Source organism: Streptosporangium sp. DT93 (genome assembly GCF_049844535.1).
Lineage (GTDB): Bacteria > Actinomycetota > Actinomycetes > Streptosporangiales > Streptosporangiaceae > Streptosporangium.
Window position 1 is genome coordinate 161,354 of the sequence record NZ_JBNCLF010000003.1, and the last position, 54,991, is coordinate 216,344.

Below are 54,991 nucleotides of genomic sequence, written 5' to 3' on the forward strand. Positions count from 1 at the left end.
CCCGTTCGGCGGCGGGCCGGGCACGCTCTGACCTGCCACGTTCCGGCCCGGGACGTCCCGGGCCGGCGATAGACGAGGACCCCGCCACGGCGGGGTCCTTCCCGTTTCCATACCGTCCGGGGTCGGTTCAGATCACCCGGGTCTCAGGACGGCCTCAGGGCCAGCTCGGATCACCAGAGCTGTCGAGGGGACCCGGCAGGATCCCGAGGCGTTCCAGGAGGATCAGGAAGGTCGAGGCGTAGGGAGAGTCCTGCACGACGGAAGCGACGCGGTCCCAGTCGACCTGCTCGCGCAGCGCCCGCACCTGCGGCAGCAGGGAACTGTAGTTGCAGCTGTGCTCCGAGAGCGGCAGCAGCCACGAGATCACCAGATCGGTCGCCTCCAGGACCGGCAGGATGACCGCCGACGCCTTCATCGGCTCGGCCCGCTTCAGCAGCTCCGGGGTGACCGGGTGGTCGCAGATGGAGAAGATCAGGTCCACGAGCCTGCCGTCGTCATAGGCCTTGACGAGCCAGTCCTCCGGCGGCTTGGCCGTCTCGAACCCCAGCTTGCTCAACGCCTCCAGGGCGATCGGCACATCCTCCTGGGGGAGGACGAAGTCGACGTCGTGCAGCGAAGGGGCGGCCCCGCGCGCGTACGCGGCACAGCCTCCTGCGAGCGCGAACCTGACATCGGCGTCCTTCAGACCGCTGCTCGCCAGCTTCAGCGTCTCCAGGATCGCGTCGGTGACCTCATGACTGTGTCCCATGGCTCACGCGTACCCCGTAACTCCCCAGGTAGGCATGACAAACCCGCGTCTGGGTAAACGGTGCTCATGTTTCCCCCCGAACACGCACAAAAGGAAGAACCACACCCGGGCGAAAGCCGCAAGGAGCGGGTCGACCGGGAGCTCGGAGAGCTGCTGCAGGGACTGCGCGTCGCGGTCACCGGCGTGCAGGTGCTGTTCGCCTTCCTGCTGACCCTTCCCTTCGCGGCGGGGTTCGACAAGGTGGACGCCCTGGGACACTGGCTGTTCTTCATCGCCCTGCTGAGCGCCGCCGTCGCCTCCGTCTGCTTCATCACCCCCGCGGCACAGCACCGCCTGCTGTTCCGCACCGGGCTGAAGGAGAAGATGCTGCACCGCGCCAACGCGCTCGGCATCGCGGGTGCCGCCGGGCTGGCGGTCGCGATGACCAGCTCGATCGCCCTGGTCGCCGAGACCGTCATCAACGGCTGGCCGGCGGCGATATTCGGCGCCGTCGTGGCTCTGACCAGCATCTGGCTGTGGTTCATCCAACCGATAAGGGATCTGTACCGAACAGAGGATGATGAAGATGTTAAGTCGTGAATTGTGAGGGCAGAGGCGGGTTATGGCTACCTTGCTTTGGATCATCGCAGTCGTTCTCGTCATCTCCGGGATCTACGTCATCCTGGCCCGCCGCGACCTCCTGTGGGGGATCGTCCTCATCGTCCTCGGTTTCCTCGTCGGCCCCGGGGGTGTGAGCATCTTCAATGTCTGACGCGAGCCCAGCGCTCGCCGAAGGCAGAACGTCCGCGGACCCCGTGCCGGCCTGAGGTCAGCACACGAGTGAAGACCGGGCCTCTCGGCCCGTGAAAGAGCAGAATCGAAGTCGCCCCGAATTCCCTTAGAAGCTTCGCGGGCCGGGTATCCCCCCGGCCCGCTTCTTCTTTTCCGGCGCCCTTCCCGCCGTCCACCCGCTCGCGCACTTTCCCCGCGGCACTCCACTGCCGCCACACGCCACCCCATATGCACCTTTTATGCATATATTTAAATATATGTCCGGTATTCCGCGCGGCGGTCCCACCCCCCCGCGCCGGAGCGGGCCGTCGTCCTGCCTCAGGAGACGTCGAACCAGGGCCGGCGCGCGGCCCAGTGCCCGACCCAGCCGGCGAACCCGGAGCCGCCCGTGGTGAGACCGAACTCGGCCCCGAACGGAACGGCCCCCTCACCGGTGACCTGCCAGATGTGCCCCCGGTGCGGCCCGCTGACGACCAGGTGCCAGTACGCCCCGCAGCCGTCGGTGCCCAGAACGATCGAACCGTGGTCGAAGACCGGGCCGAGAAGGGCTTCGAGCTCCTCCCAGGGGCGCGGGTCCGCCTCCCACACCCAGGTCTCCGTCAGCGGGAAGGGACGGGCCAGGACCCGCCGCGGCCGGTCGTCCTCCCGGTCTCCGGGCAGGTCGGCCAGCGGCACGAGCCCCAGGTCCGGCGGCCCCGCGGAGGATCCGTCGCAGACCTCGGCGACGAACGTCCGGTACGGCTCCGGCAGCACGACACCGTGCTCGGCCTCGAAGGCGTGAACGGCGTCCCAGCCCAGAGGCGGTTCGCACGCCCCGGCGTCGAAGGCGGCGCGGAGCACGGCGAGATCGGCGGGATCGGCGCGATCGGTGTTCATGGGGTCATGGATACCACCACGCGCCGACGGGCCACGGTCGCGGACCTCGGGTGGAACCTCAGACGGGGCTTCGGGTGAGACCTCGGGTGGAACCTCAGACGGGGCTTCGGGCGAGACCTCGGGTGGGACCTCACCCCGGAGACGCCGCCCCGGGCGCCCCGCCCCCTGCCCGGTGACGTCCCAGGGGGCGGGTGCGGCCTCGGGGCCTCGCGAACGGCAGTGCCTCTCGCACGCGACAGCACCTCACAGCCGGCGAGACCTCACAGGCGGCGCGGCCTCCGCGAGGACTCGCACGCGGCGGAGCCTCGCGGGCGGCGGGCACCGCGAAGGCGGCCGGGCCCTACAGGCAGTAGACGCCGTACGCCTGGCCGAGGACCGGCAGGGCGACGTTGCGCACCCGGATGCCGCCCGGTGTCACGCCCTTCTCCGTACCGGCGTGCGCGTGCCCGTGAATGATCAGGTCGGCGCCCTCGGCGTCGACCGCCTCGGCCAGCAGGTAGCTGCCGAGGAAGGGATAGATCTCCAGCGGCTCGCCCGCCAGCGTGTCCTTGACGGGCGAGTAGTGCGAGAGCACGACCCTGCGGTCGGCCTCCAGCTCCTTCAGCGCCACCCGCCAGCGTTCCGCGATCCGCTTGGTGTGACCGACGAACGCCTTGATCTCGGGCTCGCCGAAGTCGCTGGCGCACTTGCCCGCGTACCCTCCGCCGAAGCCCTTGCCTCCGACCACGCCGAGCCGCACCCCGTCGATGTCGAGCACCGTGGCGTCGTCGTGCAGGACGTGGATGCCCGCGTCCCGCAGCAGGGCGGCGATCTCGGCGGGCAGGTCGGAGTGGTGGTCGTGGTTGCCCAGCACGGCGACCACGGGGATCGGCAGGTCGCGGAACTCGTCGGCCACCACCCGCCCCTCCTCCAGCGTGCCGTGCCGGGTCAGGTCTCCGGCGAGGAGCAGGACGTCGGCCCGTTCCTCGATGCCCTTGAGCCGCTCGCGGTACTGTCCCCGGAGGCTCTCGTCCAGGTGCACGTCCCCGACCGCGGCGATGCGCAGCTCTCTCACAGCTTCTCCTCCTTCACCGGGTCCCGCACGTCCACGACGTCGATCTCGTTGTGGACGACCAGTCCGGGAGCCGACTCGGCGGCCACCTGGGCGATCAGGTCACTGCGTTCGGCGGCGGTGACCTGACCGCGCAGGTAGAGCTGGTCCCCCCGGACGTCCACCCGGACACCGAGTTCCGTGGTTCTCTCGTCCTCGGCGAGCGCGCTCTGCACGCGCGCCGCGATGTACTGCGGAGCCTCCATCGTCGAACTCCTCTCCGTCCAAAGCAGATCGCCTTCCCGCGTACACCGAGGTCAAACACGTTTAAAGCCCCGGGGAGGGGCAGTGGAGACCCTGTGCCCAGGACGCGGGCACGGCTACCTCGTGCCCCAGGAGGAGACGTGCCCATGCGGGTCGCCATCGTGTCCGAACACGCCAGTCCCCTCGCGACCGTCGGCGGTGCCGACGCGGGAGGCCAGAACGTCCACGTCGCCGCCCTGTCCCTGGCGCTCGCCGGACGCGGGCACGAGGTGACGGTCTACACCCGCCGCGAGTCGCCCTCCCAGGCCGAGGAGACCGTCCTGGCCCCCGGGGTCACCGTGGTCCACGTCCCGGCCGGTCCGGCCGTGGTCCTGCCCAAGGACGACCTGCTCCCCTGGATCCCGGACTTCGGCCGCTGGCTCGCCAGGCGCTGGAGGTCGCGCGCGCAGGCGCCGCCCGACATCGTGCACAGCCACTTCTGGATGAGCGGCCTGGCCGCCCTGGCCGCCGCCCGTGACGCCGGGATCCCCGTCGTCCACACCTTCCACGCCCTCGGTACGGTCAAGCGCCGCCATCAGGGCGCGGCCGACACCAGTCCGCGCGAGCGCGTCGGGGTCGAGACGATGGTCGCCCGCCACGCGGACGCGATCGTGGCGACCTGCTCCGACGAGGTGGAGGAGCTGCGCGGGATGGGCGTGCCCGCCCATCGGACGAGGGTGGTGCCGTGCGGCGTCGACGTCCGTGCCTTCACCCCCGCGGGTCCCCGGGCGGATCTGGGCGCCGGGCCGACCCTGCTCTCCATCGGCCGCCCGGTGCCCCGCAAGGGCGTGGAGACCACGATCCGCGCCCTCGCCGGCGTCCCGGGGGCCACGCTGGTGGTCGCCGGCGGCGACCGGGACGACGCGGAGACCGGACGGCTCGCGCGGGTCGCGGCCGGGTGCGGGGTGGACGGGCGCGTCAGGTTCCTCGGCGGGGTGGCCAGGGAGCGCGTCCCCGGCCTGATGCGCGCGGCGGACATCGTGGTGACCGTGCCCTGGTACGAGCCGTTCGGGATCGTGCCGCTGGAGGCCATGGCCTGTGGCGTGCCGGTGGTGGCCTCGGCCGTGGGCGGGCACCTGGACACCGTGCTGCCCGGCGTCACCGGCGCGCTGGTCCCGCCGCGCGAGCCGTACACGCTGGGCGGCACCCTGCGCCGGCTGCTCGCCGCTCCGGGCCTGCTGGACGCGTACGGCGCCGCCGCGGCCGTCCGGGCACGGGAGCACTACGACTGGGACGGCGTCGCGGCGCGGACGTCGGCCGTCTACGCGGAGGTGCTCTCCCACCGGGCCTCCGGCCGGCGGAGCACCGACCGGCCGGCCACCGACCGCCGCGCCTCCGAGCACAGCCCCTCCGAACGGCACGGCGCCGGACGGGCCCGCGCCGGTGCCCTGGGGTCGGCGCAATAGGGGCCGGCGACATGAGGGCCGGCGCCCCCCGCCCGTACACCGGAGCCGCCTGACCGTCCCCGTCCGGAACACGCGAGGCCCGGTTGTCCGCGAACCCGCCAGGACCCCGTGTACGGAACGCGTCAGCACCCCCTGTCCGGAACGCGCGAGGGCCCCGTCCCTCGAGGGGAACGGGGCCCTGGGCGCGCCGGACCGGCGCTCACCGGTGTGTCACCGGCATCTCGACCGGCGTGGCCGGTCCCGGTCGCCGCTGGTGGCTCTCAGGATCACTTGCCGGTGGCCCTGTGGATGCTTCGTGAGGCCGACCTGTCGATCGCGGCCTTGACCACGCCGAAGATCGCCCCCTGGATGGCGGCGGCGACCAGGACCTCGCGCCAGCCGTACTCCTCGTTCGTCGCCTGAGGCGCGTCGTCCTTACCCGAGGCGAACTTCCAGACCTGCTTGAAGATGGCGCCGGCGATGGCACCACCGAGCATTCCGCTCGCGGCACTCGCACCGCGGGATACGACCCTGCTCAACGTCTCGTCCTCCGTTCGCTTTCACCGAGAAAGAACGGTTACCCGTCCTGAACCGTCCCTAACGGATCCGTTCCGATCGGGGACCGGCGGATCCCCGCCGTGCCGCGGCTCCCCCGGTCCGGGGGAGACGGATCACGGGGTCACACCACGGGCGGGTCGTTGTAGTGGCGCTCCTCGTAGACGCGACGCTGGGCCACCGGGTCGTCGATGACGGTGGTGGCCGTGGAGTCCACGACCGCCCGGCGGGCGAGGCTGAGGCGGTAGACGGCGAACAGCAGCCAGGCGAGGCCGCCGACCATGAGAATGACACCGACGACGTTGATGTCGAATCCGGCGATGTCGAACTCGACCGCCCAGGTGAGAATGGCGCCGAGCATGATGAGAATGATGCCGCCTGCGATGGTCATGGGATCTCCTCCTTCGAGCCAACGTGTGACCATCTATCCCTCCCACGGATCTCAAACGTCACCCGCGGAGGCATCTGCCTGCCGTCGCCTTCCTGCGGTCGTCAGCGGCCCGGCGGCCCGTGAAAGTCGTCCCGCCGAGCCGGGCGTCCCCTGGTCCCGCCGGACGGCAAGGACCCCTGGTCCCACCGGATCACACGGCACCCCTGACCCTGCCGGACCGTACGGAACCTTTGGTCGCGTCGGACCCCGCGGAACCTCCGAACACCGCCGGACCGCACGGAACCCCAGGCCGCGCCGCCGGGCCGGGCGAACCCCTCTACCGGTCGCGCAGGACCAGCATCCGCGCGATCTGCGCCCCGCGTGACACGTCGACCCGTCCGGCCATCTCGGTGACCTGGGAGTGCAGCCCGGTCGCCACCTCCACCCTGGCCATCTGGGAGGCGTCGTCCTGCTGGGCGATCATCATGTCCAGGAACCTCCTCTCGAACTCGGCCGCCGGAGCGGCGGTGAGCGCCTCGATCTCCTCCTCGCTCACCCCGGGCATGCCTCCGTGGGCGGCGTGCTCGTCGTCCTGCGCGGTCGCGGGCTGCCCCCAGCCGGCCAGCAGGGCCGACATCGAGGCGGACTCGCGCTCCTGGGTCACGCCGATCGCCTCGGCCAGCTCCCGCACCTCGGGACGGACCTCCCTCTCGCGGACCAGCCGCACCAGCCCGACCACCTGGGCGTTGTGCGGGACCATCATCTGCAGGAACATCACGTCCTGGGCGTTGAAGGCCACTCCCGCGGCGGTCCCCACCGGCGGTTCGGGCGAGGGGCTGGGCATCCCCCGGCCGACCGCGGCCACGTCGCGCTCACCATGCCCGCCGTGCCCGCCGTGCGCCCCCTGACCCGAGGCGCCGCGCAGCTCCTGGACGTCGTGGGCGCCGCAGCCGGACAGCAGCAGGACACCCAGCACGACCGCCGGTACCGCACTCCTCATCGCAACTCCTTCGAAGGGCGACGGATCCGGCCGGGACGGCCCGCGGGTCACACGGACCGTCCCGGCCGGACCTCACCGGATCTCACCGCGTCTCAGCGCGTCTCACCCGGTCTCGCCGGGCCTCACCGGGTCTCCCCGGATCGAAGACCCGGCTCGGAGACCGGGATCAGGCCAGGATCAGGCCAGGATCAGGCCAGGATCAGAGACGCTGCCACAGGGCCGGGACGTTCGGCGGCTCCCAGCCGGCCAGCGCGGTGTGCGCCTGCAGGCACCGGTAGGTCGCGCCGCCGTAGGTCACCTGGGCGCCCGTCGCGTAGGCGGTGCCCGCCCTCCAGCTGCCACCCGGCTGGCTCGTCGGGGTCACGGTCGGGGTGGGGGTCGGGGTCGGCCTCACCGTGGGGGTCACGGTCGGCGTGGGGGTCGGCGAGGGGCCGGGACCCCCGCCGCCGAACTCCACGTCGGAGCAGGTGTAGAAGGCCTCGGTGCTGCCCACGATGCGCTGCCAGATCGAGAAGATGAGCTGGCGGCCGCTCCGCTGCGGGAGGTTGATCGTCCAGTTGGTGAACTGGGTGGGGTTCTGGTTGTTGAAGGTCCTGATGTGCTCCAGGTCCGACCAGCGCAGCGGCTGGCTCGGGTCCCAGCCCTGCCGGGTGATGTAGAACTCGAAGTTGCTGTTCGCGTGGGGGGCGGTCGCGTGGTAGGTGACGGTCAGCGGTCCCGCCGAGACCCTGGTCGCGGGCCAGTCGGTCCTGGTGAGGTTGAGTCCCCGGTACTTGTCGCGTCCCGCGCCGCAGAGCTGGCCGTCGGGGATGATCTGGCGGTGGTTGCCGCCGGCCTCGAGGCGGGACACCTCGTGCCAGTCGTAGAACGCCTGGGTGCCGCCGGCGGCGACGGCCGCCTTGCACGCCGCCGACTTGGCGGTCTCCGGGCCCTCGGTCTTGCAGACGTAGGCGCGGCTGGGCGGGTTCGACATGGATCCGTGGGCGACCGCCGGGGCGGACGGCACCAGCACGAGCAGGGACCCTACGCTGAGTACTGCGGTGCCTGCGGTGGCAACCTTGTGTCGCAAACGCACGTGGACTCCTCCTGAACGGGGAAATGGGAGGGGGAACATGTCCAACGGGCCGACGGATAGCACGTTATTAACAAGAAACCTTACTAACAGTTCCCTTCCGGGCGCCAGCCGTTCAAGGAAGATTCCCTGCACGCGAAGGCCGTGCGCCACGCGTGTGACAACCGGCCAGGCGACGGACCCCGGTCACCGGCCGAGGCCATGGCGAGCGGTCCGGGCCGGGGAGAACAGCCGGTCGGACCAGGGCGAGCGGCCCGGGACGGGACGAGCGGCCGGTCAGGTCAGGGCGAGCAGCCGGTCGCACTCCCCCAGCAGCCGCTCGCGCAGCGGAGCGGCCCGCTCGAAGAAGCCGCGCTGGGCGGCCACGTACTCCGCGCGGCCGTCGGTGGTCTCCACCTGGATCGGCCGGTACCCCAGGGCGCTCAGGTCGTACGGGCTGGCCCGCATGTCCACGGTCCGGATGTCGCGGGCGAGCGCGAAGCAGTCGGCGACCAGCTCGCTGCCGACCAGCGGCGACAGCTTGTAGGCCCACTTGTACAGGTCCATGTTGGCGTGCAGGCAGCCCGGCTGCTCCAGCTCCCGCTGGAGCTCGCGGGTCGGCTGGATCACGTTGAGCGGGCGGGCCGGAGCCGTGAAGAACCGGAACGCGTCGAAGTGCCCGCACCGCACCCCGCGCCGGTCGACGATCTCCTCGATCCGCTCGGGGGAGAGCCGGAGCGGGAAGGAGGAGTGCCGGATCTCCTCCTCCGAGGTCCGGTAGACCATCGCCCACTCGTGCATCCCGAAGCAGCCCAGGTGCGGCGCCCGGCTCGCGGTGGCGGCGAGCAGGTCCCTGATCCAGCCGATCACGGCCGCGCGCCGGGGCAGCAGCTCTCCGAGGTCCAGTACGGCACCCTCGGCGTCGTCGCGGTAGTGGGCCCCGAAGGAACGCGCGCCGGCCAGGACCACCCCTGCCCCGGGATGCCACTGCAGCAGGCGTCCGGGCCGGAAGCTGTAGTAGGTGAACAGGAAGTCCTCGATCGGGTGGGCGACCCGCTCCTGGCCGCGGCGCAGATGCGGCTCGATCCAGGCACCGACGCGGTCCCGGTGCGCCCGGTCCCGGCGCCGCCACTCCTGCTCGCTCAGCACGTCCATACCGGCATCGTAGGAAGCTCCGGCCGGTGAGCGGTAAACGTCACGTGGGGGGCATGAAGAAAGCCCAGGCCGGACGTGCCGGCCTGGGCTTCCTGGATGTTGTGCGCCGCCAGGGACTCGAACCCCGGACCCGCTGATTAAGAGTCAGCTGCTCTAACCAACTGAGCTAGCGGCGCTTGCAACGGAGGTAACTCTAGCAGCAGCCTCGGAGTGCTCGCATCCCGGTTGATCCCCGCCGGCGACGCCGCCCGGCCGGCGTCCGGGACAAGATTCGGGGCCGGACAGTCCCCCAACTGTCCGGCCCCGATCTCTGTGCGGGCTGTGCCTTCGTCTCCCCCAAGACTCCGGCGGCTCCGCTAGGAACGCGATCCCCCTCGCGTCCTTATCCGGTGAAAAGCTCTTGCGGTTCCGGGGCTTTCCAACCCCTCGACCTGCAACCACACTACCTGGCCAAATGTAACGTGCGCGTCATCCAAAGGTTGATTTTGCGCCTACACCCAACCTTGACCCGGTATCGCCGAAGCGCCGCCTTCCCCGGCTGACACGCGGGAATCCGGCTTCGAAGATCGGATCTCATTGGTTCGGGTTCCGGTTTCATTGGTTCGCCCCCCGGCGTCCCTCCCGTCCCGGACCCGGCGCTCCTCCCCCGTCCCGGCGCCCCGGCACGACAGGTGTCCTCAGGGGAGTTCGAGGTGGATCTCGGTGTTCTCCCTCAGCGCCCGGCTCACCGTGCAGTACCTCTCCTCGACCCGGCGGGCCACGGCGTCGAGGACCTCCGCGGCCTTCTCGTCGCCCTCGGGCAGCTCCACGTCGTAGGTGATGGTGATCGGCCCCAGCCTGGTGGCCTCGATCTTCTCGGCGTGGACGGTCATCGCCAGGCGGGCCATGCGGTGGCCGCGCTGGGCGGTCAGCGGCTCCACGGTGACGATGTTGCAGCCTCCGAGCGCCGCCAGCAGTAGTTCGACGGGGGTGAACGTGCCCTGCTCGTCCCCGCTGCCCATGACGACCTCGGCTCCGCGGTCGTTGCGCGCCACGAAGCCGTCCTCGGTCCGTTCCACCCTCACCTGTGCCATGGCGTCCTCTCCAACCCTGTCCCGGATGCCAGGACTGTCCTGATCCGCCGATCACCCTACCGAGGGGCCGAACCGGGACGACCGACGGAGGCCCTCCGGCTCAGGCCTCCGGGTGTTTGGACAGGTACTCGATGTAGAACGGCCGCAGGGCCTCGCCCAGCTCCCCGTGTCCCGAGGCCATGGCGTCGCTGAGCAGGGCCGAGACCCGGCTGAGGTCGCTGGCCGTCTGTTCCTCGTTGCCCGTGGAGGCCTCGGCCGCCGGAATCAGCGTGAGCAGTTCCCACAGGAAGCCGAGATCTCCGTGGTGCACGGCGTAGTGGACCGCGCGATCGTGCAGTTGCTGGGCCGACAGCGCCTCAAGCTCGTCCGTTTCCAACAGACCCACCCCCTCACGCCCCTTCTGCCCCGAGAATGTGGACGTCATGCGCGATCCCGGTACGCGTCATCGGTTCCCCAGCCGGACCACCATCTTTCCGGTGTTGGCCCCGCCCAGCATGTCGATGAAGGCCTGCGGGGCGTTCTCCAGGCCGTCCACGACGGTCTCGGTGAAGGCCACCTTCCCCTCACGGATCCAGGCGCCCACCTCGGCGATCATGTCGGGCGTCCGGTCCAGGTGATCGGAGACGATGAATCCCCGCAGGGTGAGCCGCTTGCCCACGGCCAGGCCGAGATTGTCCGGGCCGGGTACGGGACCGGTGGCGTTGTAGGCGGAGATCGCCCCGCACATCGCGACCCTGCCGTGCGTTCTCAGCGCGCCGATGGCCGCACGGAGGTGATCGCCGCCGACGTTGTCGAAGTAGAGGTCGATCCCGTCGGGGGCGACCCTGGCGAGCTGTTCGTCGACCGCGCCGTCGTGGTAGTCGAAGGCCGCGTCGTAGCCGAGGTCGCCGAGCAGGTGGGCGATCTTCTCCGGGGACCCGGCGCTGCCCACCACCCGCGAGGCCCCCTTCAGGCGGGCGATCTGCCCGGCCAGGCTCCCCACGGCCCCGGCCGCGCCCGACACGAACACCACGTCCCCCTCCTTCAGGCCCGCGATGTCGAGCAGCCCCACGTACGCGGTCAGGGCCGTCATGCCGAGGGCGCCGAGGTAGACCGAGAGCGGGACGCCGGGAATCTCCTCGACCGTGCGGGCCTGCCCGGCGTCGATCACGGCGTACTCGCGCCAGCCCTGTCCGTGGACGACCACGTCCCCGGGTGAGAGGCCGGGCGCGCGGGAGACGACCACCTCGCCGAGGGCGCCCCCGTCGAGCGGTTCACCGATCCGGAAGGGCGGCACGTACGACCTGCTGTCGTTCATGCGTCCCCGCATGTAGGGGTCGACGCTCATGAAGAGGTTGCGGACCAGGACCTCGCCGTCCTCGGGGGCCGGCAGGTCGATCTCGGCCAGTTCGAAGTTCTCCGGGACCGGCGGGCCGGAGGGACGCGACGCGAGCCGCACCTCCCGGGAGACCGTACGACCGGCGGCCCGTTCCCGCCGCCCGGCCGAGGCGGAGCCGGTGCTCGCCTCCCCGTGCCCGCCCGCGCCCTGCCCGCTCGCACCCTGCCCACTCGTACTCTGCCCGCTCGTACTCTGCCCACCGGCGTCCTGCCCGCCCGTGCCCTGGCCGGTTCCGGCCGGACGACCGGTGGACGATCCGTTTTCTGGCATGTCCGCCCCCTTGCTGGCCTCATCCGTGATTCATGTCTCCCACCTGGGCTTTCCCATCCGGGACCGGTTCTCCACGTCAGGAGGCGGGCGGTTCCGGCAGGGACGCGCCGCTTCCGTGACCACGAACGGTCACGGATGCGACACTCTCCCCGGGGAGCCGGTTCCGGTCCACCGGGCCGATGACCCGCCGGGAGCCGGCGACCTGTGGGCCGGCGGGTGCGCGGCGGGCCGAAAAATTCACCAGTATTCAATACATGTCCAGTCGGAGTACGGGCCCAGCGTCCGTCTGACCATCCATGCGAGGGTGCCGGAACGTGAAAATCATCATCAAGATCCTGGCCGTGGCCGCCGCCCTGTGGGCGGCGACCCAGCTCGTGGACGGCATCACGGTCTCCGCGAGTACCCCGGCGGAGGAGATCGGCACGCTCCTCGCCGTCGCCCTCGTGTTCGGGATCGTCAACGCGGTCCTCAAGCCGATCATCAAGCTGCTCGGCTGCGCCTTCTACATCCTCACGCTCGGCCTGTTCGCGCTGGTGGTCAACGCCGCGCTGCTGCTGCTGACGAGCTGGATCGCCGAGGAGCTCAAGCTGTCCTTCCACGTGGCGGGCTTCTGGCCGGCGTTCTGGGGCGCGATCATCATCGGTGTGATCAGCTGGCTGCTCGACCTGGTCCTCGGCGACTGAGGCGGCCGAGACGACCGGAACGGCCGAGATCATGACGTTCGTCCTTGACGGCGCCCATCTGACGTGCGAGCAGGTCGACCGGGCGGCGCGCGGCTCGGGGGTCGAGCTGGGCTCCACCGGCGCCGCGGAGGCGGCGTGGCGGACGGCCGCCCTGCTCGACGGGCCGGTGTACGGCCGGACCACCGGCGTGGGCGCCAACAAGGACGTGGAGACCGAGAACGCCGGGCTGGACCTGCTCCGCAGCCACGCGGGCGGCGCCGGGCCTCCGATCGGTGAGATTCGCGCCCGCGCCACCCTCGTCGTCCGGCTCAACCAGCTCCTCACCGGCGGTTCCGGCGTCGATCCCGCCCTCCTTCCCGTGCTGGCCACCGCCGTCAACCAGGGCCTGACGCCGCCGATCCGCGGCTACGGCGCCATCGGCACCGGCGACCTGACCGCCCTGGCCACCACCGCGCTCTGCCTGCTGGGCGAGATCGCCTGGATACCGCCGTCGTCGGACCTGCTCTCCGGGAACGACCTGCTCGCGGGCGGCCCGGCCCCGGGACGTGGCGGCGAGGCCCTGCCGCGTTTCGCGCTCGCCTCCTCCGACGCGCTCCCCTTCATCAGCTCGGGCGCGGCGACGCTGGCGGACGCGGCCCTGGCCTGTCACCGCCTGAGGCTCCTGCTGGCCGCCGCCACCTCGGTCGCGGCCCGTTCCTTCCAGGCGGTCGAGGGTTCGCTGGAGCCGCTCTCCCCCCTGGTGCAGCGCGGCACCGAACAGACCTCGGTCGCCGCCGACCTGCGCGCACTGGTCGGGCTCACCAGGCCACGCCGCGTCCAGGACCCGTACGGCTACCGGGCCTTCCCGCAGGTGCACGGGGCGGCGCTGGACGCCCTGGGGCGGGCGGAGCGGACCGTCACCGAGGAGATGAACGCGGCCCCGGAGAACCCGCTGATCGCCGGCGGGCGGGCCTGGCACAACGGCAACTTCCACTCGGCGCGGGTGGCGCTCGCCCTCGACGCCCTGCGGGCCGCGCTCGTGCAGACCGCGACGCTGAGCGCCGCCAGGCTCGCCACCCTCAACGATCCCGCGCACACCGGGCTCCTGCCCTTCCTCGCCGAGCGCCCGGGATCGTCCGGGGTGATGATCCTGGAGTACGTCGCGCACTCCGCGCTGGGCGAGCTGCGCCACCTGGCCGCCCCGGTCACGCTGGGGGGTGCCGTGCTCTCCCTGGGGACCGAGGACCACGCGAGCTTCACCCCGCACGCGGCCCGCTCCTCGCTCGCCACCACCGAACCGCTGGAGATCGTCCTGGCCTGCGAGCTGGTCGCCTCGGTACGTGCGCTGCGGCTCCGCGGCCTTCCGTGCGACCTGCCGCTCGATCCCGCGATGGGCGACCGCCCGCTCGACGGCGACCTCGACGCGGCACGCGCGCTGCTCCCCGGCCTGACCTCCTGACCTCTCCCGCCCGTCCCCGCGCTTCCGCCGAGGCACGGGTGTTCCTGCACGGGCGGAGGCCCGGCCCGGACCGCTTGGCTCGTCCGGCTCATCCGGATCGCCGGGCTCATCCGGCCCGCCCGGCCCGCCCGGATTGCTCGGCTCGTCCGGCTCGTCCGGCTCGTCCGGCTCGTCCGGCTCGTCCGGCTCGTCCGGCTCGTCCGGCTCATGCGGCTCGTTCCGGTCCCGCGGTGATCGAAGGCACCGGTCCCGGGGGCAGGTCAGCCCACCGAGCCGCGCTCGCGGAGCTGGGGGGACTGGACGATGCGCCGGCGCCGGGGATTGCCGTCGGCGGCGGCCACCACGATTCGGACGGCGGCGCGGACGATGCCGTCGATGTCCCAGTCGACCGTGGTCAGACCCGGGGTGAGCAGTCCCGACATGGGATGGTCGTCATAGCCCATCACGGACACGTCCGACGGGATGCCCAGCCCGCGTTCGGCCGACGCCGCGTAGACGCCGTAGGCGATCGAGTCCGCGAAGCAGAAGAACGCCCGGTGCCCGGCGTCGAGCATCTCACCGGCGACCCGGGTGGCCTCCGCCAGCGACTGCGGCGCGGTGACCGTCACGATCTTCAGGCCCAGCCGTTCCGCCTCGGCCGTGACGTGCACGTCGGCGGGCCGGTCGGGGGTGCTGGCCCGGGTCGAGGTGAGGACGGCCATGCGCCTGCGGCCCCGGTCGCGCAGGTGCTCCAGCGCGAGGGTGACCCCGGCCCGGTTGTCGAAGACGACCTCACCCGCGGTCCGCGCCCCGGCCAGGGCGTCGCCGATGGAGACCACCGGCAGCCCCTCGCACAGTTCGGCCCACAGCGGCGCCGCCGGGTCGACCGGCTGCACGATCAGCGCGTCCACCCGCTGGTCGCGCAGCTGCCTGGCGAGGGTGTGCTCCCTGGCCGGGTCGCCCGTGGCGTCCAGGATCAGGGCATAGCGGTCGTTGTCCTTGAGCGCGCGGCCGATGCCGACGGCCAGCGCCTGCTGCCAGAGGTCCTCCAGGGAGCCGCAGAGCAAGCCGATCATGCCGGTCCGGCCGCTGGCCAGCGCGCGGGCGATGGGGTCGGCCTCGTATCCGAGCTCGGCCGCGGCCTGGCGTACCCGCTCGATGGTCTCCTCCGAGACCTGCATGCCGCGCAGCGCGTACGACACGGCGGCGGGTGACAGGCCGGTGGCCTTCGCCACCTCGCGTATGGTCGCTCGCTTCCGAGGCTGGGGCATCGGACCAGCCTATTGCCCGAGGTTCGCGGGGAGGCGCCCGGACACGATCGACGCCCCCGCCCGAACTCGATCGACGACCTCACCCGGACACGATCACGGCCCCGCCCGAACTCGATCGGCAATCTCACCCGGACACGATCACGCCCCTGCCCGAACTCGATCGACAGTCTCGCCGGGACACGATCATGGTCTCGTTCGACCTCGATTACGGTCCCGTCCGAACCCGATCATGGCCTTTTGCCGGGATTGACACCCAATGGGGTGAAGCGGTTCACTGAAACGGTTCACTGAACCGCATCACCCTGATATGTAGCATGGTGAGAGTAGTTACCTATATTCTAGGTAGGTAATACAACGAAACCCTGGAGGGGAGGACCGGATCATGCCCGTCGACGTTCACCAGCACCTGTGGACGCCCGCGTTCGTCGACGCGCTCAGGCGCCGGACGGCCGCCCCCTTCCTCGACGGCTGGACCCTCCACCTGGAGGGCGAGCCCCCCTACCGGGTCGATCCCGCCGACCACGACCTCACCCGGCGGCTCGCGCTGGACGCGGATCTGGACCTGGCCCTCGTCTCGCTGTCCAGCCCGCTCGGCGTGGAGTCGCTGCCGCCCGAGGAGTCCTGGCCCGTCATCGACGCCTACCACGAGGACGCCCTCGCCCTGCCCGCCCCGTTCGGCGCCTGGGCGACGACCTGCCTGAGCGAGATCGACCCGGCGAGACTGGCCCGGACCCTCGACACGGCCGGAGCCCTCGACATCGCCGGGGGCGGCTCGCCGGACGCCGGGCGAGGATCCGGGCTCCGGCTCCCCGCGGCCTTCGCCGGGCTCCAGCTCCCCGCGACCGCGGTGTGCGACGCCGAGGGCCTGGACCGGGTCGCCCCGCTGCTCGACGTGCTGACCGAGCGCGACCTGCCGCTCTTCGTGCATCCCGGTCCCGCCCCCAACCCCGCCCCCGGTCCTGCCCCCGGTCCCGCCGTCCGGACCGCCTCCGGGCCTGGCGAGCCCGGCTGGTGGCCCGCGGTCGTGCCGTACGTGCAGCAGATGCACGCCGCCTGGTACGCCTTCACCGCCTTCGGGCGCGCCCGCCATCCCCGCCTGCGGGTCTGCTTCGCGCTGCTCGCCGGACTGGCCCCCCTGCACTCCGAACGCCTGGCCAACCGCGGTGGCGAGGGCCGCGGACGGGTCGACCCCGACCTGTTCCTGGAGACCTCCTCCTACGGCCCGCGCGCCGTCGACGCGATCGTCCGCGAACTCGGCGTCGACATCGTGGTCAGCGGCTCCGACCGCCCCTACGCCACAGCACCGGACCCCGCGCTCGGCGACGCCGCCTGGCACGCCATCGCGGTCACCAACCCCCGCCGTCTACTCAACGGAAAGGAGTCGAACACATGAAGCGAACGAACCGGTCCCGAGGCCCTGAGAGCTGTGCGCGCCCGGCGACGGCGTTCACCGGCGGGTGGCGAGCACGGGACGGCGTCCGATGAGCTACGAGTCACTGCCCGCCCGCGCCCTCGACCGGCGCGAACTTCTCGACCTGGTCAACGAGCTGGCCGCCGACCCGTCCCGGTGGCGCGACCAGGTGGAGTTCCCCGACGAGGGCGGCCGCCACTTCGCCTCCCTCTACCGCGACTCGCACGTGGACGTCTGGCTGCTGTGCTGGCGGCCCGAGGACGACACCGGCTGGCACGACCACGACACCTCCTCCGGCGCGGTCCGGGTGGTGGCCGGGACGCTGCTGGAGTGCAACCCGCGCATCGGCGGCGAGCACCTGGAGACCGTGGTCTCCGAGGGCGAGTCGTTCTCCTTCGGACCCGACCACATCCACCGGCTGAGCGGCGCGGTGCACGGCAGCGTCTCGATCCACGCCTACTCGCCGCCGCTCTGGCGGCTGGGACAGTACTCGATCAGCGACAGCGGCGTGATGCGCCGCGTCTCGGTCAGCTACGCCGACGAGCTGCGCCCCATGGACGACGCCGAGCAGATGGTGGAGGTCGCCTGAGGTCCCCGCGACGAGGTGACCCGTCCCGGCCCCGGGCGGGTCCCTCCCCGCGTCCCCCTCCGGACGGGCTCTCCCACCGGCCCCGGGTGAGCCCCCCGCCTCCCGTTCCCGGAAAGGCCCGCCCCTCGGGGTTCCGGGAACCGCCTTACCCTGCCGGTAATCGACGGGCCGTGCCGGGCCGGGCAGGCTTGCCGCATGACGAGCGACACCCGCACCACCGTGGAAGAACTGCTGCGCCGGATGACCGAAGGGGATCACGACCGTACGGCGGAGCTGTTCGCCGAGCCGGTCGACTGGCTGCTGGCCTGGCCCGCCGAGGGACACCCGGAGGTGCCGTGGATCCGTCCCCGGGACGGCCGGGCCGACGTGGCGGACCATTTCCGGTCGCTGGAGGCCCACCACGTGACCGAGCTGAACGGCACGTCGGTGTCGCACATCCTGGTCGACGGGGCGGACGCCGTCGTGCTCGGCGAGATCGTGCAGACGGTACGGAGCACCAGGGTCGCGTACACCTCCCCGTTCGCCCTGCACCTCACCGTCGCCGACGGGCTCGTCACCCGCTATCACATCTACGAGGACAGCCTCACGGTCGCGCGGGCCCTCAGCGCCCGGCCGTGACCGGACGACGAGCCTCCCTCCGCCGGGTCATGACACCGGGCGAAGGGCGGCTCACCGCACCGGCTCCGGCTCCGGCTCCGGCTCCGGCGCGATGGCGTCGCACGGCGGGTGGTGCGGTGACACCCGCCGTTCGGTGACGTCGATGTAGTCGCGCAGGGCCTGACGGGAGCGGCCGAGCGCGTCGATCCGCTCGTCCAGCCCGTACAGGCGGGCTCGCAGGGTGTCCAGGAGTTCGGGGCAGGGCTCCAGGTCGGGGGCCGGACCGGTGACGCAGGGCAGCAGGTACGCGATCTGCCGGCTCGACAGGCCGGCCTCCAGCAGTTTCCTGATCTGGGTCACGGTCAGGACGGCGTCGTCGCCGTACTCGCGGTAACCGCTGGCGGCGCGATCGGGCTCCAGCAAGCCCTGGGCCTCGTAGTACCGCAGCTGGTGGGTGTGAACACCGGTCCGACGGCTCAGCTCCCCGATCAGCACGCCCGTTCCCCCTTGACCTTCACACCGGTATGAACGTTGAGGATTCTGCCATGAGCACCGATTCTCCTACGAAGGAGCACATGATGCAGGATCGCGACACCGACACCGACACCGACACCGACACCGACACCGACACCGACACCGACACCGACACCGACACCGACACCGACACCGGCCCCGCTCCCGTGGCGGTCCTCGGCCTGGGGCTGATGGGACGGGCGCTGGCCGAGGCGTTCCTGCGCGAGGGACACCCCACGACGGTGTGGAACCGCACCGCGGCGAAGGCCGAGCCCGTCGTCGCCCAGGGCGCGAAGCTCGCCGGCTCCCCCGGCGACGCCGTCGCGGCCGCCCCGCTCGTGGTCGTCTGCGTCGCGGACCAGGACGCCGTACGGGAGATCCTCGATTCCCTCGGTGACGTCCTCGGCGGCCGGGTCCTGGTGAACCTGACCTCCGGCACGTCCCGGACGGCCCGCGAGACCGCGGAACGGGTGGGGCAGAAGGGCGGCGCCTATCTCGACGGCGCGATCCTGGCCGCCCCGCCGGGCATCGGCGCCGAGGCCGTCATCCTCTACAGCGGGCCGCGATCGGCCTTCGACCCGCACGAGCCGACCCTGAGAGTTCTCGGCGCGGGCATGACGTACCTCGGTGACGACCACGCCCTGTCGTCGCTGTACGACGTGGCCGTGCTGGGACTGATGTGGGGCATCCTGAACGGTTTCCTGCAGGGTGCCGCCCTGCTCGGCGCCGCGGGTGTCAAGGCCACGGCGTTCACCCCGATCGCGACGACAGGGATCGCCACCGTGACCGGCTGGGTGGCCGGTTACGCGCGGCAGATCGACGACGGCACGTACCCGGCCCCCGACGCCACCATCGGCACCCACCTGGCGGCGATGGAGCACCTTGTCGACGAGAGCGAGTCCCTCGGGGTCAGCACCGAGTTTCCCCGGCTGGTCAAGGCCCTGGCCGAGCGGGCCGTGGCCGGCGGGCGCGGCGATGACGGCTACGCGGCGATGATCGAGCAGTTCCGCGTGCCTGCCGCAGGGGCGCGATCGTGACCGGCCGGCGGGGGCACGGTCATGACCGGCCGAAGGAGGCACGATCATGACCGGCCATCGGGGGCGCGGTCATGACCGGCCACCGGCCCGGAACCGCCGGATGCCAAGGGTGCCGAGTGCCGGGTGCCGGATGCCGGATGCCGGATGCCAAGGGTGCCGAGTGCCGGGTGCCGGGTGCCGGGTGCCGGGTGCCAAGGGTGATGGTGCGGGGCGGGGCGGGTGAATCCGGGCCACGGTCACTCCTTGAGGTGCAGGGCGAGCTGGATCCGGTCGCGGAGGCCCAGTTTGCGCAGCACGCTGGAGACGTGGTTCTTGACCGTGCCCTCGGTGATGAACAACCGGGCGGCGATCTCCCGGTTGGCGGCTCCCTGGGCGACCATCCTGGCCACCTCGACCTCGCGGACGGAGAGCAGGTCCTGGCCGCGGAAGCGCGCGGCGAGCGCGTCCTCCGCCCGCGATCCGCCGCCGGTCGCGGGCGCGTGCCGGAGCTCGGCGACCAGCCGGGCGGCCACCGGGGCTCCGAGCACCGTCTCCCCCCGGCCGACCCGGTGGACGGCGGAGACCAGCTCCTCGGGTGAGCAGTCCTTGAGCAGGTAACCGAGGGCACCGCCGCGCAGCGCGCCGAAGATGTAGTCGTCCTCGTCGAAGGTGCTGAGCACGATCGCGGCCACCCCCGGGTGCTTCGCGGAGAGGCGGACGATCAGCTCCACCCCGTCCATCCCGGGCATCCGCGCGTCCACGAGGGCCACGTCCGGGCCGGTCTCCGCCACCACCCGCAGCGCCTCCAGGCCGTCGGCCGCCTCCCCCACCACCTCGATCCCGGGCTCGACCTCCAGCAACTTGCGCAGCCCCTGACGCATCAGCACCTGGTCGTCGACCAGGATGATCCTGAGCGCACTCATGGTCGCCTCCCCGCTCCGGCCGGCGCGACCGGCAGCTCCGCCCGTAACGCGAACCCGCCCTCCGGGGAGTTCCCGCCGGTCAGCGTACCGCCGAGGGCCCGGGCCCGTTCGGTCAGCGACGTCAGCCCGAAGCCCCGCCCGGAGCGCTCGCCGGCGCCCTTGCCGTCGTCGGCGACCACGAGCACGGTCATCGCCTCGCCGAAGACGAGCCTGACCGTCACGTGCAGCGCCTTCGAGTGCCGCAGCGCGTTGGTCAGGCCCTCCTGCAGCACCCGGTAGAGCACCAGCTCGGCGTCGGCCTCCAGCCGGTGCTCCGTGCCCTCGACGTCGAAGGTGACCGTGATGCCCGTGCCGTCGAACGAGGCGGCCAGCCGTTCCAGCGCCGCGCTGCCGACCCGGCCGTCCAGCGCGAGCGGGCGCAGCGCGCGCACCCATCGCCGGGCGTCGGCCAGCGCCTCGACGGTCAGCTCCTTGGCCTGGCGCACCTCGTCCCAGGCGGCCTCCGGGCGGCGCTCGCGGAAGCGTTCGGCGTTCTCCAGGTCCATCTTGATCACGGTCAGGTGGTGTCCGATCGAGTCGTGCATCTCCGCGGCCATCCTCGCCCGCTCCTCCGCGACCGCCAGCTCCCTGATCCGCCCCAGCAGGCGCCGCGTCTCCTCGCGGCTGCGGCGCGCCGCCAGCGTGGAGGAGGCCATCCCCAGCACGAACGCGGAGAACATCGCCATCTTCGCGACCTGGGCGAGCCCGTCGAGGACGGGCTTGCCGAAGAGCAGCGGGACGGTCGCGAACAGGCACACCGCCAGTGACGTGAGGATGACCGACGCGGCGCGCATGCCGTACAGGAAGGCGAGGTTGGCGACGGAGATGAGGGGGAGCAACGTGTGGGTGCCGTTGGAACCGGTGGCCCCCAGCAGCAGGGTGGCCACCAGGAACATCGGGGCCACGAACCGGCGGCCCCGCGACAGGTTCCACGGAAGCACCAGCCACAGGCCAGCGACCAGCGCGAGGTTCAGCCCGGTCAGCACGCGGGCGAGCGTGCTGCTGGGAGAGAGGGCGTGGGCGACGGCGGTGGCGAGGAGCACGCTCCAGAACACGACGCTGAACAGGAAGGGCCGGTCGTCGTCGCGGAGCCAGTCCAAACGCGGCATGTCACGACCTTAGGCCGCCGGAGTCCCCCGGGTGATCCCCCCAGAGGCACCATGACCGTGGTCATGGTCGTTTCTATCCGCCGCTCGATGTGCCACGCGGCGTCCGTTCCTAGGGTTGCCGTCCATGAGAGCCACTCGCCCCGTCTGGGCCGTACCGATCACGATGGCCGCCATGTTCGTCCAGGTCCTGGCCGGGACGTTGCCCGTCACGTTGCTGATGGACCGGACGAATCCGCTCTACAGACCGCTGGGCATGATCGGCATCACGGTCGCCTCGATCGCCCTGGTGTACGCGATCCGCCGTTACCTGGGCCACCAGAGCTGGTCGGGGGTGCGGCTGACACGGTCCTGGTCGGCCGCCTGGCACCTGCCGGTCGGCATGCTCGTCGGCGTCGTGCCGATGATCGTGGGGAACGCGCTCTCGGTGGGGCTGGGCGTGGCCACCTGGGCCTCATGGGAGCAGGGGGTGGCGCCCACGCTGCCCTACCTGGCGCTTGCGGTCGCGTTCGTCGTCCTCGGCCAGGCGTTCCCGGAGGAGTTGCTCTGGAGGGGGCACCTGTTCGACACGCTCTCGGACCGCCTCTCACCGCGCATGGTCCTGTTCGTGGTGTCGGCGGGCTTCGGTGTCCTGCACATCGTCTCCCAGAGCCCGGCCGACACCCTCGCCGAGAAACTGCTCTACGTCGTGCAGGCGACCGCCCTGGGTTTCGCCTGTACGGCCGCGCGGGTGCGCAGCGGCGCGGTCTGGATGGCGGTCGGCGTGCACACCGGCTTCCACGTCGGCAACATGCTGACGCCCACCAAGGACCTCCGCTACGACGTGCAGCTCATCCTGCTGACCTGCACCCTCTTCCTGGCCGGGCTGGCCGTCCTGCCCCGGTCGCGCAGAAGCCCCCGTCCGGCCGACGCGGATCTCCACTCCCGCCTGTGAGAACCGCTCGATGTCAGCGCCGCCACGCCGGGCACCCGGTGCCCGCGCCACCACACAGACCGCTCGATGTCAGCGCCGCCACGCCGGGCACCCGGTGCCCGCGCCACCACACAGACCGCTCGATGTCCGCACCACCACACCGACCGATCGTGTCCGCACCACCACACCGACCGCTCGGTGTGCGCGCCACCACTCACCGGCACTCGGTGTTCACGCCGCCGCTCGCCGGACCCCGGTCCCGCCGGCAGCGGCAGGACCGGGCGAAGAGAGCGGGGGCCGGACGAAGAAAGGCAGGAGCCATGCCGAGGAAGGCGGGAAAAGGACGAGGAAGGTCAGCTCAGCCGTTCCCGGACGGCCCTGGCCATCCCCGGGTCGTCGGCGAAGACGCCGTCCAGGCCGAGGCCGTAGAGCTTCTCCAGCCAGCCCATCACGTTTCCGGTGGCCCGCGGGAAGGCCGGGCTGTCCGGGTTACCGAGCCGGAAGTCCACCGGGAGCTGCGCGTTCTCGTTCCTGACGGTCCAGGTGTGGACCTTCAGGCCGGCCCGGTGGGCGTCCTTGACGAGCGTGGTGGGCTGCAGGAGCCTGCCGTCCGGGCCGACGGGCACGAGGCGACGGGTGTCGACGCCGATGCCGGCCGCATAGCCAGCGACCTCGCGCAGCCCGGCGGGGGTGAGCATGCTGTCGTAGGTGCGCGGGTCGCCGGCCGCGACCCAGTCGTACGGGGCGCCGGTGGCGGTGATCAGCTGGATCAGCGGCACCCTGGTCCTCCTGCTCAGCTCGCGCAGGTTGGCGGTCTCGAACGACTGGATGAAGACCGGGGCGCGACGCCCGTTCCAGCCGTGCCGGCCGAGCACCTCGAGCAGCGGCTCCTCCAGGGAGAGGCCGATGGAGTCGAAGTAGCTCGGGTGCTTGGTCTCGGGGTAGACCCCCACACCGCTGCGGCGGGCGAGCTGGACGACCTCGTCGAAGGTGGGGATCTGCGCGAGGCCGTTGAAGGCGGTGTTGTCCGGGCGCAGGTCGGGGATGCGCTCCTCGGCCCGGAGGGTCCTCAGCTCGGCGAGCGTGAAGTCCTCGGTGAACCAGCCGGTGATCGGGACGCCGTCGATGGTCTTGGTGGTACGGCGGTCGGCGAACTCGTGGTGGTTCTCGACGTCCGTGGTGCCGCCGATCTCGTTCTCGTGCCTGGCGACGAGCACGCGATCCCTGGTCGAGACCAGGTCGGGTTCGATGTAGTCGGCGCCGAGCGCGATGGCGGCCTCGTACGAGAGCAGCGTGTGCTCGGGCCGGTGCGCGCTGGCACCGCGGTGGCCGATGACGAGGGGCTCACGTCCGCGGAGGTCGGCGGAGGCGGGTTCGGGTCGTTGCAGCACAACGGCGACGGTACCGGTCGCGAGGACCGCCAGCGCCGCGGCCAGAAGCCTACGGATCATGTTCAGGACGGTAGGAGACTCAGGTGGCCGGTGGGACAACGGCGCGCGAAGAACGCGGGTCGTCCGTGACGGGCACGGTGACCGGGCGGCCCGCCGCGAATCCGGCCACCAGTTGCAGGCCGCACGCGCCCAGCCCGGCCAGCAGCGGCAACGCCCAGCCGCCCGAGCCCTCGCGCAGCGCGCCGACCAGGAGCGGGCCGAAGGCGGCCAGCACGTACCCGAAGGACTGGGCGACGGCCGACAGTGCGGTCACCGAGACCGGATCGGAGGCGCGCAGTGTGATGATGAGCAGGGCCAGCGCGATCGAGGCGCCCTGTCCCACTCCCAGGACGACCATCCACAGCCACGGCAGGGTGGCCGGGACGAGGAGCACACCGAGGTATCCGGCCACGGTCAGCACGGTCGCGGCCGTGACGTAGGACACCTGCGAGCGTGCCCGGCCCGCCAGGACGGGGACGGTGAGGGTGGCGGCCACCTGGGCCAGATTGGTGAGACCGAGCAGGTATCCGGCCTGGTCGGCGGGGAGTCCCGCGTCCTGGAAGATCGTCGGCAGCCAGGCCAGCATGATGTAGAAGGTGAGCGACTGCAGCCCCATGTAGGCGGTGACGTACCAGGTCACCCGAGTGCGCAACAGCAGGGCGAACGGCCGGGGCGCGGTCTCGGAGCGGGCGGGGCGGCGCAACGCCTGGGGCAGCCAGAGCGCCGCGGCCGCCAGGGCGGGGATCGCGGCCATGGCGGTCACCTCGCGCCAGCCGTACCCGGTGGCCCGCTCCAGCGGGACCGCCAGCCCGGACGCGGCGGCGGCGCCCAGCACCAGGCCGGAGACGTAGATCGCGGTGAACGGCCCGACCCTGCCGGGGAAGTGCTGCTTGACCACGCCGGGCATCGCGACGTTCATGACGGCGATGGCCGTGCCGGCGACGGCCGCGCCCGCGTACAGGGCGGGGACACCTCCCGCGCTGCGCAGTACCACCCCGGCGGCCACGAGCAGCAGCCCGGCCAGGAGCGTGCGGTCCAGGCCGAAGCGGCGCGCGAGCAGCGGCGCGAGCGGGCCGAGCAGCCCCAGGCAGGCCACCATGACCGTGGTGATCGCCCCGCCCCCGGCGGCGCTCAGCCCGAGATCGGCCATGATCTCGTCCAGCACCGGGGAGACGCCCGCCAGCGCGGGCCGCAGGTTGAGCGAGGCCAGCACGAAGCCGGCGACGAGCACCGTCCACGGCAGCCATGACATACGCGACACTCGCGACATATCGCCCCCCTCCCGGCACCGCACCACCCTCCCACAGCATCCCCGAACGGCCAGGAGAAGGGTGGGCGGATTCCTTACCCTCACCCGGAGCCGACTCCTGGACGCCGATCATCCGCGTGGGGCGGGGACTCCCGTATGAGCCCACGATGGAGACGCATCATGTAGATTCAATCTACGTAAGATTCATTATTACAAAGGTGAGATCGATGAAGTTCGCCGGCAGGACCTTCGACCTCGATCAACTGGACACGCAGTTGCGGCTCGTACGCGAGGGAAAGAGCGGGACCCGAGGCCGGGCGGTGATCGTCACCGGCCGCAGGCGGGTCGGCAAGTCACGCCTGGTGCAGGAGTTCTGCGATCGTTCCGCCCTGCCGCATGTCGTCTTCCAGGCGACACGAGGGCGCAGTCCCGTCGCGGAGCGAGGCGACTTCGCCGAGGCCATCGCCTGCTCCGGACTCGCGGGCGGCGAACTCGTCCGGGGAGCGGTGCCGCAGGACTGGAACCACGCACTGCGTTCGCTGGCGCTGGCATCGGATGACGACACCCCCTGCATCGTCGTCCTCGACGAGGTCCCCTGGCTGATCGAGCAGGACGGGGAGTTCGAGGGGGCCCTGCAGACGATCTGGGACAGATACCTGTCCACCCGGCCGATCCTGCTGATCCTGGTCGGAAGCGACCTGTCGGTGATGGAATCCCTTCAGGAGTACGGCCGCCCGTTCTTCGGCCGGGCCGCCCGTATGACGTTGAAGCCACTCGACCTTCATGACGTCGCCGACATGACGGGGCTGCCCGCCGCCGACGCCGTGGACGCACTGCTCATCACGGGAGGCTTCCCCGAAGTCGTCCGGTCGTGGGAGCCGGGTACGACCAGGATCGATTTTCTGCGCGACAGTCTCGCCAGCCCGCTGTCCGCCCTTCTCGTCGCCGGGGAGCTGTCCCTGCTCGGCGAGTTTCCTTCCGCGACCCACACCCGGGCCGTGCTGGAGACCATCGGGGCCGGAGAGCGCACCTTCAGCGCGATCGCCGCCGACGTGGGAGGAACGACCCCGCTGCCGTCCGGCACCCTGGCGCCGATCCTCACGAACCTGGTCGCCAGACGGGTGGTGGCCGCCGACTCTCCCCTCTCCGATCGGCCCGACACCAAGAACAGGCGGTACCGGGTCGCCGACCACTATCTCCGGTTCTGGCTCGCGTTCCTGCGACGGGCCATCCCCGACAGCGAGCGGGGCCGGCCGGACCTGGCGTTGCGGCGGATCGAGCGTTCATGGACGACCTGGCGGGGCCGCGCGGTGGAACCGCTCGTACGCGACTGCCTGGCCACGATGCTGCCCGATGACGAATGGCCCGACACCGAGGCCGTGGGCGGGTGGTGGAACCGGCAGAACAATCCCGAGATCGACCTCGTGGGCGCGGACCGGGAGCCCGTCGCGAGACGGATCCACTTCGTCGGATCGATCAAATGGCTCGACACGCGCCCCTTCGACCGCCGCGACTATGACGATCTGGTTCAGGGCTCCGCCGCCGTCCCCGGCGTGACCGTCGACACACCGAAGGTGGCGGTGTCCAGGGCCGGATTCGAATCGGGCCTTCCACTGGCCGCCGCCTGGACACCGGAGGACCTGCTGGCGGCCTGGCGGCGCTGAGCGAACCGCCACGCCGGAGGACCCGCGGGCGGCCTGGCGACGCTGAGCGAACCACCACGACCGGCGACGCGCCGTTCCGGCTGAAGATCGCGAACCGGCGGCCGTCGGCGGAGGAGAGCGGCCCCTGGCCGGCCGTCGCCTGACGGGCTCCGTGTCGATCGCGCCCTCGATCCTCACGGTGTCGCCGCCTCGCACGCCCCCGTCCGGTTGACCGTCCGAAGACGGGCCGGATATGTTCGGTGGAAGAACTTTCGTTCGCATGGCGAACAACGGGAGGGGAAGCGATGGCCACGGTGGTTCCGCTCGCCGAGGCGGTGGCCGATCTCGTGCACGACGGCGACAGCGTGGCGATGGAGGGTTTCACCCACCTCATCCCCTACGCGGCCGGTCACGAGATCATCAGGCAGGGGCGCCGCGACCTGACGCTGATCAGGATGACCCCCGACCTGATCTACGACCAGCTCATCGGGATGGGGTGCGCCCGCAAGCTGGTCTTCTCCTGGGGCGGCAACCCCGGGGTGGGGTCGCTGCACCGCTTCCGCGACGCCGTGCAGAACCGCTGGCCCGGCCCGCTGGAGATCGAGGAGCACAGCCACGCCGGCATCGCCAACGCCTACGTCGCCGGGGCCTCCGGGCTCCCCTTCGCGGTGCTGCGCGGCTACCGGGGCACCGACCTGCCCGGCAGGACCGCCACCGTCAAGGCGATCACCTGCCCGTTCACCGGCGAGGAGCTGACCGCCGTCCCCGCGATCAACCCCGACGTGGCGGTGGTCCACGCCCAGCGCGCCGACCGGCGGGGCAACGTGCAGCTGTGGGGCATCACCGGCGTGCAGAAGGAGGCCGTCCTGGCCGCCCGCCGTTCGCTGGTCACCGTGGAGGAGATCGTCGAGGAGCTGGAGCCACGGCCGGGCGCGATCGTGCTGCCGGGCTGGGCGATCACCCGCGTCTGCCGGGTCCCGGGCGGCTCGCACCCGTCCTACAGCGCCGGCTACTCCAGCCGCGACAACGACTTCTACCTCGCCTGGGACGAGATCAGCCGCGACCGGGAGACCTTCGCGGCCTGGATGAGGGAGCACATCCTGTGACGACCGCCCCCGCCCGCGACGACCACGGCCGTGACGGTGACCACCGGGATGGCCCCGAGGACGGCCACGACGGCCGGGTCACCGGCGCGTACACCTCCGACGAGATGATGACGGTGGCCGCGGCCCGGCGCCTGGACGACGGCGCGTGCTGCTTCGTCGGCATCGGCCTGCCCAGCACCGCCGCCAACCTCGCCCGCCGCACGCACGCCCCCGATCTGGTCCTGATCTACGAGTCCGGCACCATCGGCGCCAAGCCGGACCGGCCGCCGCTGTCCATCGGGGACGGCGTGCTCGCCGAGACCGCCGACGCCGTCGTCAGCGTGCCGGAGATCTTCAACTACTGGCTCCAGTCGGGCCGCATCGACGTCGGTTTCCTGGGCGCCGCCCAGATCGACCGGTTCGCCAACATCAACACGACCGTGATCGGCCCGTACGACGACCCCAGGGTCCGCCTCCCCGGTGCGGGCGGCGCCCCGGAGATCGCGGCCTCCTGCCGCGAGGTGACGGTGATCGTGCGGCAGAGCCGGCGCGCGTTCGTCGAACGGGTGGACTTCGTCACCTCGGTGGGCTTCGGTTCGGGGCCGGGCGACCGCGAGCGCCTGGGCCTGCGCGGCAGCGGCCCGCGTACGGTCATCACCGATCTGGGCATCCTGGAGCCCGACCCGGACACCTGCGAGCTGGTCCTCACCCACCTGCACCCCGGCGTCACCCTGGAGGCGGTCCGCGCCGCCACCGGCTGGGACCTCAGGGCCGCCGCCGGCCTGCGCGAGACCGAGGCGCCGTCCGCCGAGGAACTCGACGCCCTGCGCGTGCTCACCGGACGGCACCCCTCGGACAGGAGCGACCGATCATGAACGATGTCCACATCCTCGACGCGGTCCGCACGCCGATCGGCCGGCACGGCGGCGCGCTGGCCGGCGTGCGCCCCGACGACCTGGCCGCGCACGTCGTCCGGGCGCTCGTGGACCGCTCCCCCTCCCTGGACCCCGCCGCGATCGAGGACGTGTTCCTCGGCGCGGCCAACGGCGCGGGCGAGGACAACCGCGACGTCGCGCGGATGGCGGTGCTGCTCGCCGGGCTGCCGGTCACGGTGCCCGGTACGACCCTCAACCGGCTCTGCGGCTCCGGCATGGAGGCGGCCGTCGCCGCCTGCCGCGCGGTGGCGGTGGGCGACGCGTCCCTGGTGATCGCCGGAGGGTCGGAGTCGATGAGCCGGGCGCCGTGGGTGATGCCCAAGCCCTCCCGCGCCTTCGACCGGGGGCCCCAGACCCTGCACGACACGTCCCTGGGCTGGCGCATGGTCAATCCGCGCATGCCCGGCGAGTGGACGGTCGCCCTGGGCGAGGGCGCCGAGATCCTCGCCGACCGCTACGGCATCGGCCGCGAGGCCCAGGACCGGTTCGCGCTGCGCAGCCACCGGCACGCGGCGGCGGCCTGGGAGCGTGGCGTGTTCGCGGGTGAGATCGCCCCCCTCGACGCCCTCGACCACGACGAGTCGATCAGGGCCGACTCGACCGAGGAGTCGCTCGCCCGGCTCAAGCCGGTCTTCCGCGCCGGCGGCACCGTCACGGCGGGCAACTCCTCGCCGCTCAACGACGGCGCCACCGCGTTGCTGCTGGGCGACGAGGCCGGGGCGGCGCGGGCGGGACGGACCCCGCTGGCCAGGATCGTCTCGCGCGCCGTGGTCGGCGTGGAGCCTCACCTGTTCGGCATCGGGCCGGTCGAAGCCGCCCGTAAGGCGCTCGAACGGGCCGGTATCGGCTGGGGCGACCTGAGCGTGGTGGAGCTCAACGAGGCGTTCGCCGCCCAGTCCCTGGCCTGCCTGGCCGAGTGGCCCGATCTCGACCCGGAGATCGTCAACGTGAACGGCGGCGCGATCGCGCTCGGTCACCCCCTGGGCTCCTCGGGCGCGCGCATCCTGGGCACCCTCGCCCACGAGCTGCACCGCAGGGGCGGCGGGTACGGGCTGGCCGCCATCTGCATCGGCGTCGGCCAGGGACTCGCCGTGGTCCTGGAGGGGTCCGGGTCCTGAGCGGCCACGCCGGACAGCGGGTCCTGAGCGGCCACGCCGGACAGAACCGGGCCCGGGTCGCCACGGTACGCCGCACCCGGCGGCGTACCGGTGCGCGTACGGGCCGGTGAGGGACGAGCCGGTGAGCGGACGGAGACGGTGAGCGGACGCTGAGCGGGTACACGAGCGGCAGGCACACGACCGGCACCGGAGAGACCGGCGCCGGAGAGCACGCGGAGGTGGACATGGGTCCTCCGTCGGACGACGGGCCGTCCCTCGCGACATCCCCCTTCACGGCATCCCCGGAGAGCGGGCTGTTCTCCGGGACGACCGCCAGGGGCGGCGCCGCGGCGCAGGTGTCGGACGCCGCCTGGCTGGCCGCCATGCTGGACGTCGAGGCCGCGCTGGCCTCCGCGCAGGCGCGGATCGGGCTGGTCCCCGGCGAGGTGCCCGCGGCGCTGGCGGCCGCCTGCCGCCCGGAGCTGTACGACCTCGCGGAGCTGGGACGGAAGGCCGCGCGGACCGGCAACCCGGTCATCCCGCTGGTCGCCGCCCTGCGCGAGCGGGTCGATCCCGGCCTGCGGCGGTTCGTCCACCACGGCGCCACCAGCCAGGACGTCAACGACACCGCGGCGATGCTCGTCGCGCGCCGAGCCCTGGTACCGATCCTGGCCGATCTGGCGGCCTGCGCCGGTGCCTGCGCGCGCCTGGCCGCCGAGCACCGCGACACCGTCATGGCCGGGCGGACCGTGCTGCAGCACGCCGTACCGATCACGTTCGGGCTGAAGGCGGCCCTCTGGCTGAGCGCGCTGGACGACGCCCGGACCGGCCTGGCCGCCCTGCCGCTGCCCGCCCAGTACGGCGGCGCGGCCGGAACCCTGTCGGTACTCGGCGGCCGGGGCCACGAGGTGCCGCCGCTGCTCGCGGCCGAACTCGGGCTCACCGAGGCGATCGTGCCCTGGCACACCGACCGGACCCCGGTGGCCCGCCTGGCCTGCGCGCTCGGTGTCTCCTCCGGGACCCTCGCCAAGATCGCGAACGACGTGAAGCTGCTCTCCCAGACCGAGGTGGCGGAGGTGGCCGAACCCACCGGGCCGGGGCGGGGCACCTCCAGCGCGATGCCGCACAAGCGCAACCCCGTGGGCTCGATGTCGGTGCTCGCCTGCGTGCAGCGGGTGCCGGGACTGGTCGCCTCGATCCTCGGCGGCATGGTCGCCGAACACGAACGCGCGGCCGGTCCCTGGCAGGCCGAATGGGAGACGCTGGGTGAGTTGCTCCGGCTCACCGGCAGCGCCGCCGCCTGGCTTCGCGAGGTGCTGGAGGGGCTGACCGTGGACACCGCCCGGATGCGCTCCAACCTCGACCTGACCCGGGGGCTGCCGATGGCCGAGCAGGTCGTGGTCAGGCTCGGCGGCACCCCGAGGGGCCGGCGGACGGTGGACTCCGCCTGCGCCCGCACGCTGGACGAGGGGATGTCGCTGCGGGAGGCGCTGCTCGCCGACCCCGCCGTCACGCTGACCGCCGGGGAGATCGACGCGGCCCTCGACCCGGCGTGCGCCCTCGGCTCCGCCGCCATCTTCGTCGACCGGGTGCTCGCCGCCCACCACAACGGCACGAAAGCAGGACCATGAACGCGAGAAGGACCACGGACACGAACGCGATCGCAGACGCGGACACGGACGGCGGCAAGAGCAAGAGCAGGAGCGGGGCCGTGGGCGCCGGAACAAACGCCGGCACAGTCGCCGGTACGGGTTCCGGCACCGGCGCCGGCTCCGGAACCGGCACGGGCGGGAACCGGCGGGGACGGGAGGCCGGGGACGCGACGCGCCGGGCCGTCCTGGGCGACGAGCACGTGGACCGCGCCACCGCGGACAGCACGCCGTTCACCGCGGACTTCCAGGAGTTCATCACCACCTACGCCTGGGGGGAGATCTGGACCCGTCCCGGCCTGGACCGGCGCACCCGGAGCTGCATCACGCTGGCCATGCTCGCCGCACTCGGGCACGAGCACGAGCTGGGCATGCACGTACGGGCGGCGCTGCGCGTCGGACTGAGCGAGGAGGAGATCAAGGAGGTGCTGCTGCAGACCGCGATCTACGCGGGTGTGCCCGCGGCCAACAGGGCGTTCGCGGTCGCGCGGGCGGCACTAGAGTTCGACCGGCAGGACCGGCAGGACCGGCAGGACCGGCAGGACCGGCAGGACCCAGCGGACCCGGCGGACCGGTCGGACCCGGCGGACCGGTCGGACCCGGCGGACCGGTCGGACCGGGACGGAGAAGACCCGGGCGACCGGGGGAACACGGAGGGCGGGGATGATCGAACCGGTTGACCGTGGCTCCGACCATGTGCAGTCGCTGGCCCGCGGCCTCTCCGTGATCAAAGCGTTCAGCGCCGCGAGCCCCGAGCTGACGCTCAGCGAGGTCGCCCGCGCCACCGACCTGACCCGGGCCGCGGCCCGGCGCTTCCTGCTGACGCTCGTCGACCTCGGCTACGTCAGGACCGACGGGCGGCTGTTCGCGCTCTCTCCCCGCGTCCTGGACCTCGGATACGCCTACCTGTCCAGCCTCTCGCTTCCCGAGGTGGCCGAGCCGCATCTGGAACGGCTCGTCGCCGAGGTGCACGAGTCGGCGTCGGTGGCGGTGCTCGACGGCGAGGACGTCGTCTACGTGGCCCGGGTGGCGACGAGCAGGATCATGCGGGTGACCATCAGCATCGGCACCCGTTTCCCGGCGTACTGCACCTCGATGGGCAGGGTGCTGCTGGCCTGGCTCGCCCCGGACGACCTCGACGCCTACCTCGGGCGCGTCGAGCTCCGCAGGCTCACCGCCAAGACGATCACCTCCCCCGCCGCGCTCAGGGCGGAGCTGGAACGGATCCGAGCCCAGGGCTGGGCCATGGTCGACCAGGAGCTCGAAGAAGGCCTGCGCTCGATCGCGGCCCCGGTCAGGGAGCGGTCGGGACGGGTCACCGCCGCGATCAACATCTCCTCCCATGCCAGCCGTACGACCGCCGACTCGGCGCGCCGTCACCTGCTGCCCCCGTTGCTGGCCACCGCCGCGCGGGTGGAGGCCGACCTGCACGCCACGGGCGCCGGGGGCGGCGTGTCCTCCCACCGCTGACCGACGACCGGCCGGCTGCGACCTGCCGACGACGACCGGCCGGCAGTCGCCGGCCGAAGAGGGCCGAACGACGAGAACCGGCCGATGACAACGTTGTCGGTACGGCGAACCTGGGTGATGATCGAAGACGTGACAGAGAGTACGCGGGGACGTCCCACCATGAAGGACGTCGCGGCGGCGGCCGGGGTGGCGTTGAAGACCGTCTCCCGGGTCGTCAACGACGAGCCGGGGGTCACCCCGGACACCGCCGGGCGGGTCTCCGCCGCCATCGAGCGGCTCGGCTACCGGCGTAACGAGAGCGCCCGCGTCCTGCGCCGGGGCAGGACGTCGAGCATCGGCCTGGTGATCGAGGACGTGGCGGACCCGTTCTACTCGGGGTTCGGCCGCGCGGTCGAGGAGGTCGCCCTGGGACACGGCTCCCTGGTGCTGAGCGGCTCCTCCGGGGAGGACCCCGGGCGCGAGCGGGAACTGATCCTCACCTTCTGCTCCCGCCGGGTGGACGGCCTGATCATCGTGCCCTCCGGGACCGACCACGACTATCTGCGCCCCGAACTGGACGCGGGTATCGCCGCGGTCTTCGCCGACCGGCCGGGAGGACCGGGCCCCGGACCCGGCACCGGCACCGGCACCGGCACCGGCACCGGCACGCGCAGCGACAGCGACAGCGACAGCGGCAGCGGCAGCGGCAGCGGCCCAGGTCGTGACGCCGGTTCGTGCGACACCGTCCTGTGCGACAACGCCGGAGGCGCGTACGCCGGGGTGAGGCACCTGATCCGGCACGGGCACCGGCGCGTCGCCTTCGTCGGCGACAGGGCGTCCATCTTCACCTCGGGGGAACGCCTGCGGGGTTACCGCCGCGCCCTTGAGGAGGCCGGCCTGCGGTTCGACGCGTCGCTGGTCTCGACCGGTCCCGCCGAGGAGGCGGGATCCGCCCTGACCCGGATGCTCGTCGGCGGCGACCCGCCCACCGCGGTCTTCACCGGCAACGGCCGGATCACCGTGGCGGTGCTGCGCGCCGGGCACCGCCAGGCCCTGGTCGGCTTCGACGACTTCGAACTGGCCGACCTGCTGGTCCCCGGTGTGACCGTGGTGGCCCAGGATCCGGCCGGACTCGGCAGGACCGCCGCCGAACTGCTCTTCCGCCGCCTGTCCGGCGACCGCGGCGCCCCCGAGTGGATCGAGTTGCCGACCAGGCTCGTCCCCCGCGGCTCAGGAGAACTTCCCCCCTGATCGGCCCAGGGCCCGCACGGGTGAGCCGCGATCCCCCCGATCGGCCCCGGGCCCGCACAGGGGAGCCGTGACTCACCCGATCGGCTCCCACCCGCCCAAAACCGTCCCCGCACGGACGAACCGCGATTCACCTCGATCGGCTCCTGCCCACCCCGGCCCGTCCCTGTACGGGAGAGCCGCGATTCACCCGATCGGCTCCTGCCCGCTCAGGCCGTCCCCGTACGGGAGTTCGGCTCCCACCTGCTCCGGGCTGCCTCGACGTCCGGTGTGGCCGGCCCTTACCGCGTGCGTGCCGGGCGTCACCGACCCCTGTTTTCCGGGTCGGGAGACGTTCACCCGTGGCGGATCCGATCGGGGACGCCGTGCAGCGGCCAGTATGGGACACATGAAAATCACTAAATTCGGACATGCGTGCGTGCGGTTGGAGAAGGACGGGCGGGCCCTGGTCATCGATCCCGGCGCGATGACCCCGGAGGCCGAGGCCCTGACCGACGTCGAGGCCGTGCTCATCACGCATGAGCACTTCGACCACTTCGAGCCCGATCGCCTGCGCGTCGCCGCCGACGCCGATCCGGGTCTGGTCGTCTACACCTGTCCCGGCGTGGCCCGGCACCTGGAATGGCTCGGCGACCGCGTCCACGTCGCCGAGGAAGGGGACGTGCTGTCGATCGCGGGCTTCGAGGTGGTGGTCGTGGGGGACAAACACCACTTCAGCCATCCCGACGTGCCGCCGGTCGACAACATCGGGTTCATCGTCGACGGGGAGGTCTTCCATCCCGGTGACGCGCTGACCGTGATCGAGGTGCCGACCCTGCTGCTGCCCGGCCAGGCTCCCTGGATGACGGTGCCGGACATGATCGCCTACCTGCGGGCGATCGCTCCCCGGCGCGCGTACGCGATCCACGACGGGCTGATCAACGAATGGGGCGTCCAGGTGCTGGAAGGCGTGCTCGCCTCCGAGGCCGAACGCCTGGACGCCGACATCCGGCGGCTGGTACCCGGCGAGAGCGTCGAGATCTGATCGCCGGGACCCCACCCGCCGGCATCTGATCGCCGGGACCCCACCCGCCGGCATCTGATCGCCGGGACCCCACCCGCCTGCGTCTGATCACCGGGATCCCACCGGCGTGCATCTGATCGCGGGGTTCCCACCGGCCGGCGCGGCGGCCCGCACCCCGGCGGGCGCCCGTCGAGGACCCCCGCGGGCGAAAGGCCGCACGCGCGGCGCGGGTGCCTACAGGGCTGCCGCGATCCGCTCGGCCCCCGGCCCCGACACACCGGCGAGCCCGGCCGGTCGCCCGGTCGCCAGGAGGAGCAGGTCGCACACCTTCCCCCGCACCTCGTCGGGCCCCGTGCCCGCGGACCACTCCAGGTCGGTGGCCACCAGTCTCGTCCCGGCGAGGCGCTTGCGGGCACCGTAGAACATGCTGGCCATGACGTGTTCGATCGCCACGACCGCGGGCCGCGCGGGCATCTCCCGCGCGCGTCCGAGGGGGCGCGCGATGTCCTGCCCGTGGACCAGCGCGTCGACGAGCGGATCCACGCGGCCGGACAGGGGTGCCCGGCGGGCCGAGCCCGCCGTCTCGCGGATCTGCGCGATGAGCTCCGCGGGCTCGAAGGCGGCCGCCCTCTCCCGCGCCTTGGTGTCCTCCATGCGGTCGAAGTCGCCGCGTGCCCGGATCGCGCTCCTGATCGTCCCGAGCAGGGTGGAGCGTGTGGACAGCGTCAGGTGCGCGGCCACGTCCCGCACCGTCCAGCCGGCGCACAGGGAGGGGACTCCCCATTCGTGCTCGTCGAGGTCGTCGAGAAGGTCGGCGAAGCTGAGCCGTTCGGCCTTCACCCATGCGAGAACCTGGTCACGGTCCATGTTGTGTCGTTCTCCTCGGTGGAATGCGGATGCGAATGCGGACGGGTAAGGGGACGCGGACGGGTCGTGAACGCGGTGGTGACGCGACGGGACACGTGCCGTCACGAGCCGGCCCCGGCGTCCGGGCCGGACGGCTCGACCGCGTTCAGCCTGCGCCGCAGGTGGGCGCGTTCGGGTTCGGTACCGGCCAGGGCGAGCGCCTCCCGGTAGGCCGCGGCGGCCTCGGGAAGGCGGCCGAGCCGTTGCAGCAGGTCCGCCCGCGCCATCGGGTAGGGGTGGTAGCCGCGCAGGCGCTCCTCGCCGGCCAGGTTCTCCAGCAGCGCCAGACCGGCCTCCGGGCCGTCGCGCATCGCCACGGCGGCGGCGTGGTTCAGGGCGACGACCGGGGACGGCGCGAGGGTGAGCAGCACGCCGTAGAGCGCCACGATCTGCGGCCAGTCGGTGGTCGTGAGGTCCGCCGCCTCGTCGTGCAGGGCGGCGATCGCGGCCTGCACGCCGTACGGGCCGGGCGGGCCGCCGCCCAGCGCGACGGGCACCAGGGCGAGCCCCTCCTCGATCATCGTACGGTCCCATCGGCCGCGGTCCTGGTCCCCGAGCAGCACGAGTTCCCCGTCCGGGCCGGTCCGGGCGTCGCGCCGCGCGTGGATCAGCAGCATGAGCCCGAGCAGTCCGGCGACCTCCCGCTCGGCGGGCAGCAGCCGGCGCAGGATCCGCGCCAGCCGGATGGCCTCCTCGGCCAGGTCGAGCCGCTGCAACCGGGGACCGGCACTGGCCGCGTACCCCTCCGTGAAGATCGAGTTGAGGACCTGGAGCACGCCCGGCAGGCGTGCGGGCAACTCGTCGGCACCCGGGACCCTGAAGGGGATCCGGGCTTCGCGGATCTTCTTCTTCGCCCGTACGATCCGCTGGGCCATCGTCGCCGGCGGGACGAGGAAGGCCCGCGCGACCTGGGGCGTGCTCAGTCCCGCCAGGCAGCGCAGCGTCAGCGCGCCGCGAGCCTCGGCCGGCAGGGCGGGGTGGGCGCAGGTGAAGAACAGTTGCAGCCGCTCGTCCGGAAGGTCGGCGTCCTCGCCGGCGGGCGGGACCGTGGGTGCCCGGTCCGCCTCCACCTGCAGGACGGCGAGCCGGGCCGCGTACGCCTGGTCCCGTCGCAGCCGGTCGACGGCCTTGCGCCGGGCCGTCGTCAGCAGCCAGGCACCGGGCCGGTCCGGGACGCCCCGCGCGGGCCAGTGCACCAGCGCGGCCTCGATCGCCTCGGCGGCGACCTCCTCCGCCAGGTCGAGATCCCCGAAACGCCGGACGAGGGAGGCGAGCAGCCGTCCGTGTTCCTCGCGGAACACCGACTCCACGGCCCTGTCCGTACCGGTCCCCTCACCGACCACCTGCCCCGCCGTCCCCGCCATCTCCCCGGGCCGCCCAGGTCCGTCGGATCCGTCAGGTCCGTCGGGTCCGACAGGCCTGTCAGGTCCGTCGGATCCGTCAGGCACGCCAGGTCCGTCGAATCCGCCGGATCCGTCAGGCCCGCCGTCCGTCAGGCCCCTCATCCCCTCAGGCCCCGAAGTCGGCGACCGGCCGTACCACGACCGATCCGCTGTCGCGGGCACCGGGGCAGCGGGCGGCCCAGTCGAGCGCGGCGTCGAGGTCCGCCACGTCGATGACGTAGAAACCGCCGAGCACCTCGCGGGTCTCGGCGAAGGGCCCGTCGGTGACGGTCCGCTCACCGTCGGCCCCGACCCGGACCGTCGTGGCGGTGACCAGGTCCGCCAGCGACTCCCCCGACACGTAGATCCCCGCGTCCTGGACGGCCTTGTCGTAGGCCGTCCAGTCCTCGACGGTGCACTCCGCCGCCCCGCCGTTCGCGTCGGTCGCCCCACTGTTGATCAGCAGCATGTACTTCATGGCCGGTCCCTCCGGATCCTGTGGTCTCCGCGCGGCGGGCCGCCGCACACCATGACGACGAACGGGATGTGACCACATGGACAGCGGCACGGAGATATTTCTCCCGGACGGGCTCGGCGGCCGGGTGAGGGAAGGGTACGTGCTCTCCGGGAGGCGTTCCCTCACGGCCGCCGCACGACGCGGCTGATCAACCGTCCCGTGTCCCGTCTCCGGGCTGGGACGGTCTCACGCGGTCCGCCGCCCGCCGCTCCTGAGCGATCGGTGCAGGGCGAGCGAGCAGGCGAAGGTGGCCGCTCCCGCGATGACGACGGCCATCGGCGGAGAGGTCAGCTCGGCGGCCACGCCGACCAGGGCGGCGCCCATGGCCTGGCCGGTCATCATCCCCGCCGACGCCAGGCCGAAGGACTGCCCCCTGACCGGTTCCGGCACCGCCTCCACGAACCACCGCTGCAACCCCAGCTCGAACGCGGCCAGCGCCGCCGTGGCGAGCAGCACGAGCAGGGCGGCTCCCACGAGACCCGGCCGGAGGGCGAACGCCAGGAGGGGCAGGCCCGTCACCACCGCGAGAGGGAACGCCAGCCGTTCCCTGCCCGCGGGCGAGACCAGCCGTCCGACGGCGAGACTTCCGAGTGCCATGCCCACCGAGGCGGCGGCGAGCGCGAACCCGGCCTCGTTCCCCAGGTAGGGGATCAGCATCGCCTCGGCGCCGGCCACGAGCGAGACCGGCAGCCACTGCGCGAAGAGCAGGCCGCGTACCCGCGCGTCCGCCAGCAGGACCCGGTTGACCCGCAACGTCTCCCGCACGGCGCCACCCCGCCCGGGCGCGCCCTCTCGCCCGTCGACGCCCGTGAACGCCCCCGCGCGCCCGCCGTCGCCACCCGTCTCTCCCCCGGGCGAGTCACCGTCGCCGCTCCCCTCGGCGAGCGGGCCGCCCTCGCGCGTACGCCCCCCGGCGGGGACGGTGTTCCTGGCGGGGAAGTCGGACATGCCGTAGCGCAGCACCACGGCGGCCACGACGGACAGCGCGGCGGTGACGGCCAGCGCCCCGGCGGGCCCGGTGACGGCGAGGATGGCGCCGCCCGCGGCCAGGCCGCCGATCTGGGCTCCGGCGGACGTCACGTTCAGCACGGACCTGCCCAGCACGAACGCGTCACCGGGCAGCAGGTCCGGCAGCAGGGCCGTCCGCGCCGCTCCGAACACCGGCGAGAACAGTCCCGTGACGAGGACCAGGGCCAGCATCGCCCAGACGGGCATCCCGGCGAAGGCGAGCAGCAGGCAGGTCACGGCCCTGACCCACTCACCGGCGACCATCAGGGCCCGTGGCCGGATCCGGTCGGCCAGCGAGAGCAGGAACGTCCCGCCGATGATGTAGGGCAGGAAACCCAGCATGTACGCCGCCGCCGACAGCCCCGGCGAGCCGGTCCGCGCGTAGACCAGCGCCGACAGGGCCAGCATCTTGATCTGGTCCCCCGCGACCAGCAGGGTGAAGCCGCCGAAGAGGATGCGGAACTCCCGGCTCGCGAAGACCTCCGAGTAGGTCGCGCCGCGCTCTTGCGCCGCCGTCGCGTCACGTTCTTCCACTGTCATGGACACGATGGTGGAAGGCTCCCGCCCCGCTGGCTAATCTTTCGGATATACCCGAAAGGTCACCATGGTCTTCCGTATCGAGGTCACCCCGCAGGACATCATGGCCAGCAGGTTCGCCATCTCCCCGCTCATCGTGACCAAGCACGCGCTCTGGATCCTGGCCGGCCGGAGAGAGGCCGGGCCGTGGCGGGCATGGGTGGAGCGGGTGCGGGAGCCGTACGAGAGACTGCTGGTCACGCAGCCGGGGCTGGTCCTGATGGTGACCCTGTTCCGCGAGCGGGAGTACAACGCCGACTTCCCCGCCCCGCCGCCGACCGGGGTGAACACCCCCTTCGAGGCGGAGCTCGCGGTGGTGCGCGCCACCCCGGTGGCGCGGGCGCACACCGAGATCGCCAGGAACCTGGAGGGGATGCCGCGCCCTCCCGAGCACGTCATGGACCTGCTGTTCTCGCCCGACGTGGTACGGCTGTTCGCCGACGCGCTCCAGGCGGCCTGGGAGGAGATCGTCGCCCCTGCCTGGCCGCGTTTCCACGCGATCATGGAGCGGGACGTGATCCAGCGGGCCGGCCGCCTCGCGACCTACGGCTGGGCCGCCGCGCTCGACGACCTCAGCCCCAGGATCCGGTGGCACCCCGACGGTGTCATCGAGGTGCTCTCCGAGAGCGCGAACGAGAGCTACCGGCTCGACGGGCGCGGGCTGCTCTTCATCCCGAGCGTGATCCCCGTCGGGGTGGGCTCCTACCTGGAGACCCACTGGCCGTACGCGATCAGCTATCCGGCCCGGGGCACCGGCATCCCGCCCGAGACGCCGGACGGCCTGGCCGGGCTGATCGGCGGCACGAGGACCCGGGTCCTGCTCGAACTGGCCGCCCCCGCGACGACCACGGCCCTGGTCGCCCTGCTGGGACTGAGCCTGGGGACCGTGGGCGGCCACATCGCCGCCCTGCGCCGGGCGGGCCTGGTCACCGGCAGCCGCACCGGCCGGGGCGTCCTGTACCACCGCACGGCACTGGGCGACGCCCTGGTGAACCCCGGCCAGGCGACCTGATCACCTTTTCGCGGGCGGTCGTTCCCCACCGGCCCCGGTGACGCGCGACCTCACGAGGAACCCCGGTACCCCGCCCTGCGCAACCGCTCGGCGATGCCCGCCAGGCCGCAGGGATCGGCCCAGCGGGAGGCGGGGTTGACGTCCTCCGTGCCGCCGACGACCTTCAGCCCCTGTTCGAACAGTATTCCCTGGGGGTGGGTCTCGTAGAGCACCGTCCCGGCCGGAAGGCGTGCCCGATCCTTGATCGTGGGCCACGCGCGGCTGGGATCCGGGGAGCGGATCTGCGGATAGAGGAACAGCAGGACCCTGTTGCCTGCGGGCACGGCCCGCCGGAAGTCGGCCACCGATTCTCTCGGCAGCCCGTCGCTCCCCCTGGCCCCCTGGGAGAACTTCACGTGGACCAGGCCGCCGGAGATACGTCCCTTGAATCGCTCGGTCACCCGTACCGGCAGCAGGACGTGGTGCGCACGGTCGCCGGGAAGACCTTCCTCGACGACCGGCCCGGGCATGAAGTCCTCGGTGATGCCCGCCACGACCAGCGGGGCCTTCGCGGCGAGTTCCTCCGGGGAGTTGAGAGGGTCGTAGTCGAAGGCCTCCATCCGGATCAGGGTGAGCTCCAGCCTTCTCGCCGGGCGCCTGACGCATCCGGGCACGGGCGTCGCCGACACCCCCGGGAAGGGGGACGCTCCTCTCCGCGCCCCGTCCACGGCCGGGGACACGGCCGGAGGAGCGGGCACGGTCGGGGGCGGGGACGTGCCCGGGGACGCGGGCGCGCCGCAGGCGGTGAGCAGGAGCAGAAGGGGGAGCACGGCCGACCTCATGATCATGAGACGCCGGTGGCCCGCGTGCGGTTCACCCCGGGGGTCAGCCCTTGAGCGCTCCGGCCATGAGGCCGCGCATGAAGAAGCGGCCGAGGAGGATATAGATGATCATCGTGGGGACGGAGGCGAGGAGGGCGGCGGCCATCTGCTGGCTGTAGGGGACGGTCTGGGCCCCGGCGATGTTGTTGAGCATGACCGTGGTGGGCCAGCTCTGCGGACCGGTGAGGAAGACCGCGAACAGGAAGTCGTTCCAGAGCGAGGTGAACTGCCAGATGATCACGACCGCGAAGGCCGGGCCGGAGACCGGCAGCACCACCGACCGGTAGGTCCGCAGCATGCCCGCGCCGTCCACCCGGGAGGCCTCGATCAGCTCGTCCGGGATGGTGACGTAGTAGTTGCGGAAGATCAGCGTGCAGATCGGGATGCCGTAGACCACGTGGGCCAGCAGCAGGCCCGGGATCGCCCCGTAGAAGACCCCCGGGACCCCGGTGACCGCCAGGGTGACCTCGTTCAGCTTCACGAGGAGCTGGACCAGCGGGATCATGACGCCCTGGTACGGGATGAACATGCCGAACAGGAAGAGCGTGAACAGCACGTCGGAGCCGGGGAAGCGCCACTTCGACAGCACGTAGCCGTTCATGGAGCCGAGCATCGCCGAGATCAGCGAGCCGGGGACCGCGAGCAGCACGCTGTTCCAGATGCCGGGGGTGAGCTTCTCCCAGGCCACCCGCCACGGCTCGGCCGTCCACACCTCGGGCAGCGCCCAGGCCCGGCCGGGGTCGGCCTCGGTCAGCGGCTTGAAGCTGGTGACCAGCAGCACGTAGATCGGGATCAGGAAGACGAGCAGGAAGGCGAGCAGCAGCACCAGCCTGACGCCGCGCGACAGCCGTGCCCGCCGCCTGGCCCGGCCCCCCGGGTCACCAGAGGCGCCACCCCGCGCGGGAGCGGTTTCGGGGCCGGTCGCGGTGGTCGTCATCGACTGCCTCCGGGCTGAGGAACCGGTTCGGTTCCGGTGGGAGGGACCTGCTCGGCTCCGACGTGAGGGACCCGCTCGGCTCCGGTACGAGAGACCCGCTCGGCCCCGGTGGGGGAGGTCACGAGCGCCTCTCCCTTCGGAGCGTCCAGATCAGGTACGGGATGACGAAGACGCTGACCGCGAGCACGATGTAGGACGCGATGGTGGCACCCTTGGCCGGGTCGTGCGCGTCGAAGACCGCCACCCACATGAACACGGCGGGCACGTCGGTGATGATCTGCTTGCCGGAGACCGCGACGATCAGGTCGAAGACCTTGAGCGAGATGTGCCCAAGGATGATCAGCGCGGACAGGGTGACCGGGCGGAGCAGCGGCAGCACGATATGCCGGTAGACCTGCCACTCGCCGCAGCCGTCGACCCTGGCCGCCTCCCTGAGGTCCTCGGGAACCCCCCGGAACCCCGCGAGAAACAATGCCATGACATATCCGGACATTTGCCAGATCGCGGGGATGGCCATGGCCGCCATCCCCCAGTCCGGGTCCCGGAACCACCGCCACTGCAGGAACTCCAGGCCCAGGCCGTCGAACAACCGGTTCAGCCCGACCGCCCGCTCACCCTGGCCGGAGTTCATCAGCCAGCGCCAGACGACCCCGGTCGCGACGAAGGAGACCGCCATCGGGAACAGGTAGACCGCGCGGAAGGTCCCCTCACCCCTGATCCCCTTCTCCATCAGGAACGCCAGCAGCCAGCCGAGCGCCAGCGCCCCGAACACGAAGACCACCGTGAAGACGATCGCGTGCTCGACCGAGATGCCCCAGCGTTTCTGGTCCCAGAGCGTGACGAAGTTCTCCAGGCCGACGAAGTTTCCCATCGACACCTCGTCGTGCTTGTCGGTCATGGCCAGCCGGAAGTTCCAGCCGAGCATGCCGTACACGAAGACCGCGATCGCGACGATCGACGGCGTGACCAGCAGCAGCCCGGGCAGCCACCTGCGCACCCGCGTCATCCGCGGCGTCCGCGCTGTCCGCGGTGTCCGCGTCATCGGTCTCGTCGGCGGTGTCGCTGGTGTCACCGGCACCCCTTCCGCGAGTCCGCGAGGTACGGTACGGCCCGCGGCGCCGCGGGCCGTACCGGAGGATCACTGACCGGAGTTCTTGGCGGCCTCGGCCAGCGCCGTCTGGAACGCGGCCACGTCCTTGTCGCCGTGGAACACGCCGACCGCCTCGTTGATCGAGACGCGCCAGGGGTCGTTCACCACCACGCCGTGCTGGATGGAACCGGCCAGGTCGTCGGAACCCCAGTCCTTGAGCGCGTCCGCGAGGTAGTCGGTGTAGAGGGCGGTGTCGGCGTCCTTGCGGGCCGGGATGGAGCCCTTCTTCGGGTTGAAGGCGTCCTGGCCCTCCTTGCTCGCGGCCACCTTCAACCAGGCCACGGCGCCGTCGCGGTTGGGCGCTCCCTTGGGCAGGGTGAAGCTGTCCGACAGCCACATGAACGTGCCCGCGGTGCCGGGCGAGGGCGCCCAGTCGAAGTCGGTCTTGGACGTCTTGCCCAGGCCGCCGTCCGGCGGGTTGTGGAAGTAGCCGTACGCCCAGTCGCCCATGATGTTGAAGGCGGCCTGACCGTCGGCCACCTGCTTGGCCGCGGGCTGCCAGTCGTCGGCCGGGTCACCGGCGTAGGACAGGATCGTCTTGAAGTCGTTCAGCGCCTTGGTCATCGCCGGGCCGGACCAGTCGGAACCGGCGGTCCACAGCTTGTTGTAGGCGTCGGTGCCGAGCGAGCCGAGCAGCACGCTCTCCAGCAGGTGGACCATCGTCCACTCCGAGCCGATCGAGAGCGGGATCCTGCCCTTCTGCCTGACCTTCTCCAGCGCCGCCACGAAGTCCGGGATCGTCGTCGGCACCTCGGTGACGCCCGCCTCCTTCAGCACCGCGGGGTTGAACCACATCACGTTGGAGCGGTGGACGTTGACCGGGACCGAGTAGATCTGCCCCCGGACGCTGATCTGGTCGACGAGCTGCTGCGGGAACGCGTCCTTGAGCTTGAGCTCGTCGTAGAGGAAGTTCAGCGGTTCGAGCTGCCCGGACTTGATGTAGCCCTGCAGTTCGGCGCCCGCGTGCCCCTGGAAGGTGTCCGGCGGGGTCTGCGCCTGCAGCTTGGTGGTCAGCAGAGCTCGCGCCTTGTCGCCGGAGCCGCCCGCCACGGCCGCGTCGAAGAACTCCAGCCCGGCGTTCCGCTTCTGGAAGATCTCCCTCATGGCCTTCAGCCCGTCGGCCTCGCCGGGGCCGGTCCACCAGGAGAAGACCTCGACCTTCTTCTTCGGGTCGGCCTGCGGACCCTGTGTGCCGCCACTGCCGTTGTCACCACACGCGGTCAGGGCGAGCAGGCCCGCCATGGTGACCGCGACGGCCGCCATCAACTGTCGTCGCACAGCTCTCCGTCCCTTCGGGGTCGAGGTTGCACAGGTGTTCTCCCCGAGAACATGACAACGTTGTCAGCATCGTCAGTACGTGCAATCAAGCCACTCCGCACCGAGCACCGTCAAGATCGCACGGGTAACAGCTGCGCATCCCGGCCGGTGAGGATTTCCGGCCGTCGTCCCCGTGCGGCGGACCCCCGCGAGGCCGTCAGGAGTGGCGTCCGGCCGACGTGCGGATCGACATGCGTGCCGGTCGCACCGGACGCGCGTCGGGTGCGCGACACCGTCAGGACCGGTGTCGCGCCTCCCGGCGCGCGCATCGGCATGCGTGTCCGTGTGCGCATCGGGTGCGCGCCGGGTCGGGCGTCTGTCTCAGACCCGCTGGACGGCCCCGTCGGGAAGCGCCACCACGGTGACGCCGAAGTCCTGGATGGTCGCCGACAGCTCCCGGGACGAGAGGCCGGGGGCCACCACGACCAGGGAGCCGCGCATCAGCGCCAGCCCGATCAGGATCGTCAGGGCCATGCTGCACCTCAGGGGCCAGGTGATCAGCAGCACGTCGGACTTGCCGAGCTCCGCCCCCCGGTCGAGCGCGTTCATCCGCGTGATCAGGTCGTGGTGGGTCAGCACGCCCCCGTCCTCGACCAGCAGGGCGGGCTGCACCGACGGGTCGAGGAAGGGCAGCGGAACGGGTTCGAGCAGCAGCAGGTCGGCGAAGTCGACGGTGTCTCGGGCCTGGCCGAACGCGATCACCTGCCGGACCCGGGAGTCCTCCACGGCCCGCAGTGACGCGCTCGCCAGCCCGGGGGTGGTGATGAGCAGCCGGGCGTCCCACTCGGCCAGCAGGTCGGCCATCTCCTCGCACCCGGAGGTGATCGGCGCCGCCACGCCACCGGCCGCGATGACCGTGTGCACCGCCAGCGTCTGCGTCACCGCGCTGTCCACGTGGATCCCGGCGACCTGACGCCGCCTCGCGCCTCGCCGCACCAGGCCCGAGGCTCCCCGCGTCACCTCCACGGACAGGCGGCGGTAGCCGTACACCGTGCCGGCGTCGAGATCTATCAGCGCGGGCCGATCACCTCGCCCGTGCGCGTAGCCGAACACCGCCTCGGTGAGGGTGCAGCTTGTGGACGGAGAGGTCGGTCTCATTCCGCCGACGCTAGGGCTGGGCCGTCCGCGCGGGCATCGGCAGATGTATGTAGATGGCTGTGTATTCGGCCCTCCGCGCGCTCACGGCCCCTCGTCCGTAAGTACACCCGCTCCGCGGGACGCCCGATCCACGGGACGCTCGACCCCCACGGCACCCGATCCGTAAGACGCCCGGCCCGCGAGGCACTCGAACCGCGGGGCGCCCGATCCCTGGGACACCCGGCCCGCGGCTCCGCCCGTCACCCCACCGGCGCCTCGCCGCCCCACCGCGGCGAACAGGGAACGGGAAACGCGGGAACGACGGCGGGCGGGCCCGGGCCCTGCGCGACCCGAGCCCGCTGTCACGTGCCCCCTGACCTGGTCCCCACCCCTCCGAGGAGACCCGGCCGTCGGCAGGGGCACGCGACGTCCGCGACGTGTCCGACCGATACGTCCGTGTTGGTGTGGGCCCCCCTCCCGTACCGGGGTTTCGGCCGGTGCGGTGCGAAAGGCTGGACGTCATCGGTCGAACACCAGGAAAACGTACGGCGCGTCACGGGTGCGCCACATGCTCCGGAGTGCGTATCCCGGGATGTATCTTCCACGCCGCACATGTGTAGCCCGCAGGTGAGGCGGATCGGCGACGGCTCGCCGGGTGAGGCGAGGGGGACGGCTCGCCGGTGGGGTGAGGTCAGGAGCGGTTCTGCTCGACCACCCAGGTGGCGACCTGCGTGCGGGAGGAGAACCCGAGCTTGCCCAGGATGTTGGCGACGTGCCGGGCCGCGGTGGCGGGACTGATCACCAGGTCGTCGGCGATGGCCCTGTTGCTCATGCCCCTGGCGACGAGTTCGGCGATCTCCCACTCCCGGCAGGTGAGGCTGGTCACCGGGGCGACCGCCGCGGGCTTGCCGAGCAGGATGGGCGTCTCGTACGGCTCCTCGACCTGGAGCGCGTAGCGGACCGCCTGCTCCTGGGACATCTCCTGGCCGTGTGCCCACAGCTGGGCGACCAGGCTCTCGCCCAGACGCAGCCGGGCCGGCTGGAGCAACTCCTCCATCCGTGCCCCGAACCCGGGCGGGAGCACGGCGCCGCTCATCGCGTTCCTGATCGCGGAGGAGGCCCCGGCCAGGCGCACCGCGCGGTGGTCGTCCTCCTCGGCGAGGGCGAGCTGGGCGAGCGTCTCGATCCGGCGGGCCACGCCGAGCCGCTGGCCGGTCCCGATGCAGAGCCGCAGGCTCTCGACGAGCCTGACCCGGGCGGTGGCGAGGTCGCCCTGGGCGAGGGCGATCCGGCCGAGCCCGGACAGGCACGTGACGACCTGCCAGTGGGCGGTGATGTCCTGGAGCATGTCGAGGGCGCGCTCGTAGCGGTTGCGGGCCTCGGCGAGGTCACCGCGCAGCCAGGCGACCTGGGCCAGGCCGATCAGCGCGACCGGCGCGGCCCAGTGGTTGTCGAGCTCGTGCGCGATCGCCAGCGCGGCCTCGAAGGAGCGCTGCGACTCCTTCGCCCTGCCCTCGGAGAGGGCGAGCGTGCCCTCCATCGAGCGGACGACCGTCTCGTGCCAGGGGTCGTCGACCGCGCGCACGGCCTCCAGCGCCTCGTCCAGCAGCTCCCTGGCCCTGTCGGGACGGCGCTGGTAGATCGCCACCCAGGCCAGGACGGCCAGCGCGCCGCCGAGCGGGCCGTGCAGTTCCGCCTGCCGGCACAGGCCGACCGCGGCGGTGCAGGCGATCTGGGCGGAGTCGGGGTCGCCCTGCCCGAAGGCCACCTGCCCGCGCAGCACGAGGGCGTCGCCGCGCACCTGGGGTGCCAGCTCTTCCGGGGCGGTCTCCAGGAGGCGGTCGAGCCACTTGTCGGCCGGGGTGAACCTGCCCCCGGCGATGAGCGGCCAGCGCAGCAGGACCAGCAGGCGCAGCGCGCTCTCCTGGTCGCCGTCGACCTCGGCCGACCAGCGCACCGCCGCCCACACGTTGGCCTGCAGCTCGTCCAGCATGACCAGCATCGGGCAGATCTCCGCCCAGGTGGGGCGGGGCCACCGGACGATCGTCCGGTGCATCCGGGCGGCGACCTCGATCATGTGGTCGCGGTGCAGCCTGCGGAACTCGGGTTCCTCGCCGGAGGCGTCCAGTTGCTCGGCCGCGTACTCGCGGATCGTCTCCAGCATCCGGTAGCGCGTCTCGCCGGCCACCGCCGTCTCGGCCAGCACCAGTGACTTGTCGACCAGGACGCACAGGACCCTCAGGACGTCCTCGGCCCACAGGGCACCGCCCGCGCAGACCCGTTCGGCCATGTCGAGCGTCCAGCCGCCGGTGAAGACCGCCAGCCGCCTGAGCAGGATCCGTTCGGGCTCGTCCAGTTGCTGGTAGCTCCAGTCGACGGTCGCCCTGAGCGTCTGCTGCCTGGCCGGGGCCGTCCTGTCGCCCGCGGACAGCAGCCTGAACCGGTCCCTGATGCGCGCGTTGATCTGCCCCGCGGTCAGCACCCGGCACAGGGCGGCGGCGAGCTCGATGGCGAGCGGCATCCCGTCGAGCGCCTCGCAGAGGTCGGCGATGTCGGCCTCGTTCTGCTCGGTGACGGCGAACTCCCGGGAGGCGGCGGTGGCGCGGTCGACGAAGAGCCGCACCGCCTCGCTGTCGCCGGGGTCGTGACCGCCGCCCCTGGGCAGGCTGAGCGGCGGCACCCGCCACACGGTCTCCCCGGCCACCCGCAGCGGTTCGCGGCTGGTCGTGAGCACGCGCACCCCGGGGCAGACGGTGAGGACCGCGCGGCAGAACCTGGCGGACTCCTCGATGAGCGACTCGCAGTTGTCCATGACGAGCAGCAGCCGCCGGTCGCCCAGCGCGTCGATCAGCGTCTCGGCCAGCGCGCGGGACGGCTCGGCCTTGACCCCGAGCACGGCGGCCACCCTGGGCTCGATCTGGTCGCCGGGCGCCGCGTCGGCGAGCTCGACCAGCCAGACGCCTCCGGGGAACTCCGCCGCCACCTGGGAGGCCACCCGAATCGCCAGCCTGCTCTTGCCGATGCCGCCGGTCCCGCAGAGCGTCACCACCCGGGTCACGGCCAGCAGGTCGACGAGTTCTTCCACATCGGTCTCACGCCCCACGAAGCCGTTCGGTTCGAGGGGCAGGTTGCCACCGGTGAGGGAGGCGTGCGCGGTGTCCTGGGTCATCGGCTCTTCGGGAGTGTCGGGTAGAACCGTCACAGAAAGTGTGACATCAATTACCGAACCATGCCCGGTCTTAGCTCTTTTCCGGGCGACACGGGGTCACGGACGCGGCGTCGACCCGGCGTCGACCCGGCGTCGACCCGGCACGGACGTGGCGCGGACGTGATACTGACCGTCACCGGCCATCCGATGGCCATCGCCGGTACGGCCGCTCACACTGCTTCCATGGCCGACTCCCCCGCCCCCCGCTCCCCCGCCCCGTCCGGCGACCAGCCCGGCGACCAGCCCGGCGACACGTCCGACGACCAGGCCACGGACCCCGGCGTCTCCCTCGGGCCGCCCGGCGACCGTGCCACGACCTCCGGCGCCACCCCCGACCCGCCCGGTGACCGTGCCGGCGGCTCGCCCGGTGACCGTGCCGACGGCCCGTCCGGTGACCGTGCCGCGGCCCCCGCCACCTCCGACGCCTCCCTCGCGTTCGGCGAGCTGAGCCTCTCCGAGTGGAACGCGCACACCGACACGATGGCGAAGGTCGGGTTCCTCACGATCGCCCGCAGGCTCCCGGCCCTGATCTCGCAGGCCGTCAGGCTGGCGTGGCTGGCCAGTCCCCGCGACACCACCGTCGCGGTCTCGCTGAGCCTGCTGGCCGGCGTGTTCACCGCGTTCGGGCTGCTGGCCACGACCGAGGTGCTGTCGGCGCTGTTCCAGGCCGGTCCGACCCCCGAGCGGGTGCGGGCCGCCCTGCCCGGCCTGATCATGGTGGGGGTGGCCGCGGCCCTGCGTACCCTCATGCAGGCGGGCGCGGGCTGGGCGCAGTCGCGGCTGGAGCCGCAGGTCGGCCGGATCGCCGAGGAGCGTCTGTACGGGCTGACCAGCAGGGTCGATCTCGCGGCCTTCGACGACTCCGACTTCCACGACGCGCTCCAGCGGGCCAGGACGCGCGGGGTCTCCATGGCCGACGTGGTGGTGACCACGACCGTCAACGTGCTGACCGCGACCATCGGCATCGCCGCCGCCGCGGGTGTGCTGGGGGTGCTCCACCCCGTGCTGCTGCCGCTGCTGGTGCTGGCGGTGCTGCCCGACGCGTGGGCGGCGGTCCGCTCGGCGCGGATGCGCTACACGACCATGTACGCGCTGATCCCGGCCGCCCGCCGCAAGTGGATCATCTCGGACCTGCTGGCGCAGCGGGACCCGGCCGCCGAGGTGCGATCGTTCACCATGCGCGGCTTCCTGCTGCGGATGTACGACGCGGTCGCCACGGCCGAGCAGACCATCATGCTCGCGCTGGCACGGCGGCAGATGGTCGCCAGGGTCGTCGGCGAGGCGCTGGGCGGGATCGGCACCGCCCTGGTGTACGTGGCGCTGGGGGTGCTGCTGGCGATGGGCGCGGTCCCGCTGGCGGTGGCGGGAACGGCCGTGCTGGCGATCCGCTCGGGCCAGACGTACCTGGCCAACCTGATGTACGCCACCAACCGCCTGTACGAGGAGGGTCTGTACTTCACCGACTTCCTGGACTTCTGCGCCGAGGCGGAGGCGAAACTGCCCGCCGGACGCGAGGGGACCGTCCCGGAGACCTTCGCGCGGATCGTCGCCGAGGACGTCGTCTTCACCTATCCGGGCTCCGCGTCACCGGCGCTGCGGGGACTGACCGTGCGCCTGGAGCGGGGCGAGGTGATCGCGCTCGTCGGGGAGAACGGTTCGGGCAAGACCACGCTGGCCAAGATCCTGTCCGGGCTGTACGAGCCGGACGCCGGCCGGGTCCTGTGGGACGACACCGATCTGTCCACCGTCGACCCCGACGCGCTGAGACGACGTATCGCCGTCATCGCCCAGGACCACACCCGCTGGCCGCTGGCCGCCCGCTACAACATCACCATGGGCACCGACAAGGGGGAGCCGGCGCTCGTCGCGGCGGCCGAGGTCGCCGGCGCCGACCAGGTCGTGGCCGAGCTGCCGAACGGGTACGACACCCTGCTCGACCGGCGCTTCAAGGACGGCCACGAGCTGTCCGGCGGGCAGTGGCAGAGGATCGCGGTGGCCCGGGGCTTCCACCGGGACGCCCCGCTGCTGATCTGCGACGAGCCGACCGCGGCCCTCGACGCCCGCGCCGAGCACGCCCTGTTCGAGCGCATCCGGCGGCACGCCGACGGGCGTACCGTCCTGCTGATCACCCACCGGCTGGCGAGCGTCCGCTACGCCGACCGGATCTACGTGCTGGACCACGGCAGGGTCATCGAGCACGGCACCCACGACGAGCTCATCGGCCTCGACGGCCTCTACGCCGACCTGTACGGTCTCCAGGCCGCCGCCTACGCGACCTGACCGTCCCGCACGAACTCCGGGCCGCCGTCCTGCCCGGCCGTACGAAACCCCGCCCGGCCCATACGGAACCCCGCTCGCCCCGCACGGAACCCTGCCCGGCCCGCACGGAACCCCGCTCGGCCCGGCAGGCCCGTGAGGCCGGCGTCCTACTCGACCTGGCCGACCAGGGCGGCCTGGATGACGGCCCTGGCGATGGGGGCCGCCACCCGCCCGCCCACCCCGCCCCCCTCGACCAGCACCCCCACCGCGACCCGGGGGGCGGCGGCCGGCGCGAACCCCGTGAAGAGCGCGTGGTCCCCGGCGGAGGTGGCGTTCTTCACCGAGCCGGTCACGGCGGCGACCTTCACGCCGGGGACGGCCGCGGCGGCTCCCGTCCCTCCCCGCCCGGTGACGGCGACCATCATCTCGGTGAGCCGTCCGGCCTCCTCGGCACCGAACACCCGGCGGTAGGGCGACGGCTCGGCGCGCTCGATCACGGTGTCGTCGGCGAGACGGACGTCCTCCACCAGGTGGGGGCGCATCAGCAGGCCGTCGTTGGCCACCGCCGCCGCGATCATCGCCGTCATCAGCGGGGTGACCCGGACGCCTGCCCCGCCCAGCGCCGACAGCGCGGTCCGCGCGTCGTCCCGCGGGGCCGGATAGACGCTCCTGATCACCGGCATGGGGATCTCCAGGTCGTCGGTGTCGAACCCGAACGCCTCGGCCCGCTCGCGCAGCGCGTCGGGGCCGAGCTCGATGCCGAGCTTGGCGAAGGGGGTGTCGCAGGACGAGCGGAACGCCTCCAGCAGTCCGGCACCGGCCTCGCCGCACGCGGCGCCTGCCCGGTCGCGCAGGTAGGTCCTCGTGCCGGGCAGGCGGAGCGAGGCCGGGACGTTGACGGTGACGCCGGGGTCGTACCGCCCGGAGGCGAGCGCCGCGGCGGCGGTGACGATCGTGAACGCGGAACCCGGCGGGTAGCTCCGCTGGATCGACCGGTTCACCAGCGGGTCGGCGGGATCGCCGCGCAGCCTCTTGTCCACCCGGTCGAGTCGTGCCGCGTGGAAGCTCGCGTAGCGGTCCGGGTTGTACGACGGCAGGGAGACCATCGCCAGGATCGCGCCGGTGCGGGGGTCGATCGCGACGACGGCACCGGGCAGGCCGGTGGCGCGCAGGCCGTCGTAGGCGGCCCGCTGGGTGTCGCGGTCGACGGTGAGCCTGAGGGTGGCGCCGCCGCGGGTGCCGTCGACCAGCCCGCGCATCCGCACCCGGGGGTCGTTCCCGGACAGCAGGTCGTCCTCGGCCTGTTCGAGGCCGCCGGTGCCGTGGAGCGAGAAGTGCCCGGTGAGCGGCGCGTAGAGCGGGCCGCCGGGGTAGGCCCGCCGGTAGCGGTAGGTGACGCTCCCGGACCTGCGGCTGGTCGCGATGACCGTGCCGTCGCGGAGCAGGATCCTGCCCCTGGGGTCCTCGAAGCGAGCGATCATCGTCCGCCGGTTGCGCGGGTCCTCGTTGAGCCGCTCGGAGTCCAGCGCCTGGAGGTAGGTCACGTTGGCCAGGAGGGCGAACAGCATGCCACCGCACATCAGGGCGACGTGCCGCAGCGGAATGTTGATCCGGCGTGCCCGCGGTGCGATCATGACCCCTCCCGGACCCCGGTCCCGATACCGGTTTAACAGCCGGACCGAAAAGGGCGTCCCGGGCGGGGGCAAAGCCGCCGTACGGCTTGCGACCGGTACGGGCCGGATGTTCCCCCGCCTCGCGATCCCCGCACCCGGCGACGAGATGCCGGCGGACGCGAGCCGGAGATCGGCGCGTCGGCCCGCGATCCATGCCGCGAAAACACGGAAACTACTTACCAAAATGGCAAGTACTTATCTATGATGCAGGTACTGGCAACGTCGGAAGGTGATCTCATGACACAGGACGAGCGCATGAGCCCCGCGGAGGCGCTGGCACGCGCCGGGGAGCTCGACACCCTCGTACGTCGTCGCTCCAGGTGGTACGTCCGCTACCTGCTCGTCTTCGGGGTGTCGGCGCTCGCCCTGGTGCTCGTCCTCGGATTCACCTCGACCGTGACGCCGAAGATGGTCTCCACCGGCCTGTGGCTGGCGCTCGTGGCGGTCCTGACCGTCCACGCCGTACGCCAGCCGGTGATCCGTCGCGGGTTCGGCGTCCGGCACACCGTGATCATCGTGACGTGGGGTGTGCTGTACGCCGGTGTCCTGCTGGCCGGGTCGGCCTGGTTCCAGGGCGAGCCCGCCTGGTGGGTGCCGGGAGCGGTCGTGGTCTCGCTGCCCGCCTTCGTGGGCGCCTACCTGGAGGCGCGCCGGTGAGCCATCCGCGCCACCTGCTCGACGACGTCATCCACTCGCCGGTCCGGTTCGCGATCGTGGCCCTGCTCGCCGCCGCCGAGAAGGCCGAGTTCGGCTACGTCCGCGACACCGTCGAGGTGACCGACTCGGCCCTGTCCAAGCAGGTCGCCCTCCTTGAGGGCACCGGATACGTCCAGGTCACCAAGGGATACGTCGGCAAGCGCCCGCGCACCTGGCTCGCCCTCACCGGACAGGGCAGGGCGGCGTTCACCGCGCACTGCGCGGCCCTGCGGGCGATCGCCGACGGCGCGTACACGCCCGAACGATGACGAGCCCGAACGGCGACGAGTTCGAGCGCGAACGGCACACGCGAGCCCGAACGGCGGCGAGCGACGACGAGCACGAGCCCGAACGGTGACACGCGCGAGCCCGGGCGGTGACCGGAAAGCCGGTCAGTCGATCACCGAGTGGTAGTAACCGATCTTGCTCCGGATCGCCACCTGCTGCTCGCGCAGGTGGTCGACCTGCTCCTCCACCCGCCGGTCATGCGCCTCCAGCAGCGCGATCCGCTCGCGGACCGTGTGGTCGCCCGCCCTGGTCAGCTCCGCGAAACGGAGCATCTCCGCGATCGGCATGCCGGTGCCGCGCAGGCAGCGGAGCATGCCGAGCCAGCCGACGTCCTGCTGGGTGAACCTGCGCTGTCCGGCCGCGTTGCGGCCGATCGGTTCGAGCAGCCCGATCCGCTCGTAGTAGCGCAGGGTGTCGAGGCTGAAGCCGGTCTCCTCGACCACCTGTCCCGGTGTGTACACGCTCACGCCCGTGGCCCCCATCGCATAGCCGCCCAACCGAGAATCGCCCGTCCCCGCCGGTGGTCCGGCACGGCCGGGAACGGCCCCGCGCCCGTGCCGCACATCGGCCCGTCGTCCGGGGAGGACGGGGAGACAGGCTCCGCACAACCTTACCGAGTCCCCCTCACCTTCCACAGAGCATGCCCTCGTACGCCGACAAGTCCGAACACGTCCGGCACAGCCGGACTTGACCTGGAGTGAACTCCAGCCTGCAGGGTGAGATCCATGACGCACATCCCCTTCGCCCTCGGGACCATCCCCTTCGGCACGGTCGTCGACGACGCGGCCACGTTCGCGATCCTCGACCGGTTCGCCGAGGCAGGCGGCGCCATGCTGGACACCGCGAACAACTACCCCTTCTGGAACGACGGCGCCACCGGCGACGAGAGCGAGC

55 protein-coding genes and 1 tRNA gene (2 of these 56 cut by a window edge) are annotated in these 54,991 nt (G+C 72.1%); 25 read left to right on the top strand and 31 right to left on the bottom strand.

All coding sequences use genetic code 11. The annotated features are described in order from the left end of the window. Positions 1 to 31 carry the 3' end of a PRC-barrel domain-containing protein gene (locus ACLQ2R_RS08540; RefSeq protein WP_425958815.1) on the top strand. 341 nt of this gene lie to the left of the window's left edge, so the window shows 31 of its 372 coding nt (coding positions 342–372); its start codon lies beyond the left edge, outside the window; it ends in the stop codon at positions 29 to 31. 123 nt (positions 32 to 154) lie between these two features. On the opposite strand, the gene ACLQ2R_RS08545 is transcribed toward ACLQ2R_RS08540, so the two are convergent. After that, positions 155 to 748, bottom strand: a complete 594-nt coding sequence (locus ACLQ2R_RS08545; RefSeq protein WP_425958816.1) for a nucleotidyltransferase family protein — start codon at positions 746 to 748, stop codon at positions 155 to 157. A 66-nt stretch (positions 749 to 814) separates the two neighbouring features. Between ACLQ2R_RS08545 and ACLQ2R_RS08550 the strand changes: the two genes are divergently transcribed. Both ACLQ2R_RS08550 and ACLQ2R_RS08555 read left to right on the top strand, forming a co-directional pair. Then, the gene (locus tag ACLQ2R_RS08550; RefSeq protein WP_425958817.1) at positions 815 to 1,327 is read left to right on the top strand and encodes a DUF6328 family protein; all 513 of its coding nucleotides are present in this window, start codon (positions 815 to 817) and stop codon (positions 1,325 to 1,327) included. 22 nt (positions 1,328 to 1,349) lie between these two features. Continuing rightward, complete coding sequence (locus ACLQ2R_RS08555) at positions 1,350 to 1,499, top strand: GPGG-motif small membrane protein (protein WP_184719841.1); 150 nt, start codon at positions 1,350 to 1,352, stop codon at positions 1,497 to 1,499. Between the two features lie 338 nt (positions 1,500 to 1,837). On the opposite strand, the gene ACLQ2R_RS08560 is transcribed toward ACLQ2R_RS08555, so the two are convergent. The 3 genes from ACLQ2R_RS08560 to ACLQ2R_RS08570 all read right to left on the bottom strand — a co-directional run bounded on the left by ACLQ2R_RS08560 (position 1,838) and on the right by ACLQ2R_RS08570 (position 3,691). Further along, positions 1,838 to 2,395 carry an SMI1/KNR4 family protein gene (locus tag ACLQ2R_RS08560; RefSeq protein ID WP_425958819.1) on the bottom strand — a complete coding sequence of 186 codons (558 nt, stop codon included), beginning with the start codon at positions 2,393 to 2,395 and terminating at the stop codon, positions 1,838 to 1,840. A gap of 340 nt (positions 2,396 to 2,735) precedes the next feature. Continuing rightward, the gene (locus ACLQ2R_RS08565) at positions 2,736 to 3,449 is read right to left on the bottom strand and encodes a metallophosphoesterase family protein (RefSeq protein WP_425958820.1); all 714 of its coding nucleotides are present in this window, start codon (positions 3,447 to 3,449) and stop codon (positions 2,736 to 2,738) included. Then, positions 3,446 to 3,691: a BON domain-containing protein gene (locus tag ACLQ2R_RS08570; RefSeq protein ID WP_386242094.1), complete on the bottom strand. Its 246-nt coding sequence runs from the start codon at positions 3,689 to 3,691 to the stop codon at positions 3,446 to 3,448. The genes ACLQ2R_RS08565 and ACLQ2R_RS08570 overlap by 4 nt, the downstream gene beginning before the upstream one ends. A gap of 144 nt (positions 3,692 to 3,835) precedes the next feature. On the opposite strand from ACLQ2R_RS08570, the gene ACLQ2R_RS08575 reads away from it, so the two are divergent. Continuing rightward, positions 3,836 to 5,134 carry a glycosyltransferase gene (locus ACLQ2R_RS08575; RefSeq protein WP_425958822.1) on the top strand — a complete coding sequence of 433 codons (1,299 nt, stop codon included), beginning with the start codon at positions 3,836 to 3,838 and terminating at the stop codon, positions 5,132 to 5,134. A gap of 266 nt (positions 5,135 to 5,400) precedes the next feature. Here the strand turns inward: ACLQ2R_RS08575 and ACLQ2R_RS08580 are convergent, their stop codons facing one another. The 9 genes from ACLQ2R_RS08580 to ACLQ2R_RS08620 form a co-directional block, all read right to left on the bottom strand. Next, the gene (locus tag ACLQ2R_RS08580) at positions 5,401 to 5,652 is read right to left on the bottom strand and encodes a DUF4235 domain-containing protein (RefSeq protein WP_399186284.1); all 252 of its coding nucleotides are present in this window, start codon (positions 5,650 to 5,652) and stop codon (positions 5,401 to 5,403) included. A 140-nt stretch (positions 5,653 to 5,792) separates the two neighbouring features. Beyond that, on the bottom strand, positions 5,793 to 6,059 hold the full coding sequence (locus tag ACLQ2R_RS08585) for a DUF6458 family protein (RefSeq protein WP_386242102.1): 267 nt from the start codon (positions 6,057 to 6,059) through the stop codon (positions 5,793 to 5,795). A 316-nt stretch (positions 6,060 to 6,375) separates the two neighbouring features. Continuing rightward, complete coding sequence (locus ACLQ2R_RS08590) at positions 6,376 to 7,038, bottom strand: DUF305 domain-containing protein (protein WP_425958823.1); 663 nt, start codon at positions 7,036 to 7,038, stop codon at positions 6,376 to 6,378. A gap of 199 nt (positions 7,039 to 7,237) precedes the next feature. After that, positions 7,238 to 8,113, bottom strand: coding sequence for a lytic polysaccharide monooxygenase (locus tag ACLQ2R_RS08595; RefSeq protein ID WP_386242110.1), 876 nt, complete (start codon positions 8,111 to 8,113; stop codon positions 7,238 to 7,240). 273 nt (positions 8,114 to 8,386) lie between these two features. Beyond that, positions 8,387 to 9,244, bottom strand: coding sequence for a 3-methyladenine DNA glycosylase (locus ACLQ2R_RS08600; protein ID WP_425958824.1), 858 nt, complete (start codon positions 9,242 to 9,244; stop codon positions 8,387 to 8,389). Between the two features lie 102 nt (positions 9,245 to 9,346). Continuing rightward, positions 9,347 to 9,420: transfer RNA gene (locus tag ACLQ2R_RS08605), tRNA-Lys, on the bottom strand. 501 nt (positions 9,421 to 9,921) lie between these two features. Beyond that, a complete protein-coding gene (locus tag ACLQ2R_RS08610) occupies positions 9,922 to 10,317 on the bottom strand; it encodes an OsmC family protein (RefSeq protein WP_425958825.1) in 396 nt (131 codons plus the stop codon). A 100-nt stretch (positions 10,318 to 10,417) separates the two neighbouring features. Beyond that, positions 10,418 to 10,702 (bottom strand): hypothetical protein, encoded by a 285-nt coding sequence (locus tag ACLQ2R_RS08615; RefSeq protein ID WP_386242118.1) that lies wholly within the window; start codon positions 10,700 to 10,702, stop codon positions 10,418 to 10,420. A gap of 57 nt (positions 10,703 to 10,759) precedes the next feature. Next, a complete protein-coding gene (locus ACLQ2R_RS08620) occupies positions 10,760 to 11,965 on the bottom strand; it encodes an NADP-dependent oxidoreductase (protein ID WP_425958826.1) in 1,206 nt (401 codons plus the stop codon). A gap of 314 nt (positions 11,966 to 12,279) precedes the next feature. Here ACLQ2R_RS08620 and ACLQ2R_RS08625 point away from each other — a divergent pair, with 314 nt between their 5' ends. Next, on the top strand, positions 12,280 to 12,648 hold the full coding sequence (locus tag ACLQ2R_RS08625; protein ID WP_386242124.1) for a phage holin family protein: 369 nt from the start codon (positions 12,280 to 12,282) through the stop codon (positions 12,646 to 12,648). Positions 12,649 to 12,679: 31 nt separating this feature from the next. After that, a complete protein-coding gene (locus tag ACLQ2R_RS08630) occupies positions 12,680 to 14,086 on the top strand; it encodes an aromatic amino acid lyase (RefSeq protein WP_425958827.1) in 1,407 nt (468 codons plus the stop codon). A 260-nt stretch (positions 14,087 to 14,346) separates the two neighbouring features. On the opposite strand, the gene ACLQ2R_RS08635 is transcribed toward ACLQ2R_RS08630, so the two are convergent. Then, positions 14,347 to 15,300: a LacI family DNA-binding transcriptional regulator gene (locus ACLQ2R_RS08635; RefSeq protein WP_425958828.1), complete on the bottom strand. Its 954-nt coding sequence runs from the start codon at positions 15,298 to 15,300 to the stop codon at positions 14,347 to 14,349. Between the two features lie 418 nt (positions 15,301 to 15,718). Here ACLQ2R_RS08635 and ACLQ2R_RS08640 point away from each other — a divergent pair, with 418 nt between their 5' ends. The 3 genes from ACLQ2R_RS08640 to ACLQ2R_RS08650 all read left to right on the top strand — a co-directional run bounded on the left by ACLQ2R_RS08640 (position 15,719) and on the right by ACLQ2R_RS08650 (position 17,954). Beyond that, positions 15,719 to 16,729 (top strand): amidohydrolase, encoded by a 1,011-nt coding sequence (locus ACLQ2R_RS08640; protein ID WP_425958829.1) that lies wholly within the window; start codon positions 15,719 to 15,721, stop codon positions 16,727 to 16,729. 88 nt (positions 16,730 to 16,817) lie between these two features. Further along, complete coding sequence (locus tag ACLQ2R_RS08645; RefSeq protein ID WP_425958830.1) at positions 16,818 to 17,336, top strand: cysteine dioxygenase; 519 nt, start codon at positions 16,818 to 16,820, stop codon at positions 17,334 to 17,336. A 195-nt stretch (positions 17,337 to 17,531) separates the two neighbouring features. Further along, positions 17,532 to 17,954 carry a nuclear transport factor 2 family protein gene (locus ACLQ2R_RS08650; RefSeq protein WP_425958831.1) on the top strand — a complete coding sequence of 141 codons (423 nt, stop codon included), beginning with the start codon at positions 17,532 to 17,534 and terminating at the stop codon, positions 17,952 to 17,954. 51 nt (positions 17,955 to 18,005) lie between these two features. Here ACLQ2R_RS08650 and ACLQ2R_RS08655 read toward each other — a convergent pair whose 3' ends face one another. Beyond that, positions 18,006 to 18,428 (bottom strand): MerR family transcriptional regulator, encoded by a 423-nt coding sequence (locus ACLQ2R_RS08655; RefSeq protein ID WP_425958832.1) that lies wholly within the window; start codon positions 18,426 to 18,428, stop codon positions 18,006 to 18,008. A 50-nt stretch (positions 18,429 to 18,478) separates the two neighbouring features. Between ACLQ2R_RS08655 and ACLQ2R_RS08660 the strand changes: the two genes are divergently transcribed. Next, entirely contained in the window at positions 18,479 to 19,483 is a 1,005-nt protein-coding gene (locus ACLQ2R_RS08660; protein ID WP_425958833.1) for an NAD(P)-dependent oxidoreductase, read from the top strand. A gap of 236 nt (positions 19,484 to 19,719) precedes the next feature. On the opposite strand, the gene ACLQ2R_RS08665 is transcribed toward ACLQ2R_RS08660, so the two are convergent. Beyond that, entirely contained in the window at positions 19,720 to 20,385 is a 666-nt protein-coding gene (locus ACLQ2R_RS08665; protein WP_425958834.1) for a response regulator, read from the bottom strand. Then, positions 20,382 to 21,533, bottom strand: coding sequence for a sensor histidine kinase (locus tag ACLQ2R_RS08670; protein ID WP_425958835.1), 1,152 nt, complete (start codon positions 21,531 to 21,533; stop codon positions 20,382 to 20,384). Before ACLQ2R_RS08670 ends, ACLQ2R_RS08665 begins: the two co-directional genes overlap by 4 nt. Before the next feature lie 124 nt (positions 21,534 to 21,657). Between ACLQ2R_RS08670 and ACLQ2R_RS08675 the strand changes: the two genes are divergently transcribed. Beyond that, positions 21,658 to 22,464 (top strand): CPBP family intramembrane glutamic endopeptidase, encoded by an 807-nt coding sequence (locus tag ACLQ2R_RS08675; RefSeq protein WP_425958836.1) that lies wholly within the window; start codon positions 21,658 to 21,660, stop codon positions 22,462 to 22,464. Between the two features lie 332 nt (positions 22,465 to 22,796). On the opposite strand, the gene ACLQ2R_RS08680 is transcribed toward ACLQ2R_RS08675, so the two are convergent. Together ACLQ2R_RS08680 and ACLQ2R_RS08685 are read right to left on the bottom strand one after the other, a co-directional pair. Next, positions 22,797 to 23,894: a glycerophosphodiester phosphodiesterase gene (locus tag ACLQ2R_RS08680; protein WP_425958837.1), complete on the bottom strand. Its 1,098-nt coding sequence runs from the start codon at positions 23,892 to 23,894 to the stop codon at positions 22,797 to 22,799. A gap of 19 nt (positions 23,895 to 23,913) precedes the next feature. Continuing rightward, positions 23,914 to 25,125: a CynX/NimT family MFS transporter gene (locus tag ACLQ2R_RS08685; protein ID WP_425958838.1), complete on the bottom strand. Its 1,212-nt coding sequence runs from the start codon at positions 25,123 to 25,125 to the stop codon at positions 23,914 to 23,916. A gap of 224 nt (positions 25,126 to 25,349) precedes the next feature. On the opposite strand from ACLQ2R_RS08685, the gene ACLQ2R_RS08690 reads away from it, so the two are divergent. The 9 genes from ACLQ2R_RS08690 (at position 25,350) to ACLQ2R_RS08730 (ending at position 35,252) form a co-directional block, all read left to right on the top strand. After that, a complete protein-coding gene (locus ACLQ2R_RS08690) occupies positions 25,350 to 26,786 on the top strand; it encodes an ATP-binding protein (protein WP_425958839.1) in 1,437 nt (478 codons plus the stop codon). 284 nt (positions 26,787 to 27,070) lie between these two features. Continuing rightward, on the top strand, positions 27,071 to 27,871 hold the full coding sequence (locus ACLQ2R_RS08695) for a CoA transferase subunit A (RefSeq protein WP_425958840.1): 801 nt from the start codon (positions 27,071 to 27,073) through the stop codon (positions 27,869 to 27,871). Positions 27,872 to 27,975: 104 nt separating this feature from the next. Next, the gene (locus ACLQ2R_RS08700; RefSeq protein ID WP_425959168.1) at positions 27,976 to 28,725 is read left to right on the top strand and encodes a CoA-transferase subunit beta; all 750 of its coding nucleotides are present in this window, start codon (positions 27,976 to 27,978) and stop codon (positions 28,723 to 28,725) included. Continuing rightward, complete coding sequence (locus ACLQ2R_RS08705) at positions 28,722 to 29,903, top strand: thiolase family protein (RefSeq protein WP_425958841.1); 1,182 nt, start codon at positions 28,722 to 28,724, stop codon at positions 29,901 to 29,903. Before ACLQ2R_RS08700 ends, ACLQ2R_RS08705 begins: the two co-directional genes overlap by 4 nt. A 224-nt stretch (positions 29,904 to 30,127) precedes the next feature. Then, the gene (pcaB, locus tag ACLQ2R_RS08710; RefSeq protein ID WP_425958842.1) at positions 30,128 to 31,513 is read left to right on the top strand and encodes a 3-carboxy-cis,cis-muconate cycloisomerase; all 1,386 of its coding nucleotides are present in this window, start codon (positions 30,128 to 30,130) and stop codon (positions 31,511 to 31,513) included. Then, on the top strand, positions 31,510 to 32,211 hold the full coding sequence (gene pcaC / locus ACLQ2R_RS08715) for a 4-carboxymuconolactone decarboxylase (protein ID WP_425958843.1): 702 nt from the start codon (positions 31,510 to 31,512) through the stop codon (positions 32,209 to 32,211). Before pcaB ends, pcaC begins: the two co-directional genes overlap by 4 nt. Beyond that, on the top strand, positions 32,195 to 33,001 hold the full coding sequence (locus tag ACLQ2R_RS08720; RefSeq protein WP_425958844.1) for an IclR family transcriptional regulator: 807 nt from the start codon (positions 32,195 to 32,197) through the stop codon (positions 32,999 to 33,001). The genes pcaC and ACLQ2R_RS08720 overlap by 17 nt, the downstream gene beginning before the upstream one ends. A gap of 129 nt (positions 33,002 to 33,130) precedes the next feature. After that, positions 33,131 to 34,231 (top strand): LacI family DNA-binding transcriptional regulator, encoded by a 1,101-nt coding sequence (locus ACLQ2R_RS08725; RefSeq protein WP_425958845.1) that lies wholly within the window; start codon positions 33,131 to 33,133, stop codon positions 34,229 to 34,231. Positions 34,232 to 34,616: 385 nt separating this feature from the next. After that, positions 34,617 to 35,252, top strand: a complete 636-nt coding sequence (locus ACLQ2R_RS08730) for an MBL fold metallo-hydrolase (protein ID WP_425958846.1) — start codon at positions 34,617 to 34,619, stop codon at positions 35,250 to 35,252. Between the two features lie 213 nt (positions 35,253 to 35,465). On the opposite strand, the gene ACLQ2R_RS08735 is transcribed toward ACLQ2R_RS08730, so the two are convergent. The 4 genes from ACLQ2R_RS08735 to ACLQ2R_RS08750 all read right to left on the bottom strand — a co-directional run bounded on the left by ACLQ2R_RS08735 (position 35,466) and on the right by ACLQ2R_RS08750 (position 39,584). Then, a complete protein-coding gene (locus ACLQ2R_RS08735; protein WP_425958847.1) occupies positions 35,466 to 36,098 on the bottom strand; it encodes a maleylpyruvate isomerase family mycothiol-dependent enzyme in 633 nt (210 codons plus the stop codon). Positions 36,099 to 36,199: 101 nt separating this feature from the next. Next, positions 36,200 to 37,501, bottom strand: a complete 1,302-nt coding sequence (locus tag ACLQ2R_RS08740) for an RNA polymerase sigma factor (protein WP_425958848.1) — start codon at positions 37,499 to 37,501, stop codon at positions 36,200 to 36,202. A 145-nt stretch (positions 37,502 to 37,646) separates the two neighbouring features. After that, positions 37,647 to 37,997, bottom strand: a complete 351-nt coding sequence (locus ACLQ2R_RS08745) for a YciI family protein (protein WP_425958849.1) — start codon at positions 37,995 to 37,997, stop codon at positions 37,647 to 37,649. Between the two features lie 225 nt (positions 37,998 to 38,222). Next, entirely contained in the window at positions 38,223 to 39,584 is a 1,362-nt protein-coding gene (locus ACLQ2R_RS08750; RefSeq protein WP_425958850.1) for an MFS transporter, read from the bottom strand. A 64-nt stretch (positions 39,585 to 39,648) separates the two neighbouring features. Here ACLQ2R_RS08750 and ACLQ2R_RS08755 point away from each other — a divergent pair, with 64 nt between their 5' ends. Continuing rightward, on the top strand, positions 39,649 to 40,632 hold the full coding sequence (locus ACLQ2R_RS08755; protein WP_425958851.1) for an ArsR/SmtB family transcription factor: 984 nt from the start codon (positions 39,649 to 39,651) through the stop codon (positions 40,630 to 40,632). Between the two features lie 50 nt (positions 40,633 to 40,682). On the opposite strand, the gene ACLQ2R_RS08760 is transcribed toward ACLQ2R_RS08755, so the two are convergent. From ACLQ2R_RS08760 to ACLQ2R_RS08785, 6 genes are all read right to left on the bottom strand, one after another. Next, positions 40,683 to 41,441: a hypothetical protein gene (locus ACLQ2R_RS08760; RefSeq protein WP_425958852.1), complete on the bottom strand. Its 759-nt coding sequence runs from the start codon at positions 41,439 to 41,441 to the stop codon at positions 40,683 to 40,685. Between the two features lie 55 nt (positions 41,442 to 41,496). Continuing rightward, positions 41,497 to 42,429, bottom strand: a complete 933-nt coding sequence (locus ACLQ2R_RS08765) for a carbohydrate ABC transporter permease (RefSeq protein WP_425958853.1) — start codon at positions 42,427 to 42,429, stop codon at positions 41,497 to 41,499. A 118-nt stretch (positions 42,430 to 42,547) separates the two neighbouring features. After that, complete coding sequence (locus ACLQ2R_RS08770; protein ID WP_425958854.1) at positions 42,548 to 43,435, bottom strand: carbohydrate ABC transporter permease; 888 nt, start codon at positions 43,433 to 43,435, stop codon at positions 42,548 to 42,550. A 132-nt stretch (positions 43,436 to 43,567) separates the two neighbouring features. Further along, positions 43,568 to 44,857, bottom strand: coding sequence for an ABC transporter substrate-binding protein (locus ACLQ2R_RS08775; protein WP_425958855.1), 1,290 nt, complete (start codon positions 44,855 to 44,857; stop codon positions 43,568 to 43,570). Positions 44,858 to 45,217: 360 nt separating this feature from the next. After that, positions 45,218 to 45,994, bottom strand: coding sequence for an AMP-binding protein (locus ACLQ2R_RS08780; RefSeq protein ID WP_425958856.1), 777 nt, complete (start codon positions 45,992 to 45,994; stop codon positions 45,218 to 45,220). Positions 45,995 to 46,664: 670 nt separating this feature from the next. After that, positions 46,665 to 49,142, bottom strand: a complete 2,478-nt coding sequence (locus ACLQ2R_RS08785) for an ATP-binding protein (RefSeq protein WP_425958857.1) — start codon at positions 49,140 to 49,142, stop codon at positions 46,665 to 46,667. A 222-nt stretch (positions 49,143 to 49,364) separates the two neighbouring features. Here ACLQ2R_RS08785 and ACLQ2R_RS08790 point away from each other — a divergent pair, with 222 nt between their 5' ends. Beyond that, positions 49,365 to 51,461, top strand: a complete 2,097-nt coding sequence (locus ACLQ2R_RS08790; protein WP_425958858.1) for an ABC transporter ATP-binding protein — start codon at positions 49,365 to 49,367, stop codon at positions 51,459 to 51,461. Between the two features lie 146 nt (positions 51,462 to 51,607). Here the strand turns inward: ACLQ2R_RS08790 and ACLQ2R_RS08795 are convergent, their stop codons facing one another. Next, the gene (locus ACLQ2R_RS08795) at positions 51,608 to 53,074 is read right to left on the bottom strand and encodes a penicillin-binding transpeptidase domain-containing protein (RefSeq protein ID WP_425958859.1); all 1,467 of its coding nucleotides are present in this window, start codon (positions 53,072 to 53,074) and stop codon (positions 51,608 to 51,610) included. A 276-nt stretch (positions 53,075 to 53,350) separates the two neighbouring features. Between ACLQ2R_RS08795 and ACLQ2R_RS08800 the strand changes: the two genes are divergently transcribed. Together ACLQ2R_RS08800 and ACLQ2R_RS08805 are read left to right on the top strand one after the other, a co-directional pair. Then, complete coding sequence (locus ACLQ2R_RS08800; protein WP_425958860.1) at positions 53,351 to 53,770, top strand: hypothetical protein; 420 nt, start codon at positions 53,351 to 53,353, stop codon at positions 53,768 to 53,770. Then, positions 53,767 to 54,078, top strand: coding sequence for a transcriptional regulator (locus ACLQ2R_RS08805; protein WP_425958861.1), 312 nt, complete (start codon positions 53,767 to 53,769; stop codon positions 54,076 to 54,078). Before ACLQ2R_RS08800 ends, ACLQ2R_RS08805 begins: the two co-directional genes overlap by 4 nt. Positions 54,079 to 54,201: 123 nt before the next feature. Here ACLQ2R_RS08805 and ACLQ2R_RS08810 read toward each other — a convergent pair whose 3' ends face one another. Next, positions 54,202 to 54,564, bottom strand: a complete 363-nt coding sequence (locus ACLQ2R_RS08810) for a MerR family transcriptional regulator (RefSeq protein WP_386242211.1) — start codon at positions 54,562 to 54,564, stop codon at positions 54,202 to 54,204. 258 nt (positions 54,565 to 54,822) lie between these two features. Here ACLQ2R_RS08810 and ACLQ2R_RS08815 point away from each other — a divergent pair, with 258 nt between their 5' ends. Then, positions 54,823 to 54,991, top strand: partial view of an aldo/keto reductase gene (locus tag ACLQ2R_RS08815; RefSeq protein WP_425958862.1) — the beginning only. 770 nt of this gene lie beyond the right edge of the window; 169 of the gene's 939 nt are visible here — the first part of the coding sequence; its start codon is at positions 54,823 to 54,825; its stop codon lies off the right edge, out of view.

Coding starts and splice junctions, on each gene's coding strand:
- ACLQ2R_RS08545 (WP_425958816.1), bottom strand. CDS start 748: ATGGGACACAGTCATGAGGTCACCGACGCGATCCTGGAGACGCTGAAG.
- ACLQ2R_RS08550 (WP_425958817.1), top strand. CDS start 815: ATGTTTCCCCCCGAACACGCACAAAAGGAAGAACCACACCCGGGCGAA.
- ACLQ2R_RS08555 (WP_184719841.1), top strand. CDS start 1,350: ATGGCTACCTTGCTTTGGATCATCGCAGTCGTTCTCGTCATCTCCGGG.
- ACLQ2R_RS08560 (WP_425958819.1), bottom strand. CDS start 2,395: ATGAACACCGATCGCGCCGATCCCGCCGATCTCGCCGTGCTCCGCGCC.
- ACLQ2R_RS08570 (WP_386242094.1), bottom strand. CDS start 3,691: ATGGAGGCTCCGCAGTACATCGCGGCGCGCGTGCAGAGCGCGCTCGCC.
- ACLQ2R_RS08575 (WP_425958822.1), top strand. CDS start 3,836: ATGCGGGTCGCCATCGTGTCCGAACACGCCAGTCCCCTCGCGACCGTC.
- ACLQ2R_RS08585 (WP_386242102.1), bottom strand. CDS start 6,059: ATGACCATCGCAGGCGGCATCATTCTCATCATGCTCGGCGCCATTCTC.
- ACLQ2R_RS08590 (WP_425958823.1), bottom strand. CDS start 7,038: ATGAGGAGTGCGGTACCGGCGGTCGTGCTGGGTGTCCTGCTGCTGTCC.
- ACLQ2R_RS08600 (WP_425958824.1), bottom strand. CDS start 9,244: ATGGACGTGCTGAGCGAGCAGGAGTGGCGGCGCCGGGACCGGGCGCAC.
- ACLQ2R_RS08610 (WP_425958825.1), bottom strand. CDS start 10,317: ATGGCACAGGTGAGGGTGGAACGGACCGAGGACGGCTTCGTGGCGCGC.
- ACLQ2R_RS08620 (WP_425958826.1), bottom strand. CDS start 11,965: ATGCCAGAAAACGGATCGTCCACCGGTCGTCCGGCCGGAACCGGCCAG.
- ACLQ2R_RS08630 (WP_425958827.1), top strand. CDS start 12,680: ATGACGTTCGTCCTTGACGGCGCCCATCTGACGTGCGAGCAGGTCGAC.
- ACLQ2R_RS08640 (WP_425958829.1), top strand. CDS start 15,719: ATGCCCGTCGACGTTCACCAGCACCTGTGGACGCCCGCGTTCGTCGAC.
- ACLQ2R_RS08645 (WP_425958830.1), top strand. CDS start 16,818: ATGAGCTACGAGTCACTGCCCGCCCGCGCCCTCGACCGGCGCGAACTT.
- ACLQ2R_RS08650 (WP_425958831.1), top strand. CDS start 17,532: ATGACGAGCGACACCCGCACCACCGTGGAAGAACTGCTGCGCCGGATG.
- ACLQ2R_RS08660 (WP_425958833.1), top strand. CDS start 18,479: ATGAGCACCGATTCTCCTACGAAGGAGCACATGATGCAGGATCGCGAC.
- ACLQ2R_RS08665 (WP_425958834.1), bottom strand. CDS start 20,385: ATGAGTGCGCTCAGGATCATCCTGGTCGACGACCAGGTGCTGATGCGT.
- ACLQ2R_RS08670 (WP_425958835.1), bottom strand. CDS start 21,533: ATGCCGCGTTTGGACTGGCTCCGCGACGACGACCGGCCCTTCCTGTTC.
- ACLQ2R_RS08675 (WP_425958836.1), top strand. CDS start 21,658: ATGAGAGCCACTCGCCCCGTCTGGGCCGTACCGATCACGATGGCCGCC.
- ACLQ2R_RS08680 (WP_425958837.1), bottom strand. CDS start 23,894: ATGATCCGTAGGCTTCTGGCCGCGGCGCTGGCGGTCCTCGCGACCGGT.
- ACLQ2R_RS08685 (WP_425958838.1), bottom strand. CDS start 25,125: ATGTCATGGCTGCCGTGGACGGTGCTCGTCGCCGGCTTCGTGCTGGCC.
- ACLQ2R_RS08690 (WP_425958839.1), top strand. CDS start 25,350: ATGAAGTTCGCCGGCAGGACCTTCGACCTCGATCAACTGGACACGCAG.
- ACLQ2R_RS08695 (WP_425958840.1), top strand. CDS start 27,071: ATGGCCACGGTGGTTCCGCTCGCCGAGGCGGTGGCCGATCTCGTGCAC.
- ACLQ2R_RS08700 (WP_425959168.1), top strand. CDS start 27,976: ATGATGACGGTGGCCGCGGCCCGGCGCCTGGACGACGGCGCGTGCTGC.
- ACLQ2R_RS08705 (WP_425958841.1), top strand. CDS start 28,722: ATGAACGATGTCCACATCCTCGACGCGGTCCGCACGCCGATCGGCCGG.
- pcaB (WP_425958842.1), top strand. CDS start 30,128: ATGGGTCCTCCGTCGGACGACGGGCCGTCCCTCGCGACATCCCCCTTC.
- pcaC (WP_425958843.1), top strand. CDS start 31,510: ATGAACGCGAGAAGGACCACGGACACGAACGCGATCGCAGACGCGGAC.
- ACLQ2R_RS08720 (WP_425958844.1), top strand. CDS start 32,195: ATGATCGAACCGGTTGACCGTGGCTCCGACCATGTGCAGTCGCTGGCC.
- ACLQ2R_RS08730 (WP_425958846.1), top strand. CDS start 34,617: ATGAAAATCACTAAATTCGGACATGCGTGCGTGCGGTTGGAGAAGGAC.
- ACLQ2R_RS08735 (WP_425958847.1), bottom strand. CDS start 36,098: ATGGACCGTGACCAGGTTCTCGCATGGGTGAAGGCCGAACGGCTCAGC.
- ACLQ2R_RS08740 (WP_425958848.1), bottom strand. CDS start 37,501: ATGGCGGGGACGGCGGGGCAGGTGGTCGGTGAGGGGACCGGTACGGAC.
- ACLQ2R_RS08745 (WP_425958849.1), bottom strand. CDS start 37,997: ATGAAGTACATGCTGCTGATCAACAGTGGGGCGACCGACGCGAACGGC.
- ACLQ2R_RS08750 (WP_425958850.1), bottom strand. CDS start 39,584: ATGACAGTGGAAGAACGTGACGCGACGGCGGCGCAAGAGCGCGGCGCG.
- ACLQ2R_RS08755 (WP_425958851.1), top strand. CDS start 39,649: ATGGTCTTCCGTATCGAGGTCACCCCGCAGGACATCATGGCCAGCAGG.
- ACLQ2R_RS08765 (WP_425958853.1), bottom strand. CDS start 42,429: ATGACGACCACCGCGACCGGCCCCGAAACCGCTCCCGCGCGGGGTGGC.
- ACLQ2R_RS08770 (WP_425958854.1), bottom strand. CDS start 43,435: ATGACGCGGGTGCGCAGGTGGCTGCCCGGGCTGCTGCTGGTCACGCCG.
- ACLQ2R_RS08780 (WP_425958856.1), bottom strand. CDS start 45,994: ATGAGACCGACCTCTCCGTCCACAAGCTGCACCCTCACCGAGGCGGTG.
- ACLQ2R_RS08785 (WP_425958857.1), bottom strand. CDS start 49,142: ATGACCCAGGACACCGCGCACGCCTCCCTCACCGGTGGCAACCTGCCC.
- ACLQ2R_RS08790 (WP_425958858.1), top strand. CDS start 49,365: ATGGCCGACTCCCCCGCCCCCCGCTCCCCCGCCCCGTCCGGCGACCAG.
- ACLQ2R_RS08795 (WP_425958859.1), bottom strand. CDS start 53,074: ATGATCGCACCGCGGGCACGCCGGATCAACATTCCGCTGCGGCACGTC.
- ACLQ2R_RS08800 (WP_425958860.1), top strand. CDS start 53,351: ATGACACAGGACGAGCGCATGAGCCCCGCGGAGGCGCTGGCACGCGCC.